The organism is Bradyrhizobium glycinis, from assembly GCF_016031655.1.
Lineage (GTDB): Bacteria > Pseudomonadota > Alphaproteobacteria > Rhizobiales > Xanthobacteraceae > Bradyrhizobium > Bradyrhizobium glycinis.
The window spans coordinates 57,087-114,322 of record NZ_JACCHQ010000010.1; the positions used below are offsets into that span (position 1 = coordinate 57,087).

General features: G+C 64.3%; 51 protein-coding genes and 2 pseudogenes (2 of these 53 cut by a window edge). 32 read left to right on the forward strand and 21 right to left on the reverse strand.

Going from position 1 to position 57,236, the window contains the following annotated elements:
• From HZZ16_RS16645 to HZZ16_RS16720, 16 genes are all read left to right on the forward strand, one after another.
• Positions 1-24, forward strand: partial view of a phage tail protein gene (locus HZZ16_RS16645; RefSeq protein ID WP_197949600.1) — the 3' portion only. Its footprint begins 504 nt before the window's first position; only the last 24 of its 528 coding nucleotides appear in the window; the start codon falls outside the window, past its left edge; it ends in the stop codon at positions 22-24.
• A 4-nt stretch (positions 25-28) separates the two neighbouring features.
• On the forward strand, positions 29-781 hold the full coding sequence (locus tag HZZ16_RS16650; protein ID WP_197949602.1) for a T4 family baseplate hub assembly chaperone: 753 nt from the start codon (positions 29-31) through the stop codon (positions 779-781).
• A gap of 1,114 nt (positions 782-1,895) precedes the next feature.
• The gene (locus HZZ16_RS16655) at positions 1,896-3,167 is read left to right on the forward strand and encodes a Pvc16 family protein (protein ID WP_197949604.1); all 1,272 of its coding nucleotides are present in this window, start codon (positions 1,896-1,898) and stop codon (positions 3,165-3,167) included.
• Positions 3,164-5,149, forward strand: a complete 1,986-nt coding sequence (locus HZZ16_RS16660) for an ATP-binding protein (RefSeq protein ID WP_197949606.1) — start codon at positions 3,164-3,166, stop codon at positions 5,147-5,149. The genes HZZ16_RS16655 and HZZ16_RS16660 overlap by 4 nt, the downstream gene beginning before the upstream one ends.
• Positions 5,146-5,406 (forward strand): hypothetical protein, encoded by a 261-nt coding sequence (locus HZZ16_RS16665; RefSeq protein ID WP_197949608.1) that lies wholly within the window; start codon positions 5,146-5,148, stop codon positions 5,404-5,406. Before HZZ16_RS16660 ends, HZZ16_RS16665 begins: the two co-directional genes overlap by 4 nt.
• Positions 5,403-7,406, forward strand: coding sequence for an eCIS core domain-containing protein (locus HZZ16_RS16670; RefSeq protein ID WP_197949610.1), 2,004 nt, complete (start codon positions 5,403-5,405; stop codon positions 7,404-7,406). Before HZZ16_RS16665 ends, HZZ16_RS16670 begins: the two co-directional genes overlap by 4 nt.
• A gap of 114 nt (positions 7,407-7,520) precedes the next feature.
• Positions 7,521-8,174 (forward strand): hypothetical protein, encoded by a 654-nt coding sequence (locus HZZ16_RS16675; protein WP_197949612.1) that lies wholly within the window; start codon positions 7,521-7,523, stop codon positions 8,172-8,174.
• Positions 8,171-8,521, forward strand: coding sequence for a LysM peptidoglycan-binding domain-containing protein (locus tag HZZ16_RS16680; protein ID WP_197949614.1), 351 nt, complete (start codon positions 8,171-8,173; stop codon positions 8,519-8,521). Before HZZ16_RS16675 ends, HZZ16_RS16680 begins: the two co-directional genes overlap by 4 nt.
• Entirely contained in the window at positions 8,521-9,675 is a 1,155-nt protein-coding gene (locus tag HZZ16_RS16685) for a hypothetical protein (protein WP_197949617.1), read from the forward strand. The genes HZZ16_RS16680 and HZZ16_RS16685 overlap by 1 nt, the downstream gene beginning before the upstream one ends.
• Positions 9,672-10,211 (forward strand): phage baseplate assembly protein V, encoded by a 540-nt coding sequence (locus HZZ16_RS16690; protein WP_197949619.1) that lies wholly within the window; start codon positions 9,672-9,674, stop codon positions 10,209-10,211. Before HZZ16_RS16685 ends, HZZ16_RS16690 begins: the two co-directional genes overlap by 4 nt.
• A gap of 19 nt (positions 10,212-10,230) precedes the next feature.
• The gene (locus HZZ16_RS16695; RefSeq protein WP_197949621.1) at positions 10,231-10,557 is read left to right on the forward strand and encodes a PAAR-like protein; all 327 of its coding nucleotides are present in this window, start codon (positions 10,231-10,233) and stop codon (positions 10,555-10,557) included.
• Between the two features lie 4 nt (positions 10,558-10,561).
• Positions 10,562-10,918, forward strand: coding sequence for a GPW/gp25 family protein (locus tag HZZ16_RS16700; RefSeq protein WP_197949623.1), 357 nt, complete (start codon positions 10,562-10,564; stop codon positions 10,916-10,918).
• Positions 10,919-10,921: 3 nt separating this feature from the next.
• Positions 10,922-13,801 (forward strand): putative baseplate assembly protein, encoded by a 2,880-nt coding sequence (locus HZZ16_RS16705; RefSeq protein ID WP_197949625.1) that lies wholly within the window; start codon positions 10,922-10,924, stop codon positions 13,799-13,801.
• Positions 13,798-17,001, forward strand: a complete 3,204-nt coding sequence (locus HZZ16_RS16710; RefSeq protein WP_197949627.1) for a putative baseplate assembly protein — start codon at positions 13,798-13,800, stop codon at positions 16,999-17,001. The genes HZZ16_RS16705 and HZZ16_RS16710 overlap by 4 nt, the downstream gene beginning before the upstream one ends.
• A gap of 29 nt (positions 17,002-17,030) precedes the next feature.
• Positions 17,031-19,211 (forward strand): hypothetical protein, encoded by a 2,181-nt coding sequence (locus HZZ16_RS16715; protein ID WP_197949629.1) that lies wholly within the window; start codon positions 17,031-17,033, stop codon positions 19,209-19,211.
• 10 nt (positions 19,212-19,221) lie between these two features.
• Complete coding sequence (locus tag HZZ16_RS16720; protein ID WP_197949631.1) at positions 19,222-20,619, forward strand: DUF6519 domain-containing protein; 1,398 nt, start codon at positions 19,222-19,224, stop codon at positions 20,617-20,619.
• Here the strand turns inward: HZZ16_RS16720 and HZZ16_RS16725 are convergent.
• Positions 20,554-20,961 carry a (2Fe-2S)-binding protein gene (locus tag HZZ16_RS16725; RefSeq protein ID WP_197949633.1) on the reverse strand — a complete coding sequence of 136 codons (408 nt, stop codon included), beginning with the start codon at positions 20,959-20,961 and terminating at the stop codon, positions 20,554-20,556. The genes HZZ16_RS16720 and HZZ16_RS16725 overlap by 66 nt on opposite strands.
• A gap of 16 nt (positions 20,962-20,977) precedes the next feature.
• On the opposite strand from HZZ16_RS16725, the pseudogene HZZ16_RS16730 reads away from it, so the two are divergent.
• Positions 20,978-21,365 (forward strand): annotated as a pseudogene (locus HZZ16_RS16730) (beta/alpha barrel domain-containing protein); the annotation flags it as partial.
• Positions 21,366-21,520: 155 nt separating this feature from the next.
• The gene (locus tag HZZ16_RS16735; RefSeq protein WP_197949635.1) at positions 21,521-22,378 is read left to right on the forward strand and encodes an SDR family oxidoreductase; all 858 of its coding nucleotides are present in this window, start codon (positions 21,521-21,523) and stop codon (positions 22,376-22,378) included.
• Positions 22,379-22,471: 93 nt separating this feature from the next.
• On the opposite strand, the gene HZZ16_RS16740 is transcribed toward HZZ16_RS16735, so the two are convergent.
• Positions 22,472-22,987, reverse strand: coding sequence for a YciE/YciF ferroxidase family protein (locus HZZ16_RS16740; RefSeq protein ID WP_197949637.1), 516 nt, complete (start codon positions 22,985-22,987; stop codon positions 22,472-22,474).
• 87 nt (positions 22,988-23,074) lie between these two features.
• On the opposite strand from HZZ16_RS16740, the gene HZZ16_RS16745 reads away from it, so the two are divergent.
• From HZZ16_RS16745 to msrA, 5 genes are all read left to right on the forward strand, one after another.
• Positions 23,075-23,269 carry a hypothetical protein gene (locus HZZ16_RS16745; RefSeq protein WP_197949639.1) on the forward strand — a complete coding sequence of 65 codons (195 nt, stop codon included), beginning with the start codon at positions 23,075-23,077 and terminating at the stop codon, positions 23,267-23,269.
• 124 nt (positions 23,270-23,393) lie between these two features.
• On the forward strand, positions 23,394-23,576 hold the full coding sequence (locus HZZ16_RS16750) for a hypothetical protein (RefSeq protein WP_197949889.1): 183 nt from the start codon (positions 23,394-23,396) through the stop codon (positions 23,574-23,576).
• 174 nt (positions 23,577-23,750) lie between these two features.
• Positions 23,751-26,072: a molybdopterin guanine dinucleotide-containing S/N-oxide reductase gene (locus HZZ16_RS16755; protein WP_197949641.1), complete on the forward strand. Its 2,322-nt coding sequence runs from the start codon at positions 23,751-23,753 to the stop codon at positions 26,070-26,072.
• Positions 26,073-26,092: 20 nt separating this feature from the next.
• A complete protein-coding gene (locus HZZ16_RS16760) occupies positions 26,093-26,515 on the forward strand; it encodes an OsmC family protein (RefSeq protein ID WP_197949643.1) in 423 nt (140 codons plus the stop codon).
• Positions 26,516-26,641: 126 nt separating this feature from the next.
• A complete protein-coding gene (gene msrA, locus HZZ16_RS16765) occupies positions 26,642-27,157 on the forward strand; it encodes a peptide-methionine (S)-S-oxide reductase MsrA (protein ID WP_036008049.1) in 516 nt (171 codons plus the stop codon).
• A gap of 69 nt (positions 27,158-27,226) precedes the next feature.
• On the opposite strand, the gene HZZ16_RS16770 is transcribed toward msrA, so the two are convergent.
• The 7 genes from HZZ16_RS16770 to HZZ16_RS16800 all read right to left on the reverse strand — a co-directional run bounded on the left by HZZ16_RS16770 (position 27,227) and on the right by HZZ16_RS16800 (position 34,774).
• A complete protein-coding gene (locus HZZ16_RS16770) occupies positions 27,227-28,387 on the reverse strand; it encodes an MFS transporter (RefSeq protein WP_197949645.1) in 1,161 nt (386 codons plus the stop codon).
• A 420-nt stretch (positions 28,388-28,807) separates the two neighbouring features.
• Positions 28,808-30,034 (reverse strand): Zn-dependent hydrolase, encoded by a 1,227-nt coding sequence (locus tag HZZ16_RS16775; RefSeq protein WP_197949647.1) that lies wholly within the window; start codon positions 30,032-30,034, stop codon positions 28,808-28,810.
• Positions 30,027-30,812: an ABC transporter ATP-binding protein gene (locus tag HZZ16_RS16780; protein WP_197949649.1), complete on the reverse strand. Its 786-nt coding sequence runs from the start codon at positions 30,810-30,812 to the stop codon at positions 30,027-30,029. The genes HZZ16_RS16775 and HZZ16_RS16780 overlap by 8 nt, the downstream gene beginning before the upstream one ends.
• A complete protein-coding gene (locus HZZ16_RS16785) occupies positions 30,809-31,582 on the reverse strand; it encodes an ABC transporter permease (protein ID WP_197949651.1) in 774 nt (257 codons plus the stop codon). Before HZZ16_RS16785 ends, HZZ16_RS16780 begins: the two co-directional genes overlap by 4 nt.
• A gap of 61 nt (positions 31,583-31,643) precedes the next feature.
• On the reverse strand, positions 31,644-32,588 hold the full coding sequence (locus tag HZZ16_RS16790) for an ABC transporter substrate-binding protein (protein ID WP_197949653.1): 945 nt from the start codon (positions 32,586-32,588) through the stop codon (positions 31,644-31,646).
• A gap of 105 nt (positions 32,589-32,693) precedes the next feature.
• Positions 32,694-33,419 carry a histidine utilization transcriptional repressor HutC gene (hutC, locus tag HZZ16_RS16795; protein WP_197949655.1) on the reverse strand — a complete coding sequence of 242 codons (726 nt, stop codon included), beginning with the start codon at positions 33,417-33,419 and terminating at the stop codon, positions 32,694-32,696.
• Positions 33,416-34,774: a formimidoylglutamate deiminase gene (locus HZZ16_RS16800; protein WP_197949657.1), complete on the reverse strand. Its 1,359-nt coding sequence runs from the start codon at positions 34,772-34,774 to the stop codon at positions 33,416-33,418. The genes hutC and HZZ16_RS16800 overlap by 4 nt, the downstream gene beginning before the upstream one ends.
• 87 nt (positions 34,775-34,861) lie before the next feature.
• Between HZZ16_RS16800 and hutI the strand changes: the two genes are divergently transcribed.
• Genes hutI through hutU form a run of 3 tightly spaced genes read left to right on the forward strand, consistent with a single transcriptional unit; the run spans position 34,862 to position 39,313 of the window.
• Positions 34,862-36,076: an imidazolonepropionase gene (hutI, locus tag HZZ16_RS16805; RefSeq protein WP_197949659.1), complete on the forward strand. Its 1,215-nt coding sequence runs from the start codon at positions 34,862-34,864 to the stop codon at positions 36,074-36,076.
• A complete protein-coding gene (gene hutH, locus HZZ16_RS16810) occupies positions 36,073-37,632 on the forward strand; it encodes a histidine ammonia-lyase (protein ID WP_197949661.1) in 1,560 nt (519 codons plus the stop codon). Before hutI ends, hutH begins: the two co-directional genes overlap by 4 nt.
• Before the next feature lie 10 nt (positions 37,633-37,642).
• Positions 37,643-39,313 (forward strand): urocanate hydratase, encoded by a 1,671-nt coding sequence (gene hutU / locus HZZ16_RS16815; RefSeq protein WP_197949663.1) that lies wholly within the window; start codon positions 37,643-37,645, stop codon positions 39,311-39,313.
• Positions 39,314-39,320: 7 nt separating this feature from the next.
• Here hutU and HZZ16_RS16820 read toward each other — a convergent pair.
• The 3 genes and pseudogenes from HZZ16_RS16820 to HZZ16_RS16830 all read right to left on the reverse strand — a co-directional run.
• Positions 39,321-39,665: pseudogene (locus tag HZZ16_RS16820) on the reverse strand (EAL domain-containing protein); the annotation flags it as partial.
• Positions 39,666-39,775: 110 nt separating this feature from the next.
• Positions 39,776-39,940, reverse strand: coding sequence for a TonB-dependent receptor plug domain-containing protein (locus tag HZZ16_RS38280; protein WP_376707573.1), 165 nt, complete (start codon positions 39,938-39,940; stop codon positions 39,776-39,778).
• Between the two features lie 172 nt (positions 39,941-40,112).
• Positions 40,113-41,228 (reverse strand): hypothetical protein, encoded by a 1,116-nt coding sequence (locus HZZ16_RS16830; protein ID WP_197949665.1) that lies wholly within the window; start codon positions 41,226-41,228, stop codon positions 40,113-40,115.
• A gap of 311 nt (positions 41,229-41,539) precedes the next feature.
• On the opposite strand from HZZ16_RS16830, the gene HZZ16_RS16835 reads away from it, so the two are divergent.
• Positions 41,540-42,349 carry an ABC transporter substrate-binding protein gene (locus tag HZZ16_RS16835; RefSeq protein WP_197949667.1) on the forward strand — a complete coding sequence of 270 codons (810 nt, stop codon included), beginning with the start codon at positions 41,540-41,542 and terminating at the stop codon, positions 42,347-42,349.
• Here HZZ16_RS16835 and HZZ16_RS16840 read toward each other — a convergent pair.
• Complete coding sequence (locus HZZ16_RS16840; RefSeq protein ID WP_197949669.1) at positions 42,323-43,021, reverse strand: ABC transporter permease; 699 nt, start codon at positions 43,019-43,021, stop codon at positions 42,323-42,325. The genes HZZ16_RS16835 and HZZ16_RS16840 overlap by 27 nt on opposite strands.
• A gap of 325 nt (positions 43,022-43,346) precedes the next feature.
• Here HZZ16_RS16840 and HZZ16_RS16845 point away from each other — a divergent pair, with 325 nt between their 5' ends.
• The 4 genes from HZZ16_RS16845 (at position 43,347) to HZZ16_RS16860 (ending at position 47,546) form a co-directional block, all read left to right on the forward strand.
• Positions 43,347-44,198 (forward strand): 3-hydroxybutyryl-CoA dehydrogenase, encoded by an 852-nt coding sequence (locus HZZ16_RS16845; protein WP_197949671.1) that lies wholly within the window; start codon positions 43,347-43,349, stop codon positions 44,196-44,198.
• Positions 44,199-44,335: 137 nt separating this feature from the next.
• Positions 44,336-44,800, forward strand: coding sequence for a group III truncated hemoglobin (locus HZZ16_RS16850; RefSeq protein ID WP_197949673.1), 465 nt, complete (start codon positions 44,336-44,338; stop codon positions 44,798-44,800).
• A 237-nt stretch (positions 44,801-45,037) separates the two neighbouring features.
• Positions 45,038-45,691 (forward strand): QcrA and Rieske domain-containing protein, encoded by a 654-nt coding sequence (locus tag HZZ16_RS16855; RefSeq protein WP_197949675.1) that lies wholly within the window; start codon positions 45,038-45,040, stop codon positions 45,689-45,691.
• A 118-nt stretch (positions 45,692-45,809) separates the two neighbouring features.
• A complete protein-coding gene (locus HZZ16_RS16860) occupies positions 45,810-47,546 on the forward strand; it encodes a methanol/ethanol family PQQ-dependent dehydrogenase (protein WP_197949677.1) in 1,737 nt (578 codons plus the stop codon).
• A 95-nt stretch (positions 47,547-47,641) separates the two neighbouring features.
• Here the strand turns inward: HZZ16_RS16860 and HZZ16_RS16865 are convergent, their stop codons facing one another.
• The 7 genes from HZZ16_RS16865 to xoxF5 form a co-directional block, all read right to left on the reverse strand.
• Positions 47,642-47,899 (reverse strand): hypothetical protein, encoded by a 258-nt coding sequence (locus tag HZZ16_RS16865; RefSeq protein WP_197949679.1) that lies wholly within the window; start codon positions 47,897-47,899, stop codon positions 47,642-47,644.
• Between the two features lie 73 nt (positions 47,900-47,972).
• On the reverse strand, positions 47,973-50,285 hold the full coding sequence (locus HZZ16_RS16870; RefSeq protein WP_197949681.1) for a xanthine dehydrogenase family protein molybdopterin-binding subunit: 2,313 nt from the start codon (positions 50,283-50,285) through the stop codon (positions 47,973-47,975).
• Between the two features lies 1 nt (position 50,286).
• Entirely contained in the window at positions 50,287-50,739 is a 453-nt protein-coding gene (locus HZZ16_RS16875; protein ID WP_197949683.1) for a (2Fe-2S)-binding protein, read from the reverse strand.
• Positions 50,740-51,376: 637 nt separating this feature from the next.
• Positions 51,377-51,940, reverse strand: coding sequence for an S-(hydroxymethyl)glutathione synthase (gfa, locus tag HZZ16_RS16880; RefSeq protein WP_197949685.1), 564 nt, complete (start codon positions 51,938-51,940; stop codon positions 51,377-51,379).
• Positions 51,941-51,972: 32 nt separating this feature from the next.
• Complete coding sequence (locus tag HZZ16_RS16885) at positions 51,973-53,082, reverse strand: S-(hydroxymethyl)glutathione dehydrogenase/class III alcohol dehydrogenase (RefSeq protein ID WP_197949688.1); 1,110 nt, start codon at positions 53,080-53,082, stop codon at positions 51,973-51,975.
• A 59-nt stretch (positions 53,083-53,141) separates the two neighbouring features.
• Entirely contained in the window at positions 53,142-53,663 is a 522-nt protein-coding gene (locus HZZ16_RS16890) for a c-type cytochrome, methanol metabolism-related (RefSeq protein ID WP_197949690.1), read from the reverse strand.
• Between the two features lie 83 nt (positions 53,664-53,746).
• On the reverse strand, positions 53,747-55,552 hold the full coding sequence (xoxF5, locus tag HZZ16_RS16895) for a lanthanide-dependent methanol dehydrogenase XoxF5 (RefSeq protein WP_197949692.1): 1,806 nt from the start codon (positions 55,550-55,552) through the stop codon (positions 53,747-53,749).
• 510 nt (positions 55,553-56,062) lie between these two features.
• Here xoxF5 and HZZ16_RS16900 point away from each other — a divergent pair.
• Positions 56,063-57,031 carry a helix-turn-helix domain-containing protein gene (locus tag HZZ16_RS16900; RefSeq protein ID WP_197949694.1) on the forward strand — a complete coding sequence of 323 codons (969 nt, stop codon included), beginning with the start codon at positions 56,063-56,065 and terminating at the stop codon, positions 57,029-57,031.
• 137 nt (positions 57,032-57,168) lie between these two features.
• On the opposite strand, the gene HZZ16_RS16905 is transcribed toward HZZ16_RS16900, so the two are convergent.
• Positions 57,169-57,236, reverse strand: partial view of a hypothetical protein gene (locus HZZ16_RS16905; RefSeq protein WP_197949696.1) — the 3' portion only. 358 nt of this gene lie beyond the right edge of the window; 68 of the gene's 426 nt are visible here — the last part of the coding sequence; its start codon lies beyond the right edge, outside the window; the stop codon is at positions 57,169-57,171.

Genomic DNA, 57,236 nt, shown 5'->3' on the forward strand with positions numbered 1-57,236 from the left:
ACCTTCATCGTGCCCGCGCAGTGATGCGATGGCGGTCCCGTCGACACAGCACCTGCTAGCGGCCTGGGAACGCGGGCGCGCGGTGCCGCGACAAGATGAACGCGCGCTCGCGCTGTTAATGGCGGCGCACGCACATCTGTCGCGCGCCGCTGCCGCCGAACTGCCGATCGGCGAACGGGATCGCCGGCTTCTGACGCTGTACCAGGACCTGTTCGGTCCGAGGCTCACGGCGCTGGCAACCTGTCCGGAATGCAGCGCATCGCTCGAACTCGAATTCGATGCCGAAGCGTTCGGCGCGGCGTTGGAGGACGAGTCCGTCACCGAGCCGGCTGAGGCAGCATTATCGTTCAGCCACGACGGCTATCACGTTCTGTTTCGCTTGCCGAACAGCCGCGATGTGCTGGCCTTGGGCCATGGCCGGCCGGATGACGAGAACAGGTTGCGTCTGCTCGAACGCGTGGTGCTTCGCGCATCACGCGGCGATGAGGAGGTGCCGGCGGCGAACCTGCCCGCGACATTGATCCATGCACTGGAAGAGCGGCTGTCGCTTGTTGACCCGCATGCCGATATTCGCCTGGATCTGGACTGCTCCGCGTGCCGGGCGCAATGGCAGGCGCCGTTCGACATCGTGTCCTTTCTCTGGAGCGAAGTCGATGCGTGGGCGCTACGCTTGTTGCGTGACGTGCACCGGCTGGCACGCGCCTATGGCTGGCGCGAGGCCGATATCCTGGCGCTGAGCTCACCCCGGCGCCAATGCTACCTGGAGCTGCTGGACGAATGAGCGGGTATTTGGCCAATCTCGCAAGTCGTGCAACGGCGCTGGAGCCTGCCGTCAGGCCGCGCCTGCCGTCGATCTTCGGTCCGGCGCCCGCTTCGGCATGGGATGGTCCGGCCACCGTGAGCGAGGATGCGCCCCAGGTTGAAGGCGCTGCGCCGCGTCGCGAAGATGCGGTCTTCGTAGCGTCCGTGTGGCCGTCCGAGGCTGCTGCCAGGGACGAACTTCCAACGGAGCAGGCCAGCGCGCCGCAACGAGCCGCCACATCGCCCCTGCGCAGCGACGGGATCGCCGCGCCTTCAGTGAGGTCTGTCACGGGAACGGCCGCGACAGATCATCCTTCGATGCGGCCACGCGATGCGACAACGGCAGCGCTCAGTGTCCCGCTGCAAGCGCCGGCAGGTGGTGCGCCGGATGATGTGGCCGGCAGCAGCATTTTGACGGTGCAAACGGCCAGTGCTCGACCACAGTCACCGGCATACACCGGGGCGGATGACGTGCTGCGCAGCAACGACCCAGCCGTCGAAGCGCCGCGACCTCTGTCAACGCGCCCAACTGCGGTGCAAGGCAAGGAGCGCCGTGGACGATCCTCTGATGTGCCGCCAGCCGGGCCGGCTCTTGCTCCCGTCGCGGTCCCGAGACGCGTCGATCCGAAGTATCCGCCCAGCCATGACCGTGGTGAGCCGCTGCGGCCCATGGCGGCGCAACGCGCGCGAGCCTGGGAAGCACGCGATGGCGTCGCGCCCGCAAGTCCACAGGATGCGCATGCTGATTTGGTCTCGGATATCGCCGAACCATCGCGGCAATCTTCGCTGGATCGGAGCGGCCAAGTGCTCCGGGAGAGGGCAGAGATTGAGGCGACGTCACCCCGTCGAAACAGGTCTGATCCGGGCCAACGATGGCCGCAGGCCTCCACGCATGCGCGCCAAGACCGCACCATTCGAAGCGAGGCTCCGTACGACGAGCGCTCGACGGCCGCACAGCCGGTGGTTCATGTGACGATCGGGAGGGTTGAGGTGCGGGCCTCGATCTTAGCCGAGCCACGGCAAAGGACACGGTCGTCAACCGGTGCAACCAGCCTCGACGACTACCTGCGCCAGCGTTCGGGGCGGAGCAGCTCATGAGCAACCCTACAGCCATCGCCGCCGTTACCGCGACAATTCGCAACCTGCTTACCCTGGGCGTGACGTCCGACCCCGATCTGGTCGATACCATCGTCACCATGCAGGCACCGCATCTGGCGCGCATCAATGGCAACAGTGCCAACCAGATCAACATCTTCCTCTATAGTGTGCGACCGAGCGGAAGCTGGTCCAACATGCCATCTCCGGCGACGGTACGGCCCGGGGAGTTCGGCGTTCCGGTTCTCGGACTCAATCTGCATTATTTAATCACCGTGTTCGGCCGCGACAACGACGCGCAGCGTCCGTTCAGCCACCAGCTGCTCGGCCGCGCCATGAGCACGCTGCACGATCATCCGCTGCTTGGCGCCGACGAGATCAAGGCGGCGCTGCCCGGTAACGATCTGTGGAATCAGGCGGAGCGTGTCCGCTTCACGCTGTACCCGCTCTCGATCGAGGAGATCGGAAAGATGTGGCCCGGCTTCCAGACCCATTATCAGCTGTCGGTGGCCTACGAAGCCGCGGTCGTTATGATCGACAGCACGCGACCCACCGTGACGCCGCTTCCGGTTCTCACGCGTGGGCAGTCCGACCGCGGTATCTCAGCGCTTGCGAGTGCGCTCTCGCCGTTTCCGACCATTGATAGGGTCGAGCTGCCGAACAAGCAACCCGCGGCACTGCCGGGAGACGAGATCAAGCTTAGCGGCCGCAATCTGTCCGGTGACCGTGTGACTGTAAAGTTCGCGAGCCCGCGACTGGCCGAACCGATCGAGTTTCCGGTTGAGATGCCGGCTGATGATGTGTCGAGCGATTCCAAAGTCAGCGTCAACTTGCCCGCTGAGCCGGCGAATTTACCTGCTGGCCTCTACACGATTTCCGTGATTGTCCGGGATCCGGTGCAAACTGACCGGGCAGGAAACAAGATCCCGCCGTCCGTCCACACCAGCAATGAGATGCCGCTGTCCGTCGCGCCGCGGATCACGTCGGACCTGCCGGTGCCGGCGCAGGTCGCGCAGGGCACCGCGACGATTTCGTTGAACTGTGTGCCGAAGGTCCGTCCCGAGCAGCGCGTTTCGCTGCTGCTCGGTAGCCGCGAGATCCCGGCAGTGCCGCGAACCGCGCAGACCGGCCAACTCGCGTTCGTGGTCACCGACGCGGTTGCTGGGGAGTTCTGGATCCGTTTGCGTGTCGACGGTGTCGATAGCCAGCTGGTCGATTATTCAAAGTCGCCGCCGATCTTCATGGACCAGCAGAAGGCGAAGCTCACATGAGCGAGGCGGCAAAATGGGAAGCGCTTAATTCGCGCCATCTCGCGGCCGCCCTGAAGCGGTTGAAGCAGCGGCTTGAACAGCTTGCGAGCGGAGAAAAGTCGAAAGCGCAGGACGCAGGCCCGGATACGCCGGCCGCCAAATCACGCGAGGACGGCTTGCCGGCGTTGCTGCTGCTCGAACGGGCGCTCGGCCTTTCGTCTTTCGAGCGCGATCTATTGCTGCTCTGCGCTGCTGCGGAATTCGACAGCGCATTTCCTTCCCTGTTCGCCAAGGTGCAGGGCGATCCCGGCCGCATCGCGCCGACATTCGCACTTGCCCTGTCGCTGCTCGACGATCCGAGTTGGGATGCGCTGTCGCCGGAGCGGCCGCTGCGCTATTTCAAGCTGATCGAGATCAATCAGCCCGGAGCCCAGGCACTCACGGTCAGCGCGTTGCGGGCCGACGAGCGCATCGTCAACTATGTCAAGGGCCTCAATTATCTCGACGATCGGCTGGCGCCCTATGTCGCCGCGGTCGGGTCCGATCAGCCCGCCGCCGAAATGCCGCCTTCGCAGGTCGAACTCGCCCGGCAGGTCACGGCACCGTGGCGGCTTGCCGCCGCCACGGCGCCGCCGCCGATCGTTCAGCTGCTGGGAGCCGACGCTGCCAGCAAGCAGCTCGTTGCGCTCGATGCTACCGCGCAGCTGCAGCGGCAGCTCTACCGCATGCCGGCCGACGCGCTGCCGGCGCAGCCGGCGGAATTGGAGATGCTGGGCAGGCTGTGGCAGCGCGAAAGCCTGCTGCTGCCCGTCGCGCTTTGGGTCGACGCGCAGGAAATCGACGCTTCCGATGCGCATGCCGCGACGATCCGCCGATTCCTGGCCCGCTGCGGCGGCTTCGTGATGTTGTCCGTGCGCGAGCCGTGGCCGCGGCTGCCGCGTGACACCAGCATGGTCGACATCCTCAAGCCGACGATGGACGAGCAGCGCGCGGCGTGGCAGCGCATCTGCGGCGACGGTGATGCGCAAGGCCCGGCGGCACTGGCCAGCCAGTTCAATCTCAATATTGCCGATATCACCAGGATCGCGGCGATGACCAAGGCGGAGCAGGGCTCCGGGAAGGCACCGCTGCGCGACCGGCTGTGGGACGCTTGCCGCGCGCGGGTGCGGCCGATGCTGGACGCGCTGGCTCACCGCATCGAGCCGAAGGCGACCTTCGACGACATCGTCCTGCCTGCGGAACAAACCGGCCTGCTTCACCAGATCGCGGCGCAGGTCAACCAGCGCGGCAAGGTGTATGGCGAATGGGGCTTTGGCGCGCGGGCGAACCGCGGACTCGGCATCAGCGCGCTGTTTGCCGGCGACAGCGGGACCGGAAAGACGATGGCCGCCGAGGTCATCGCCAACGAACTGCGGCTGAACCTCTATCGCATCGATCTTTCCGCCGTGGTCAGCAAGTACATCGGCGAGACCGAGAAGAATCTGCGCCGGCTGTTCGATGCCGCCGAGGATGGCGGCGTTATCCTGTTCTTCGACGAAGCCGATGCCCTGTTCGGCAAGCGCAGCGAGGTCAAGGACAGCCACGACCGCTATGCCAATATCGAGATCAACTATCTGCTGCAGCGCATGGAAGCCTACCGGGGGCTGGCAATCCTCGCCACCAACATGCGCAGCTCGCTCGACAATGCCTTTACGCGGCGGCTGCGCTTCATCGTCAATTTCCCGTTCCCCGGCGTCGTGGAGCGGCGAGGGATGTGGCAGAAGGCTTTCCCGCCGCAAACCCCCGTGGGCTTGCTCGACTACGACCGCCTGGCGCGCCTCAACCTGACCGGCGGCAGCATCCACAATGCCGCGTTGAACGCGGCGTTCCTCGGCGCGCAGGCAAACTCGCCGGTGACGATGCCGCTCGCGCTCGCCGCCGCGCGTGCGGAATTCGTCAAGCTCGATCGCCCGGTCAACGAAGCCGATTTCCGCTGGCTCGAATCCAGAGAGGCCAACGCATGAATATCCGCCTGCATATCGAACGCCTGGTGCTCGATGGATTGCAACTGAAGGACTCGGACAGCGCAGCGCTCAAGGCGTCGCTCGAAGCCGAGCTCGGCCGCCTGCTCACGGAAAGCGGCATCAACAGCGAGATTGGCGGGAGCGGCGCGTTGCCGTGCGTCGATGCCGCGCCGATGCAGGTGAGACGTGACGCGACGCCGGCCCAGATCGGCAGCGGAATCGCGCAGTCGGTGTTCTCAGGGATAGGAAAACTATGAGCGGACGGACCTCGGCCACAGTACAGAAGCAGAGCGGCACGCCAATGATGCCGAGCCGCATCCTTCAGCGCAAATGCGCGTGCGGCAATCATACCATCGGCGGGGAGTGCGAGCAGTGCGGCAAGAAGCGACTGCTGCAACATAGGCCCACCGTTGGACCGAACAACGACCCGCTGGAGCTGGAAGCCGAGCGGATCGCTCACCAAGTTGTGGCGGAGCCGATATCTTCGGCGAATGGCTGCGCGCCGCATATCCAGCGCACGGCAACGGTTTCACGTCAATCCGCACAGGTGGCGCCTCCAAGTGTGGAACAGCCTTTGGCCGATCCGGGCACCGCACTGTCTTCCGATCTGCGGGCAAAAATGGACGGAAGATTTGGATACGACTTCTCGCACGTGCGAGTCCATACCGGGAGTGCCGCGGAGCGGTCGGCGCGCGAGGTTGGAGCCGATGCCTACACGGTCGGGAATGACATCGTTTTCGGTGCCGGCCGCTTTGCGCCCCACTCCATCGCCGGCGAGCGATTGTTGGTCCACGAGCTAGTGCATGTCGTGCAGCAGAGTGGTGCTATCGGGAGCAGTGGAGGGTCAACATTCGGCGGTGGCTCCCGGCCATCAGGTCTGACGCTGCAGCGTCAATCATCCGGCGATCCGGATGCCGGCGCGCGCGGCTCACAGGATGAACAGAAGAAGTGCATCAGGAGGTTGGGGGCCTGTCCGGACGGAGAGCGGAGCGGAATTCCTACTTGCGACGAAGTTCACGGCTACAACGAGCAGTGCAGGCGCGAGACCGGCTATCAAGGTCCAGACGTCGTGGCCGAATGCCCGTCAGGATTCGTCCCTGACTGCAGGAAATCGCCGGAAGGCGAGCTTGCGCCGAAACAGCCGGAGGCGCCGGCGCCTATTCCGTGCAACGCTCCATTCAAGAAGGCTGATACATTTGCTCAACTCATAGAGTTGATCCGCGCCGCCGAAATGCGCCTTTCAAATGCCGGAATATCTTCTGCCAAGGATCAGATCCATGCGCTGCGCGGTATCTACTACGGCACGACATGGAGCCTTGACTACACCGGATCCCCGGGCAGCAAAGGTGAAGCGAGTGAGACGCGCAACGAGGGCTTCCAACGCTTCACGCGACCCTCGTCGAAACCGGAAGACAGCATCCCGCGCGACGTCCGGCCGCTGCTGGACTGCGGCTTGTTCGACGCTCTGAAATTGAGTCAGGACGTTGTCGAGCCTGCTCGCCACATTGATTTCGGTCATTTGTTGATCGCATTGGATGCGCGGTACGATCCCAAGCTGATGAGCCGCATTTCATATCCTTATGCAATCAAGGACGTCGACATGGGGGGCACGGGCACAGAGCTCGTGACTTGGCTGGGCGACTTGGGTGGAGGCGCTGCAAGAGTTGCACTACTGCGAGTGGGCAATCCCTCTGCGAGCGTCAAAGCGGCCTTTAGCGCGCCTTCCGACTACGGCGGCACCATCAATTTGGAAGGCGACATCGCTGGCTTTGTCGTCGCGACGAGCCGGAAGGACTCGGTCACCGCGCCGGACATTCCAAGTGGCAAAGGTTTGTCTGACGCTCTGCAAGACTATCTGTCGCCGGCAGCGCCGGGCACGGCATGGAAGGGGCGCGCTGCGACGTTCCTTTCAATGTATGGCGGAAAGCTGGACCCGGCATCCGGAACGCTGACGAACCGTTCGGAGTTGGCGTCAGTCATGGCGGAAAAGATTCAGGTATTCGCGTGTAACTATTTGGCTTCACGCGTCAAAGACAAAAAGACAACGGGGGTTGGGTTCAGCGACGCGAAGGCCGCGGCGGACCACGTGATTCCGGCTTCGCAGGAAGTCGCCGAAACATTTCTCGATGCCCTCACCGATGCCGCGCAATCGGGCGGCAACATCGATGCTAAGCGCTTCCCGCAGCCGAAGAGCAAGGTGCCCGGTGCATGCAGCCTGCAGATCTGGGCGGGAGGCGCTCTCTCTATTGGACAGTGACGAATTCGATGAACGATTTGACTCAAAACCCATGGATTGTGCCTTCAGCTACGGGGAGACTTCCGTGCAAGGATGTGACGGCCACGCGAGAAGTTATCTAGCGAGATCGACACCATGACCTCCTTTCCCGGCTCACCGAAATTGCTCAAGGGCGGCATCGTGCTGCTCAATCCGGATTCCGGCGTGCCGCTGCAGATCGTGGTGCTGCAGTACAATCCCGACACGCTGAGCCGGACGCTACAGCCACAGGGCATCGGGCCGGAGCCGGGCGACCGCCTCGAGGCGCTGCGGCTCAAATCGCCGCCGCTCGAGACCATCAAGCTCGAGGCCGAGATCGACGCAACCGACCAGCTCGAGACGGCAGCACCGACCGTCATTAGACTCGGCATTTTTCCGCAGCTCGCCGCACTCGAGGTGATGATCTACCCGACCAGCGCGCAGCTCAACGACAATAACAGCCAGTCGCGGCGCGGCGTGCTCGAGATTGCACCGATGGAAGCGCCGCTGGCGCTGTTCGTCTGGAGCCAGAGCCGCGTGCTGCCGGTGCGGCTGACCGACTTCAGCATCACCGAGGAAGCCTTCGATCCCAACCTCAATCCGATCCGCGCCAAGGTCAGTCTCGGCATGCGCGTGCTCACGGTCAGCGATCTCGGCTTCGCCCACAAGGGAGGCAACCTGTTCATGGCCTATCTGCAGCAGAAAGAACAACTGGCCCGCGTGGGCGCGCAGGGTGCGCTCAGCGCGCTGGGCCTGAAGGAGATTCCATGAACGCCATATTGAGCCAGATCGCGCCGACGAGCGCGCAGGGAACGCTGTTCGGGCCTGCCAGCCGCTACTTCGGCCTGGCCACGACGTCGCTGCAGACCCGCGACGGCCAGACCGTCATCTACCTGACCCGCCGCTTCCTGCCGCAAGCGGATCAGTTGGCGCTGCTGCAGACGCACAGGGTGGTGCAGGGTGAGCGCCTCGACAACATCGCCGCACAATTTCTCGGCGATCCGGAAGCCTTCTGGCGGCTATGCGACGCCAACAACGCGATGCGTCCGAACGAACTGACAGAAACCATCGGCCGGCAGCTGCGTATTACGCTGCCGCAGGGAATACCGCAACGCTAATGCTGAAGGGATTCTACCTCACGCTTCTGATGGGGCCGACGGTGCCGGTGCCGGCGCCGCAGCCGGTCATTGACGCGCTGACGAGTGCGCAGGTGACGATCAGCGCCGGTCAGGCCAGCGGCTTCCAGCTGACATTTGCGATGAGCAAGAAATCGCCGCTCAATACCCAGCTGCTGCCGATCGGCGCGTTCGATCCCGGCATCCGCGTGATTCTCGTCGTGACGGTGAACAGCCTGCCAACGGTGCTGATGGACGGCATCATCACCCAGCACACGGTGACGCCGAGCAATGAGCCCGGACAGTCCACACTCGCGGTGACTGGCCAGGACATCAGCCTCATGATGGACCTCGGCAATGCCGGCATCATTGGCGGCCTGCTGGAGGCGGCGATCCCGTTTCCCAATCTGCCGACCGTCGGAATCGTCGAACTCTTGCTGCTCAAATATGCCACCTACGGCATCATTCCGCTGGTCGTGCCGCCGCTGCAGGTCGACGTTCCCCTGATTACTGACGGGTGGCCCACCAAGACATCGTTCGACAGCGATCTCAATTTCCTCAAGAGCGCGGCCGAGGACGTCGGCTACGTCTTCTACATCGATCCGGGCCCGGTCCCCGGGACCAACATCGGCTATTTCGGGCCGGAGATCAGGATCGGCGTCCCGCAGCCGGCGCTCAACATCGACATGGATGCGGAAACGAATGTCGAGTCCCTCAATTTCACTTATGACGGCATGGCCCGGGAGCAGCCGGTGATCACCATCATGGACCCGATCACCGGAAAGATTCCGATCCCGATTCCGATTCCCGATGTCAGCATCCTGCGGCCGCCGCTGGCATTGCGACCGGCCCCGGCGATGCGCATGGCTCAGCTGGAGGATGTCGCAGACCTCGATCCGATCCCCGCGGCGCTGCTCGGCATTGCCGCGTCGGCAAAGCCCGACGCGATCACCGGCTCGGGTTCGCTCGACGTGCTGCGCTACGGCCGTCCGCTCAAGGCGCGGCAACTGGTGGGGGTCAGGGGAGCGGGGACCGCCTATGACGGCCTGTATTACGTCAGCAGTGTCACCCACAGCATCAAGCGAGGCGAATACAAGCAGAACTTCAGCCTGGCGCGGGAAGGGCTAATTTCGCTTGCCCCGGGGGTCATCCCATGATGCGCGCCAGGACCAGGAAGCGATTTTTCGGGAAGTATCGTGGCGTCGTCGAGATGAATGCCGATCCCGAATTGAAGGGCCGGATCCAGGTGATGGTTCCGGACGTGCTGGGGACGGTGCCGACCACTTGGGCGCTGCCGTGTCTGCCGAACGCGGGCGTCAAGAGTGGCGTTCACGTGATCCCGGCGGTCGGCACCAACGTGTGGGTCGAGTTTGAGCACGGCGATCCCAACAAGCCGATCTGGACCGGTTGCTTCTGGGGTTCGACCACGGAAGCGCCGGTAACCCCGACGCCGCAGGCCAATCCGATCCTGCCTCCCGACGTCGTGGTGCAGACGGTCGCGCAGAACACCATCCTGGTGAGCGGAAATCCCGCAACCGGCATCACCCTTTCTTGCGGTCCGCCGCTGCTGCCAACCTCGCCGCGCATCACCATCTCGCCGGCCGGCATCATGATGACCGACGGCAAGGGCGGATCGATCAGCATCATCGCCGGCGTCGTTGCCATCAATGAACTGGCTCTCGTCGTGAAGTAATCGCACCGGAGTAGGAACAGTGCCTGGTTTTCTGGTCAATCTCTCGACAACCGTCACCTGCACGCATCAGGGGCCTGCGAAGCCGACCATGACCGCCCCCAACATCCTGGTGATGGGCGCGCCGGTGGCCCTGCAGACGTCACCCTATGTCGTTACGCTCTGCACGCTGCCGCCGCCTCCGACCGCCAACGGTCCCTGCGCGACAGCGCCGACCTGGTTCAATGCGGCCAAGAGAGTATTCGTGAACGGAGTGCCTGTGCTTCTGCAGGACAGTCAGGCGCTGTGCGTGCCGAGCGGCACGCCGTTGATTATTTCGGCCAACCAGAGCCGCGTATTCGGGACGTGAAGCCATGAACATCGCTTTTCCGTTCCGCTTCGACAGCCATGGTCGCACCGCCGCGGCGGATGACGACACCCATGTCCGCGACATGATCGAGCAATTGCTGTTCACCAATTCCGGTGAGCGCATCAACCGTCCCGATTTCGGCAGCGGGCTGCTGCAGCTGGTATTCGCTCCCAACAGTCCGGAGATGGCAGCTGCACTGCAGTTTTCCATGCGTGGCGCGCTGCAGCGCTGGCTCGGCGACGTGATCGAGCTTCAGGACCTGCAAGTCACGAGCAATGATTCGACGCTGACGATCGCAGTTCAGTACGCCAGGCGCCAGACCGGCAAGACCGAGGTCGTGCAGATCACTAGGACGGTGTAGGCCATGGCATCAAGTCCCCCCGAATTCTGCCGCGAGCCGCAACGCCGTCGGAAAATCCGCAGCAGCAGTTTCAGCGGCATCGACTATATCGAAGTCAGCGATGACCGGCTGACGTTGACGGTATTTTTCCTGACCCGGATCGGAAGGCCGATCGTTCCGGCAAATGTCAGGATTACCGGCGGCGCGCGGGTGCGCGACATCAAGGTGACTGGCGTTCGACTGCGTGGTCCCGAGGATGCCGGCGGCGACAACAGCATGGACGTCACAATCGACCGTGCGGGCGACGGGTCGATCTATTCATTGAGCCTGGTGGACCTCGATGCCGACGGTGAGCCGACCGACGAGGTTCTGCCCGGGATCGATCCGCGCTATGCGGGAGCCGATTTCAGTTTCCGACTGGACGAGGTCTCGGATATCGACTGCAAGCAGCCGCCCGCCGCTTCGAATGCGGTCCTGCCGCTGCCCGAGATCAACTATCTCGCCAGGGACTACGGCTCCTTCCGCCAGTTGATGCTGGACCGCCTCGCGGTGACAGTTCCCGCATGGCAGGAGCAGCACGTGCCCGACGTCGGCATCGCGCTGGTTGAAGTCCTCGCCTATGTGGCCGATCACCTCAGTTACTATCAGGATGCGGTCGCGACCGAAGCCTATCTTGGCACCGCGCGCCAGCGCATTTCGGTACGGCGTCACGCCCGGCTGGTCGACTTTGCGATGCATGAAGGCTGCAACGCGCGCGCGTTTGTCTTTCTCGATACCGGTTCTCAGGATGTCACCATCGAGGATCCTGCCTCCATCCTTTTCGTAGCCGGCTACAATGGACCTCGACCTGCCGAGGGAGGCCCGCTCTTGCTTGAGAAGCTCTCGTTCGGGCCAACTGACCAGCCTGTGATATTCGAACCCATGGCCGAGGGGCGAATCCTGCTCTACGCTGCTCACAACAGCATTTCGTTCTACACCTGGGGAGATCGCGATTGCTGCCTGCCGGCGGGCGCCACGTCCGCAACGCTGGTTGACGGGAGGGCTGCGGTCGCGGCGGAAACTCCCGGAGCCGGTTACACCGAAGTCAAGACCGAATCCAAATACACCGAGCCCAAAGCGCAGGCGCAGGAGATGCCTAGTTCGCGCAAGCGATCGACCAAATCGTCCGCCGCATACGCGGCAAAGAGCGCGCCGCCAAAGGACCCGCCGCCAGCTGCCTATGTCGCAGAACGCGTGCTCAATCTGCGGCCGGGCGACATTCTCTTGCTCGAGGAAGTCAGGGGACCGCAAACGGGACATGCCGCCGATGCAAATCCCGCCCGTCGCCATTTCGTGAAGCTGACCGAAGTCAGGCAGAACTTCGACCTGCTATTCGGCCAGCCGGTGCTGGAGATTGCCTGGGCGCCGGAGGATGCGCTTCCGTTTGCGCTTCGCCTGTCGAGTGCACTGGAGCCTGCGGCCGGCGACGATTTCAGCGTTGCCCGCGGCAACATCATTCTTGCCGATCACGGCAATTGGACGAGGCAAGGCAGCCGAATCGTTTACGAGGATTTGTCCACGCCGGTGCCCGGCAAGAAGTTCCGGCCGTCGCTGCAGGCGGGGCCGCTGACGTTCCGCGATCCGAAGCTCGATCCGGGCGCCACCATGAAGCAATTGATGCAGAACCCCAGATCGGCGGTCCCGCAGCTCGTCGTCTACAGCATTGCTCCGCGGCTCGACGGGACGGCCCCGCTTTTCGACTTCGCTGATCTGCAGCATCCAGCGCACCTTGCTGCACAGTTGGACCAGGACAAGCCGGATCCGAGGCGCTCGGACAAGACTCTGTCGGACAAGGAAAACGAGCTGGCCTGGCGCAATTTTCGCGATCGGCTGGCGTTCGCCCCCGAGGAACCGGCGCGAACGGCGGCTGATCCGGCGAGCGCCGGGAAGCTGGACGGGGTGCTGACAGACAAGCTCAAGTCGTTGCTGCGGATCTGGACACCGCAGCGCGACCTGCTTGCGAGCCGCGGCAACGACCTTCACTTCGTAGTCGAGATCGATAATGAGGGTGTAGCGCACCTGCGCTTTGGCGATGGAAAGAACGGCCAGGCGCCGGAGGGCGGGGAGAAGTTCACGGCAACATATCGGGTGGGCATCGGCGCGAGCGGAAACGTGGGGGCCGACTCGATCACGCAAATCGTAACGAGTTCGGCGACCCTGCACGAGGCCACGATCAGTGCGCGCAATCCGCTGCCGTCGATGGGCGGGACCGATCCCGAGCCGATCGAGAAGGTAAAGCTGCTGGCTCCCAAGGCCTTCCAGGGCGGGCTCGTCCGCGCCGTCAGCGCGGACGATTACGCTCGCCTCGCCGAACGTAACCCCAGGGTCCAGCGTGCGGCGGCTGAGTTGCAGTGGACCGGAACGCGGTACGAGGCGCATGTCGCGATCGATCCGCGCGGCACGGAGCAGGTGGATCCGGAATTGCTTCGGCAAATCCGGGCTTACCTGTTCCGCTACCGGCGCATCGGGCACGACGTCATCGTGGTCCCGCCGACCTATGTTCCGATCGACGTCGCCATGACGGTGCACGTACGAAGCGGGTTCGCCGCGGGGCATATCGAGACGGTGCTGCGCGGCATCTTCTCCGGCCGCACGTTGTCCGACGGGCGGCTCGGGTTCTTTCACCCTGACAATCTCAGTTTCGGCGACAGCATTTATGCCAGCAAGCTGCTTGCGGCAGCGCAGGCCGTCGAAGGTGTGGAGAACGTCATCGTGGTAAGGCTGCAGCGCCGCTTCCAGGCTCCCGACGAGCAGGTCTACGACGGTGTCCTGCCGATCGGCCCGCTTGAGATCGCCCGCCTCGGCGGCAACAGCGCATCGCCGGAAAATGGCCGGTTCGTTCTCACGGTACGAGGTGCGCAATGAGCGAGTCATGCGACTGCTGCACGACGCCCGCGGCGCGCGTGCCGATGTCGACGGCCAATCGTCCCGGACTCAGCGCGTTGAACTACCGGATCGGAAACTATGCGATCTTCGCCGAGGCCATGAAGACCGAGCTCTCTCAATTCGATCTGCCAGGCTTGAAGACCCGCGAGCCTGGAGATCCTGCCATCGCTTTGCTCGACGCCTGGGCGATGGTCGCAGATGTCCTGACCTTCTACCAGGAGCGTATCGCCAACGAAGGCTTTCTGCGGACGGCGGTCGAGCGCCGTTCGGTGCTCGAGCTTGCGACCCTCGTGGGCGCAACACTGCGCCCGGGCGTTTCGGCATCGGTGAACGTCGCATTTACGCTGGATCAGAATAGCGCTGCGACAATTCCCGTGGGCAGCCGGGTTCAGAGCCTGCCTGCGCAGGATCAACTGCCCCAGATGTTCGAGGTCTCCGATAACCTCGATGCACGGGCGGCGTGGAACAATTTGGCGCCACGTCTGACCAGGCCGCAAATCCTGGATGCGAAAGGGGGCCAGACGATCTATGCGGCCGGGCTCTCGACAAATCTCAAGCCCGGCGATCCACTGCTCGTGATCGCTGGCGATCGGATCGTCAGAACCGTCGCAACCGTCGAGCCCGAACCGCTGCAGGCGCACACCAAGATCAGCCTGTTCAGCCATGACGACAAGAAGCAAACCAACACGGGCAATGCTGCGCCGCCAGCGTCCCGGATCACCAACTTCGTTGCATTGCTTGAACCTCTCGCCAAACCGCCGGCGGCTTTGCCGGCAGCCGCGCTCGGTGTCGATCGCCGCCTGCCGCTCGCTTTTGCGCCGGATTCAGGCACCGTGCCGTTGATGCTTCGACTGCTGAGACCCGAAGCGCGAACGCAGTTCTTCGATGCCTTGCGTCACGCGACGGTGGCGCCGCCCCCGGGCGGCTCGGTTCACGCATTTCGGGTCAAGGCGGCTCCATTCGGACACAACGCACCACCGAAGGCGGTCACCGATGAAACCGGTATCGTCATCGGCAGCGAGGAATGGCCATTTTCGGACGCGGTGGCGATCCGCATCGTGATCTCGCCCAAGACGCGGCGCAGGCGGGACAGGGGCGCCGCCGTTGACATCGAGGAGCTGTTTGACGACTCGCGCAAGTCGGTTCTGGTGCAGATTGCGCGCGGACCGGAAACGGCGAACGTGTCCTTCGATCTGCCGAACCGGGACCCGAAGGTCCAGGTTGGCCGGTGGCAGGTGATCGCCACGTTTGATGATCGCAATCGTACCTACACCCTGGAGTTCGACAAATTAGCCTGGTTTTGCAAGATCAGCCATGACGCAGAGAGTGCGGTCCTGACCGTGAATACGAACGGGCGTACGTTCGAAATGCCGATCGGTCATGCAGCCGAAACCGCGACAGGCGGCGAACGATTGCGGGTCTCGACGATGCATGCCCTGGCGATTGATCGCGAAGCGGCGCTGGCGATTGATCGCGAAGCGGCGGCAGAGTCCACCCTGCGGAACGTGATCGATCTCGATGCGGCCTATGATCAGATTGTCCGCGGCAGCTGGATCGTGATCGATTTCGGGGAGCCGCGCGTTCTTCCGGAGCCGCGCCGGCCCGTGATCACGCAGGTCGATAAGGTAGAAAAGGTCTCGGTTGCGAAGTACGGCATTACGGGGCGGGTGACCCGCCTGCATCTGAAGGACGACTGGCTCGACGAGGACACCTTGATGCTGTCGGCCGTGCGGGGCGTGTCCGTGCTTGCGCAGAGCGAAATGCTCGAGCTTGCCGAAGCGCCGATCAAGGAGGAGATCTCCGGAGACACCATCGAGCTTGCCGATTTCTATGGCGAGCTTCCGATCGGCCGCCGGCTCATCGTCGAAGGTGAGCGCACCGACATCGAGGCGACGCGCGGCATTAAAGGTGCGGAACTCGTGACCGTCATGGGAGTCGAGTTGCTTCCAAAGGACGGCGATCCAGCCTACTACCCGGGCGAACGCGTTCATTCCCGGATCAAGCTCGCAAGCTCGCTCGGCTATCGCTACAAGCGCGACACCGTCGTGATCCACGGCAACGTTGCCTTGGTTACCCATGGGGAGACCAAGCGCGAGGTGCTGGGCAGCGGCGATGCGTCGCGGGCGACGCAGCAGTTCACTTTGCGGCAGGGACCAGTCACGCACCTTGCCGCTTCGACGCCCAGTGGAACGAAGTCGACGCTCGAGGTTCAGGTCAACGGCGTTCCCTGGACGAAGGTCGATTCCTTCGTCGATGCCGGCCCATTCGATCGCTGCTACATCACGCAAACCGACGAAGCCGACAAGACGACGATCATATTCGGTGATGGTGTCAATGGCATGCGACTGCCGACCGGCCAGGAAAATGTCACGGCATCCTACCGAGTCGGACTCGGCTCCGACGGCAACGTTTCAACGGGCGCCATCAGCCAGCTCGCGACGCGGCCGTTCGGGGTCAAGGCGGTCGCGAGCCCGTTGTCAGCGAGCGGCGGCGTGGACCGGGATATCATCGACCAGGGCAAATCGAACATTCCGCGCGCCACGGTAGCGATGGATCGATTGGTCTCTGTCGAAGATTACGCGGCCTTCGCCAGCCTGTTCGGCGGCGTGGGCAAGGCGGCTGCGATTGCCGTGCCCGGTCGCCGGCCTTTCGTCTACCTGACGGTTGCATGTCCGACCTGGCGGGACAACAAAGCGTCGCAACACGACAATCTGCGGCAGGCGCTCGCACGGGCCGGCGATCCCAGCATCCTCTTCAGGATCGACACGTGCGAGCTCATGCTCCTGATCGTCGCCGCGAGGGTCACCGTCGCGCCGAGCCGGACCTGGGCCAATGTCGAGCCGAACATCCGCGCCGCCCTGATCGAACGCTTCGGATATGAACGGCGCGAGCTCGGCCAGTCGATCGCATTGAGTGAGATGACGGCCGCCATTCAGGACGTCCCGGGGGTCGCTGGCGTGAATGTGAGCATGTTTGACTCGATGTGCGCATCGGATGCCAACCTCGATAGCAGCCTCCGGCAAAAGCTGGCCAGTCTGGGCATCGCGCCGGTGGCGTCCTCCATTGAGGTCCGCTCCGTGCGGATCGATCCCGAGACACTGCAACCGTTGCCCGCCCAGCTCGCTTTTCTGAGCGCGGAGCTCTCCGACACGCTGATCCTCTCGGAGGCCGTCCAGTGAACACGACAATTGATCATCCCAAGCCGCCGTTGAATGAGCGCCTCTACAAGCTGTTGCCGGTGATCTACCGGCAGCGGGACGCAGAGGTAGGTGCGCCGCTGCACCAGCTGCTCGGGTTGATCGGTGAGCAGGTTGATCTGATCGAGAGCGACATCGCGCAGCTCTACGAGAACTGGTTCATCGAGACCTGCGACGACTGGGTGGTGCCCTACATTGGCGATCTGATCGGATATCGGCCTCCGGCGGGGGCGGGAGCGGTGGATGGTGCCGGCGCACAGCCGAACGGCAGGATTCTCTCGGCACGGAGTGAGGTGGCCAATGCCGTCCGTCTGCGCCGCCGCAAGGGATCGCTGTGGCTGCTCGAACAATTGACGGAGGCGGTAACGGGCTGGCCGGCGCGCGCCGTCGAGCTCGGCCGCCGGCTCGCGCACAACCAGTCCATCGATCATCTGCGGCTGCGCCGTGGCGGAACGATTGACCTCCGTTCGACGGAGCAGCTTGAGCTGCTCGGTACTCCCTTCGATTCCGCGAACCATGCGGTCGAAGTGCGGACCATCGGTTCCGATCGATCGCAGGGCGCTTACAATGCGGCCAACGTCGCGGTCTATGTCTGGCGGCTGCCGATCTATCCTGTGACGCGAACGATTGCCTACTGCCTCGAAGAAGCCGGTGATCATTGCTACACATTCAGCATTCTCGGCAACGATGCTCCGCTCTATACTCTACCGGTCGCCGACCCCGAGCCCGAAGACATTGCCGACGAGAGAAATTTGCCGGTGCCGTTGCGCCGTCGCGCGCTCGAGCGACGCGTAACGATCGATGGCGTCGAGGGCATCGAAGCGTCAGAACACTATTACGGCGAAGGCAGAAGCCTTGCCGTCTGGGCGCCCGACTGGGCGGGAAACTCCGACGCCGCGCCCGTGCCGGCGTCGCGCATCATCCCGGCAGATCTGAGCGACTGGCGGTTTCGTCCGCCGCACGGTTACATCGCCGTCGATCCTGAGCTCGGCCGCTTGGCGTTTCCGCCAACGCAGTCGCCCACCCGGGACGTCCTCGTATCCTACTATTACGCGTTCGGCTGTGACATCGGCGGTGGCGAATATCAGCGCACGCGAGATGTTCCGTCCGGTGCGCGAGTCTACCGCGTTGGCAAGGGCACCGAGCATGAGACCATCCCAGACGCGCTTGAGGTCTGGAGGGAGGAGGGGTGGGAGCGTGCTGTCATCGAAGTAATGGACAATGGCGTCTATGGGGAGGAGATCAACATCGAGATCGGTGCGAAGCGCAGCCTCGAAATTCGAAGCGCCAATCGAAGGCGTCCGGTGATCAATCTGCTTGATCGGCGCGCGGGACACTCTGACGCCTTCATGGTTTACGGCGAGCCGGGAAGCCGGTTCATTCTCGACGGTCTGCTCGTGAGCGGGCGCGGCATGGAATTTCGCGGTACGTTCGATGAAATCGCGATCCGGGACTGTACCCTGGTCCCAGGTTGGTCGATTCAGGACGACGCCAGGCTTCGCCGCCGCACCGAGCCGAGCCTTGCGCTGACAAATGTCTCGGCGTGCCTCAGGATCGAGCGCAGCATCGTCGGAGCCATTCACGCCGTACAGGAGGAGGTCGCGATCGATCCAGTCGTGCTGCATGTCAGCGACAGCATCGTCGATGCGACCAGCGATGACCTGCCGGCGATTGGCGCTGATGAAGGCGCGGTTGCGCCGGTCACGCTGGCCGCAAAGCGCGCAACCTTCCTGGGACACGTCCATGTCCACGCGGTCGCGTTCGCTGAGAACTCCATCTTCGCCGATCACGTCAGGGTGGCGCGCCGTCAATGGGGCTGCATGCGCTACTGCTACGTGGCGCCAAACTCGCGTACGCCGCCGCGATATTATTGCCAGCCGGATCTCGTCGAAAAAGCTCTTCAAGAGAACGAGCAGGAGGCGGAGCATCTTTCGCCCGCGGAACGGCAGGCGTTGCGCCACGCGGAACGGCTGCGCGTCGCGCCCCGATTTGCGACGATCCATTTTGGCGAGCCGGACTATGGCCGCTTGGCCACGGACTGCGCAGAGGAAATCAGGCGCGGCGCCGAGGACCGCTCGGAACTCGGTGTATTCCACGATCTGTTCGAAGCCCAACGTGCGGCGAACCTGCGTACTCGACTTGCCGACCACGTTCCGGCCGGAACCGAGGTCGGGATCGTTTTTGCCAGCTGATGAGGGTATCATGACGGGTGATTTTACGCGTGACAGTTTCGCACCGGAAAAGGGCTTCACACGCGTTCTGATGCAGCAGGGACGCCCGCAGCTCGATGCCGATCTGAATGAACAGGTCGCTATCTTCTGGCACTATTGGCGAACCGTGCTGACCGATCTGGTTGGACCTTACGCCGGCCCGTATGATCGATGCGGCTTCGGCGTCATCACGCGCGAGGTAACCGCCGATGCGCTGTCGCCGCACGAGCGGGAGGAGTTGCGAGCGCTCTTCAAGGATCCGGGCGAATTCCTGCTTAGCCCCGGACGGTACTATGTCGGCGGTATCCTGTGCGAAAACAAGCATTATCTGGCCTATTCCGCTCATCTGGGGTATGGCGAGAGTTTGCTCGCGCCCAAGCGGAACGTGCCTTACCTTGTTTATCTCGACGTCTGGGAAAGACCGGTCACCTCGATCGAGGACGAAACGATTGGCGAGCCGGCACTCAATGGAATGGATACCAGTCTGCGCGCCAGGGTTACTTGGCGCGTTCGGATCGCCGAGCTGGAAAAGAGCGTGTACGGCAGCGGTGATTGCAACAAGGTCAAGGAGCATTGGTCAAGCATCACCCACGCTTGGCAACCGGAGCACCGGGGGTGCCTCAAGGTGCGCGTTTCCGATACGGCTGAGGGCGCCGAGCGCGATCACCGGCATCAGGAGGCAGGGTACCGCGGATCGCACAATCATCTTTACCGCGTAGAGATCCACCATGGCGGCGTGGCAGGCGGCGGCGCGTCGGGGGCGACCTTCAAAGTTTCGCGCGAAAATGCGTCGGTGATCTTTCGGATTGCTGAGATCGAGGACAATGTCGTCACGCTTGAAACGTGGGGCCGGGATACGCGCTTCGGCCTACGCGCGGGTGACTGGGTCGAGATCGACGATGCGGCTGGGCACGGTGCGACGCCGGGCCATCTGTGGCAGATTCAAAAGGTCGACATATCCCGCCGCCAGATCACGCTGAACGGCTCGCCACGACATGGCAATCTTTCGAACCGGCCCCATCTGCTGCGGCGATGGGATCACAAGGCGGGCGACTCCAAACGAGGCGGCCTCGAGCTGCGCGATGGGGCCGTGGTCTTGAAAGAGGGGGAAGGCAATAACAACTGGCTCTCGCTGGAAAACGGCCTGCGGATTCAGTTTCACAAGTCAAACCCTGCCAATGTCTATCGGCCCGGCGATTATTGGTTGATCCCGGCGCGCGTCGCGACTGGCGCGATGTGGCCGCGCGAACACGGCCACCCCAAGGCCCTTCCGCCGCACGGCATCGAGCATCACTATGCGCCACTCGCCATAGTATCGTTTGGGTCAGATGGCGTACTCGAAACACGAGGCGATTGCCGTCTCAAATTCAACGTACCCGTGGCCTTCTAAGGCCGCACGATTGTGAGGGAAAATAGAGGTCGCCGCGGACGTGATCCAGCTCGACGAGCCCTGGGTACGGACGGGTATGCGGCCCTTCCGTCCCTCTGCATTCACCGATCGTTCCGCGTCTCGTCTCGCAGGATAGCTACGGCGCCGGGACCCGCGCGCGGTGTTGCGGCAAGCCGGCCGTTCCTCGAGAATGCGCCGCACGGAGTGGGAGCATCGCCCGCACCTGACCGTGCAGCCCAGGCAGTCGTAGACCTGTGCGGCCGAGAACAGCTCGCCGTCGGTCGAAATGACCGCGCCGCGGATGTCGTGATCGCTGATGATGTTGCACGAACAGACGATCATGCCGGATTCCGTTGCGGGATGCGCCGAGACCGTGCTGGTGTTTCCCGAGCACCGCGCCTTGCTCGGCGAGCTGCCCCTGTTCCAGGCGGTCGAGCGATTGCGCCGGGCCGCGCCGGAGAAGAAGCTGGTGATCGAGGTGAAGAACCGCCGATGCCGCACTCGCCGCGGCCGTCGCAGGCTTCGACGTGATCCAGGTCGAGAAGTTCTCGCCAGCTGAGATAGCTGCGCTGGTCAAGCGCATGGCATCGATGGCCTATACAAGGGCTCGTCCGATCATCGCCGCCGCCGGCGGCGTCAACGCGGCAAATGCCGCGGCCTATGCGGCAGCCGGCGCCGATCTCCTGGTCACGTCCGCGCCCTATCTGGCAAAGCCCAGGGACGTGCAGGTGCAGATTGCGGCAGCCGATGACGGCAGACGCCGTGCGCGGCTCAGTCCCAAAAGGGATGCAGGCGTTGCGTCACCCACCTACCAGGAGCGACCGCGTCGTCGGAACCTCGGACAACGGCAGGAACACTTTCGGCGGCGCTCCGTTAGCGCAGCAAACGCCGGGAGTTGTCCATGATCGACTATCCAAAGCCACCTTATCCTGCGCAGCAGCAGCCGATGCCGGGCTCGACGCGGGCCATGCAGCCGCGCCCCGATCACGGCGAGGAGAGTTACAAGGGCTCCGGCCGTCTTGCTGGAAAGAAGGCCGTCATCACGGGCGGCGACAGCGGCATCGGCCGCGCGGTGGCGATCGCCTATGCGCGTGAAGGCGCGGACATCGTCATCTCCTATCTGAACGAGGACGAGGATGCGGCCGAGGTCAAGGCGCTGGTCGAGCGGGAGGGACGCAAGGCCGTCCTGATCCCGGGCGATATCAGCAATCCCGAACATTGCCGCGCCATCGTGCGTCGCACCGTCGAGGCGCTTGGCGGCATCGACATCCTCGTCAACAACGCCGCCCATCAGGCGACGTTCAAGGACATCGCCGATATCAGCGACGACGAATGGCGGCGGACGTTCGAGATCAACATCCACGCCATGTTCTATCTGGCCAAGGCCGCCGTTCCCCACATGCGGCCGGGCTCCGCGATCATCAACACGGCCTCTGTCAACTCCGACATGCCGAACCCGAGCCTGCTGGCCTACGCCACGACCAAGGGCGCCATTCAGAATTTCACCGGCGGGCTTGCGCAGATGCTGGCCGAGAAGGACATCCGGGTCAATGCGGTGGCCCCAGGTCCGATCTGGACGCCGCTGATTCCCTCGACCATGTCGGAGGAAAGGGTCAAGAACTTCGGCAAGCAGGTGCCGATGCAGCGCGCCGGCCAGCCGGCCGAGCTCGCGACGGCCTATGTCATGCTGGCGGATCCGCTTTCGAGCTACACGTCGGGGGCGACGTTGCCCGTCACTGGTGGCAAGCCGTTCATCTGATCCGACGTGTCTGTTCGCGGCGGAGAGCCGTCGCTGTGCAAGCACGATGGCCGCGCCGTGGGCGCCGCCATCGTCTTGAACAGTCTGCCGCAATCACGCCGCGTTGGACGCCTTGGCGTTGACGCCTTTGCGAAGGGCCACCGTGTTCAGCTTGGTGTTGGCGGCCTTCTCTTCGTTCAGATTGGTGGTAAGGAAACGCACGATGTCGTCGTGGCCGAGCTCTTCCGCCCAGGCGATCAGCGTGCCGTACCGGCACATTTCATAGTGCTCCACCGCCTGTGCGTTGGCGACGATCGCGGCGTCCAGCACGGCCTTGTCCTCGATCTCGCCGGCGGTTTCGTCGGCTTCCTTGATCAGGCCGTCGATGGCCGGACAATGCGTGCCGCTCGGCTCCTTGCCGAGCTTGGCAAAGACCTTGTCGAGGCGCTCGACCTGCTTGTTGGTCTCTTCCAGATGCGCCTTCAGCCCGGCGACGAGATCCCTGTTGGTGGCCTTGTCGATCATTTGCGGCAGCGCCTTCAGGATCTGCTGTTCCGCGTAATAGATGTCCTGGAGCCCGTGCAGCAGCAGGTCTTCCATCGACTTGATGTCCTTGGTGAAGAATCCCATAAAAGACGTCTCCTTTTCACAATGATGGCAGTGGAACGCGGGGCGGCCGCCGCTGTTCCATTCCCGTGTGCAGATCGGGAGAGCCGAATGAGCGATGGAGTGGATCATTTTGCGGGCCTGCTCGGACGTGCGGCGATGGACGTGTGGGGCGACATGCCTCGCGACATCCAGGAGGCGCTGTTCGAGACCGCGATGAAGGGCCGCGACACCGAGCGTGAAGAGCTGGCGCGATTGCTGCATGAGCGACATCCGCGCACGCTGCATCCGGCCCGCCCAGGCTGACGCAGCGTGTCGGGAACGATCATGCGAGCTCCTGATTGGTGAATCGGGTGGCGCGCCACACGGGCTCCAATGAGGACCGCGCGGGGCGGATCGCCCGAGCCTGTCAATCTGTGAGTCGACCGACGTGACTGAGATCAATATCGGCAAATGGTACGACCCGATTTCGGAGCGGTGGATCGTGCCTCGCCAACCCCACACCATCGCCGCGTTCGATCAGTCGAGCGCGGAGAACGTGTCGGAGGCGAACAAGAGAGAAGAGACGCAGCGGATCTGGAATCTGCTGGTCGATTGCTGCGCACGCGGATGACGCAGCGTCGGCGCCATGACGCGCGCGATGAACGCTCGGGGGTGTCAACGGACTTGAGGCTGGCTTTGCGCGGGGCAGGTCAGCGTTCCCGTCAACTCTGATCTCGACGACGTCCGGAGCGGATCGGTATATTACCCACCCGTTGGCCGACGCCGCCTGGAACAAGGATCAGAAATGGACGACACGATTGGCTTCCCCGACCCGGGTCTTGACCTGTCGGACGGCTTCAAGCCACACACCTCGCATTGGGGCGTGTTCTCCGCGCGTCAGGGCGCGGCCGGGCTGGAGGTCAGGGCATATGCGGGCGATCCCGATCCGAACGGCATTATCGACAATTTTCCCGGCGCGCTCCGGCACCAGGCGCGCATCGCTCAGCCGGTCATCCGCCGCGGCTGGCTCGAGCGCGGGCCGGGCCCCGACGATCGGCGCGGCCGCGACGAGTTCGTCTCCGTCAGCTGGGAGAAGGCGCTGGATCTCCTCGGCGACGAGCTTGGCCGCATTCGCGACACGCGCGGACCCGGCGCCGTGTTCGGCGGCTCCTATGGCTGGTCGAGTGCCGGGCGCTTCCATCACGCCCAGAGCCAGGTGCATCGCTTCCTCAATATCGCGATGGGCGGCTATGTGCGCTCGGTCAACACCTATTCGTCCGGTGCGTCCTCGGTGCTGCTGCCGCAGATCCTGGCCGGCTACGAGGACATCACCAAGCGCAACGTCACATGGGAGCAGATTGCGGCCGAGACGGACATCGTGCTGGCCTTCGGCGGCATGGCGCTGAAGAACTCCATGGTGGCCGGCGGCTCGATCAGCAAGCATGTCGAGCGCGGCGCCATGGCGGCGGCGCGGGCGCGCGGCTGCGAGTTCATCCTGGTCAGCCCGCTGCGCGACGATCTGCCGGTCGAGGCCGGCGCCGACTGGATGACCTGCGTCCCCGGCACCGACACTGCGATGATGCTCGGCATCGTCCATACGCTGGTGAGCGAGAAGCTGCACGATCAGGCCTTCCTCGATCGCTACACCGAGGGCTGGCCAATCTTCCTGCGCTATCTGATCGGCGAGAGCGACGGGCAAGCCAAGCACGCCGAATGGGCCGCCGCGATCTGCGGCGTCGAGGCGGATGCGATCCGCAACCTGGCGCGGCGTCTTGCCGGAAAGCGCGCGCTCGTCACCGTCTCCCACTCGCTGCAGCGCGCCGAGCATGGCGAGCAGCCGGTATGGATGGGCATGGTGCTCGCGGCCGCCCTCGGCCAGATCGGCCTTCCCGGTGGCGGCTATGCCTATTCGCTGGGTGCGATCGGCTATTACGGCCGCCGCGTCAACGACGTGCCGGGACCGACGCTGGGGCAGGGCCGCAACGGCGTTGCTGATTTCATTCCGGTGGCGCGCATCGCCGATATGCTGCTCAATCCCGGCACCACATATCGCTACAACGGCGAGACGCGAACCTATCCAGATATTCGTCTGGTCTACTGGGCGGGCGGCAATCCCTTCCATCACCATCAGGACATCAACCGCCTGCGCAAGGCCTTCGCAAAGGTGGACACGCTGGTCGTGCACGAGCTCGCCTGGACCGCCACCGCCCGCCACGCCGACATCGTGCTGCCCGCGACGATGACGCTGGAGCGCGAGGATATCGGCTATTCCACCAACGATCCCCTGATGGTCGCGATGCACCGGATCGCCGAGCCGTTTGGGCTCGCGCGTGACGATTACGACATCTTCGCCGATCTCGCCGAACGTCTCGGGGCGCGTGAGCCCTTCACCGAAGGGCGCACGTCGCGGCAATGGCTGGAACATCTCTACGAGCCGACCCGCGCCTCGCTTGCCAAGCGCGGCCTCGAAGCGCCAAGCTTCGAAGAATTCTGGGCGCGCGGCAGCCTGGTCGTGCCGCAGCAGCCCGATGATGGCGGCCGGCTGCGCCGCTTTCGCGAGGATCCGGTCAATCACGCCTTGCCGACGCCGAGCGGACGCATCGAGATCTTCTCGGCCAAGATCGCAGGGCACGGTGATGCGGATTGTCCCGGACATCCGGTCTGGCTCGACAAGACCGATATTCCCAAGCCCGGGGCACCGTGCTTCCTCGTCGCCAACCAGCCGGTGACGCGCCTGCACAGCCAGCTCGATTTCGGCGGACATTCGCTCAGCTCAAAGCACCGCGGTCGCGAGGTCGCGCGCATGAACCCGGTCGACGCGGAGGCACGCGGCATCAAGGACGGTGACATTATCCGCCTGTTCAACGAGCGCGGCGCGTGCCTCGCCGCGGTCCACGTCACCGACGGCATCGCGCCCGGCGTGGTTCAGCTTCCGACCGGCGCGTGGTACGATCCGATGGATCCCGAAGACGAGGCTCCGCTCTGCGTTCACGGCAATCCGAACGTGCTGACCCGCGACGTCGGCACCTCGTCCCTGGCGCAGGGCTGCACCGGCCAGCTGACGACCGTCGAGGTGGAGAAGTTCACGGGCAATCTGCCGCCGATCCGCGCGTTCGATCCGGTTTAGGCAAGCAAGGAGAACTAAAGATGATCCGCAAGGCAACAGCAGTCTGGAAGGGCACTGGTCGCGATGGCACAGGCCACCTGTCGAGCGAATCCGGCGTGCTTGCCGGGACGCCCTATTCGTTCAAGACCCGCTTCGAGAACGAGAAGGGCACCAATCCCGAAGAGTTGATCGCCGCAGCCCATGCCGGCTGTTTCACCATGGCGCTAGCCTTCGGACTGCAGATGGCGGGTTTCACGCCGGACGAGCTCTCGACCGAAGCCGCCGTCACGCTCGAGCCTGAAGGCAAGGGTTTCAAGATCAGCAAATCCGCGCTGACCCTGCGGGCGAAAGTGCCTGGTCTCGACGATGCCGGCTTCGCCCGGTTCGCCGGCGAGGCCGAGAAGAACTGCCCGGTGTCCAAGGTGCTCAACGCCGCGATCACACTCGACGCCAAGCTGGTCTAGGGCGAGCGCTTGCTCCGCTCTTTCCGATCCAGGCGACCGGGTGGGCGTCAAGGCGTGGCTTTCGGCCGGGCGGCCGAAAGCCTATATGATGGACAAGCTGTTGAGCGATCATTGGGAGCACATCACATGACGACGGAACGCGCAGTTTTGGCCGGCGGCTGCTTCTGGGGCATGCAGGATCTGATCCGCAAGCAGCCGGGCGTGATCTCCACCCGCGTCGGTTACACCGGTGGGCACGTCAAGAACGCCACCTACCGCAATCACGAAGGACATGCCGAAGCGATTGAGATCGTGTTCGATCCAGCCAGGACCAGCTTCCGGACCATGCTGGAGTTCTTCTTCCAGATCCACGATCCGACCACGCTCAACCGTCAGGGCAACGATATCGGCACGAGCTACCGCTCGGCGATCTTCTACACCAGCGAGGAGCAGAAGCGGATAGCCGAAGACACCATCGCCGACGTCGAAGCGTCCGGCCTGTGGCCCGGCAAGGTGGTGACCGAGGTCGCGCCCGCGCGCGAGTTCTGGGAAGCCGAGCCCGAGCATCAGGATTATCTTGAACGTTATCCTGACGGCTACACCTGCCACTTCATCCGGCCGGGCTGGAAGCTGCCGCGGCGGGCTGCGGCAGTCGGGGGCTAAAGCCTGGAACGTGGTTCGCCGGGCTGTGGCGGTCCACCTTCCCATCGGTCACATTCGACGCAGGTCCGCTCACGCATCGACATGCGACGTCCGGCGCTGATCCGTAGTGACGATCGGCGCCGACAGCGTGACGAGCCCCATCAAGGCGGCCAGCAGCCAGAATGCCAGCGGCAGTCCGCCGAGCTGTGCGATGAAGCCGACGCCGGCAGGGCCGAGCAGGACGCCTGCGTAGCCTGCCGTCGTGATCGCCGCGACCGCAAGTCCCGTGGGCATCACCTTTTGTTGCGCCGCCCGGCGGAACAGCACGGGCACGAGGTTCGAGGCGCCGAGCCCGATCAGCAGGAATCCGCCGATGGCGACCGCTGCCACGGGCGCGGTGAGCAGCACCACGAAGCCGGCGATCGCAATGAGGCTGCCCCACAGCAATGTCGTGCGGTCTCCGATGCGCGCAACGACCGCGTCGCCACCGAGCCGGCCGATCGTCATCGCGATCGAGAACACGATGTAGCCGACGCCGCCTTGCGCCTCGCTGACGAGCCCGGCGCCGATCACGAGCAGCGCGCCCCAATCGAGCATCGCGCCTTCGACCAGGAAGGTGATGGCGCCGAGCAGGGCCAGCAGCAGCACCGATCCGTGCGGCAGCACGAACAATGGGCCTTCCTGCACCTGCACCGATCGAAGCAGGCGCGGCCATGTCACGAGCATCGCGATCAGCATCAGCACGGAGCAGATCAGCGTGCAGGCGAGCGGGCCGAGCTGCAGCGAGAGCAGCGCCGTCATCAGCGCGGATCCGGCGAAGCCGCCGATGCTGAACAGGGCGTGGAATCCGGACATCAGCGGGCGTCGCGCGGCGCGTTCCACCTCCACGGCGTGGATGTTCATGGCGACATCGATCGAGCCGAGCGCGGCGCCGAACGCAAGCAGCGCCAGCGCCAGCGACAGCGGCGAGCTTGCGATCGCGAGCAGCGGCAGTACCAGGGTCAGACCGAGCCCGCCCGCGACGATGATCGGCCTGCTGCCATAGCGCGCGCTGAGCACGCCGGTCAGCAGCATCGCGACGACCGAGCCGATGCCGAGGCTGAGCAGGAGCAGCCCGAGGACTCCGTCGTCGACGGCGAGCCGCGCCTTGGCGAACGGAACCAGCGGTGCCCAGCACGCGATGCCGAAGCCCGCAACGAGGAAGGCAAGCCGGGTGGCAAGGCGGGTTGCCGGCCGATCGGCAGAAGACATGAGAGCTCCGGGGAAGAACAGGGCGGGGCGGAGGAGAAAGCGGAGAAATGCCGCAGCTTTGTGTCGGCACTGCGTTCAGATTGTCGCAGCTGGCGCCCTGTCTGAGCAACTTGTCGCGATTGCAGGAGGCCCCGTAGCCCGAATGGAGCGAAAGCGTAATCCGGGCTGCGCGCCCGGCATCTTGCACCGTTCCGGATTACGCTCGCGCTCCATCGAGGCTGAGTACACACGTCTGCGTCCACACACCCGCTGTCCATCGCCCGCGAAGGCGGGCGATCCAGTATCCCAGAGACGGTAGTGATTGAATCGAGAGGCCGCGGCGTACTGGATTCCCCGCCCCAGTGCGCAATTGCGCACAAGGCGGGCAATGACACGGGTCTTTGGAGGACGAAGCCTATGTATCGCGCTCCGGACGCAGCGCTAGCCGCCGAGGATCCGCCGGCACGCCTCGACGAACACCTCCGCGCCCGTCACGATATCGGCATCCGCCGTGTTCTCGGTCCAGTGATGGCTGATGCCGCCGATCGACGGCACGAACAGCATGCCGGCGGGCATGACGGTCGCGAGCATTTGCGCATCGTGGCCGGCGCCGCTCGGCATGCGGATAGAACGGCCGCCGGCGACGACCTTGCTCGCGGCCTCGATCGCGTCCTGAAAGCCCGCATTCATCATCGCGGGTGCGCCGGTGCGCAGCTTCGTCACGCTGACGGTGCAGGGGCCTTTGGCGCTGGCCTCGTCCGCCATGGTCCGCAGCAATTGCTCCAACCGCGTGATCACAGACGGATCGTCGTCGCGGATTTGGAACAACATCTCCGCGCCACCGGGAATGATGCTGGGCGCGCCCGGATCGAGCGTGATGCGGCCGGTGGTCCAGACCGTGCGCGGGCCGCAGGCCGTCGGGAAGCGTTCGTCGATCGCGACGCAGAACTTGGCCAGCGCCAGGCCCGCATCCTTGCGCACCGCCATGCGCGTGGTCCCGGCATGGTTCTGCTCGCCGACAAAATTGATCTGGTACTGCCAGATGCCGACGATGGACGTCACGACGCCAATCGCCAGGCGCCCGCTCTCGAGCGTGTCGCCTTGCTCGATATGCGCCTCGAGATAGCCGACGTGCCGCCCCGGCTCGGCAGAGATGCGCGGACGCCCGACGAGTCCCATGTCGGCAAGAGCATCGCGCATGGTGCGGCCGCTGGTGCGATCGCGGGCCGCGTCGATGTCGGCCTCGGTCACCTGGCCGACATAGGAGCGCGAGCCGAGGAAATGTCCGAAATGTCCCTCCTCGTCGCACCAGGCCGCGACCTCGACCGCGCCGTTCACGGAAGCGTCGGCATTCAGCACGCGCGCCGCCTCGAGCGCATAGACGACGCCAAGCGGGCCGTCGAGCCAGCCGGCATAGTTCTGGCTTTCCAGGTGCGAGCCCGCCAGCAGCTTCGGCCCGGACTTCGTGCTCGTCCCGAACACATTGCCGATGCCGTCAATCGTCGCGGAGAGCTCGGCCTCGGGCAGCTTCTGGACGAGCCACTCCAGCGACAGCTTGTGCGGCTCGGAGAAGGTCGGCTTGTGCACGCCAGTCTTGTAGGCGCCGATGGCGCGCAATGCATGGAGGTCGGCGAGAACGCGATGGCCGTCGGCGCGAGCGTCAGGCATGTTCGGCAACCTTCAGGGCCTCGGTGCGGATCTCCTCGACCAGCCGTTCCTTCAGCTGGACGAATTCCGGCGTGGTCTTGATCTTGTAGGAGCGGGGATGCGGCAGGTCCACATGAATCTCCGCCTTGATGCGGCCGGGACGCGCGCTCATGACGATGACGCGGCTGCCGAGGAAGATCGCTTCCTCGATGTCGTGGGTCACGAACAACACCGTCTTCTGGTCGCGCTCCCAGATCCCGAGCAGCATTTCCTGCATCAAGGCGCGGGTCTGGTTGTCGAGCGCGCCGAACGGCTCGTCGAGCAGCAGGATCTTCGGGTCGTTGGCGAGCGCGCGCGCGATCGCGGTGCGCTGCTGCATGCCGCCGGAGAGCTGCTTCGGCCAATGGTTTTCGAAGCCGGATAGCCCGACCTGGCGGATGAAGGCATCGGCGATCTTGTGTCGCTCCGCCTCGGACACACCGCGCTCGCGCAGGCCGAAGGCGATGTTCTCGCGCACCGTCAGCCAGGGGAACAGCGTGTAGGACTGGAACACCATGCCGCGATCGGCGCCCGGGCCGGTCACGACGCGTCCGTCGAGCGTGACGCGGCCGCTGGTCGGACGGTCGAGACCGGCGACGATGCGCAGCAGCGTAGACTTGCCGCAGCCGGAGGGACCGAGGATGGTAACGAAGTCGTTGTTGCCGATGGTGAGGTCGGTCGGCTCCAGCGCCCGCGTCGGCGCGTTGCCGTGGCGCGCGGGGAAGGTGCGCGAAACCTGTTCAACCTTGAGAATGGTCATGCGAGCTTCCAAGGAAACAGCCAGGCGTTGAACGCCTTGAACAGGAAGTCCGAGATCAAGCCGATCAATCCGATCACGATGATGCCGAAGATGATCTGGCCGGTGTTGAGCAGCGCCTGGCTGTCGGTGATCATATGACCGATGCCCGAGGACGAGCCGATCAGCTCGGCGACGATGACGTAGGTCCAGGCCCAGCCCAGCACCAGCCGCAGGATCTCTGCGATCTCCGGCGCGGAAGAAGGCAGCAGCACCCGGCGGATGATGCCGCGGTCGCTGGCGCCCAGCGTATAGGCGGCCTCGACCAGATCGCGCCGCGTGGCACCGACCGTCACCGCGACCATCAGGATGACCTGGAACACCGAGCCGATGAAGATGACGAGCAGCTTTTGCAGCTCGCCGATGCCGGCCCACAGGATCAGCAGCGGGATGAAGGCCGAGGCGGGCAAATAGCGTGCAAATGAGACGAAGGGTTCGAGGAAGGCTTCGACCGGCTTGTAGGCGCCCATCAGCACGCCGAGCGGCACCGCAATGACCGCCGCGAGTGCAAAGCCGCCGACGACGCGCCAGATTGTCATGCCGATGTCGAACAGGAAGCCGTGCTTGGTGAGCAGCTCAATGCCCTCCTGCACCATGGTGAGCGGATTGGCGAGGAAGGTCTTCGACACATGGCCGCCGAACGTCGCCCACGACCAGAGGGCGACGAACAGTACGAAGAACGCCAGGCCATACGCCGCACGTTGCCTCGATGTCACGGGATCCAGAGGACGCATCAAACTGTATCCGAATGGTGCGCCGGCCCCGCCTTTGGCGGAACCGGCAGCTTGGAGAAAGTTACTTGATGAAGCTCGGGTCGTAGAGGTCCTCGACCTTCGGCGCGGCCTTGATGATGCCGATCTCGAGCAGGAGCTCGGCGGCCTCCTTGTTGAAGGTCAGGAAGTCGCCCGCGAAGAACTTCTGGTTCGCGGCCTTGTCCTGCCAGCGCAGATATTTCGCCGAGTTGCCGAACTGCTCGGCGGTCTGCTTCACGTCGGCGCCCATGATCTCGTAGGCCTTGGCCTGGTCCTTGGCGATCATCTCGAGCGCCTCGAAATAGCTGTCGGCGAGGGCCTTGGCGGCCTTGGGATTGTCGGTGAGGAACTTCGGCGTGCAGCCGAACGTGTCCATGACCATCGGATAGTCCAGCGTGGTGGCGATGATCTTGCCCTTATCCGGCGCGGCACGCACGGTCGACAAGTATGGCTCATAGGTCATCGCCGCATCGTTCTGGCCGGAGACGAAGGCCTGCGCCGCAGCCGCCGGCTCGAGGTTCACGACGGTCACGTCCTTGGTGGTGAGGCCGTTCTTCTTCAGCATCCAGGCCAGCGCGAAATAAGGCGAGGTGCCCGGCGCGGACGCAGCGACGGTCTTGCCCTTCAGGTCCTTGATCGCTGCGATATCGTTTCGCACGGCCATGCCGTCGGCGCCGTAGCTCTTGTCGAGCTGGAAGATCTGCTTGGTGGCGACGCCGTTGGCGTTCCAGGAGATCCAGGTCTCGACCGTGGTCGCCGCGCACTGGATGTCGCCGGAGGCGATCGCGAGATGGCGGTCCTTCTGCGGGATCTTCTTGATGGTGACGTCGAGGCCGTTCTTCTTGAAGATGCCGGCCTCCTTCGCCAGCGTCAGCGGCGCGAAGCCGGTCCAGCCGGAGATGCCGACGCCCACCTTGACGTCGTCGGCGAGCACCGGGGTCGTGGCCGCGAGGGCAATGATTGTCGCAAATATTGTCGAATTACGCATGATTGTCGTCCTCTTGCCGATCGATGGTTTGACGTCCTGTTGATCACTCTCGGCCCAGCTGGACCGTTGCCCGATGCGTTGCACGAATTGTGCCGACATGTCCTCTCAGCCTCCCTTGAATCGGGCGACAAGGCGGTGAGAGTCACCGGGATAGAGCAGGCGCACCGCGGTGATGGTGCGAGCGCTGCGCCAGGTGTAGCGGTCGATCACGAGGCAGGGCGCGCCGACGGCGATGTCGAGCGCTTCCGCCGTGCGGTCGTCCGCAACGATGGCGCTGATCGTGTGCTCGGCTTCGGTCCATGGGACATGGTGAAGCAGCCAGGAGCCGGGCGGCTCGCGCGAGAAGTCCGCGGTCGCAGCGTCAGGTACGGACGAGAGATCAATCAGCCTGTCCTCGACCGCAAAGGGTACCTTGTCGGCGCTATGCCGGCAGGTGATCGCAACCACCTTGCCGGCCTTCTTGACGCCGAGCCGGTCGCGGTCGGCGGCCGTCGCCGCGCGCAGCTTGCGGCCGATCAGCTCGTAGCCGTACGAGCGCCCGAGCGCGGTGATCTCGGCGCGGATGTCCGCGATCTTCAGCACCGCCGACTGATGCTGCGGCCGGCGCACGAACGAGCCGGCGCGCCGCCGCCGCTCGATCAGATCGGCCTGCGCCAGCTCAGACAGCGCCTTGTTCACGGTCATGCGCGAGCAGCCGTAGCGCGCGACCAGCTCGTGCTCGAAGGGAATGCGATGTCCGGGCGGCCATTCGCCGGTCAGGATGCGCTTCTCGATGTCGGCGCGGATGCGCTTGTAGAGCGTCGGCTTGTCGGCATCGGTGACGAGGCTCATGCGACGAGCCTCCGCATCGATGCGTTGAAGCGTTCGCGTGCGGCTTGGCGTAATCCATGCTGACCGCCCTCGACCACCTTGCGGCCGCCGGCCCAGACGCAATCGATGGCGGCGCCGCCGGCGGCGAAGATCCAGCCGTCGATGACCGCGTCGCGCGCGCGGCTCGCCAGCGACGGATGCGCCATGTCGAGCGTGACGATGTCGGCACGTGCGCCGGGCGCAAGGCCGATGGCGGGTTGTGCCAGCGCCCGCGCGCCCCCAGCGAGCGCCCCGTCGAACAGCGAGCGTCCTGTCGAGCGACCTGCGCCGGCGGAGAGGACGTTGCGCTGACGGTGCTTGAGCCGCTGGCCGTATTCGAGCTGGCGCAATTCGTCGGCGGCGCCGATCAACACGTTGGAATCAGTACCGACGCCGAAACAGCCGCCGGCGTCGACAAACTCCCGCGCCGAAAAAGTGCCGTCGCCGAGGCTCGCCTCCGTGATGGGACAGAGGCCCGCGACCGCACCGGTCTTGGCGAACGCCGTCACTTCGTCATCGGTCATGTGGGTCGCGTGAATGAGGCACCAGCGCCGATCGACGGGCGCATGCTCCAGCAGCCATTGCACCGGGCGCCGGCCCGACCAGGCGAGGCAATCCTCGACCTCCTTCGCCTGCTCGGCGGCATGAATGTGCACCGGCCCGCCCTCGGCGAGTGGAATGATGGCGGCGAGCTCGTCCGGCGTCACCGCGCGCAAACTGTGCGGTGCAATGCCGATATTGGCGCCGGGCAACGCGCTGATCGCCTGGCGCGATGCCGTCATCAATGCAGCGAACTGATCGACCGAACAGATGAAGCGGCGCTGCCCGGCATGCGGCGATGCGCCTCTAAACGAGCCATGCGCGTAGAAACTCGGCAACAACGTCAACGCAATGCCCGAGGCTTCGGCCGCCTGTGCAATCCGCGCGGCCATCTCGGCGGGGTCAGCGTAGGGCCACCCGTCGCGGTCGTGGTGCAGATAGTGGAATTCGCCGACGCGGGTAAAACCTTGCTCGAGCATCTCGACATAGAGCAGCGTCGCCACGGCCGCGACGTCGTCGGGCGTCATTGCGAGAGCAAAGCGATACATCGTCTCGCGCCAGGTCCAGAACGTGTCGGTGGAATCGCCGCGCAGCTCCGCGAGGCCCGCCATGCCGCGCTGGAACGCGTGGCTGTGCAGGCTCGCAAGTCCCGGAAGCGCGATGGCGTGGCGCTCGTCGCCGGCGGCCGGCGCCACGCCCGGTGTCACCGCCGCGATCGCGCCGGCGGTGACGACCACCTGCACGTCATTCGCCCAGCCCGAAGGCAGGAGCGCGGAAGCGAAATGCAGTCGGGTCATGATTTACACGCCGGCTGGACAGAACCGCCTTACGATTATATGTCTAGACATATAAGTCAAGCATCCCCAAGGCGAATGGATACCCGCATGGCAGAGCGCTTCGACCGGATCTGGCACAATGCCCGCCTCGCCACGATGCGGGTCGATCGTCCCGATCTTGGCGAGATCGAGCATGGTGTCATCGCCGCACGCGGCGGCCACATCGCCTATGCCGGCGCGAAAGCGGACTTTCCGCTCGACGCAGACGCGATCGAGCGGATCGATTGCGAGGGGCGCTGGATCACGCCCGGTCTCGTCGACTGCCATACCCATCTCGTCTATGGCGGCAACCGCGCGCACGAGTTCGAGCTGCGCCTGAAAGGGGCGAGCTACGAGGAGATCGCGCGCGCCGGCGGCGGCATCGTCTCGACGGTGGCGGCAACGCGCAAGGCCAGCGAAGCCGAGCTCGTCGCAGGCGCGCTGCCGCGCCTCGACGCGCTGATTGGCGAGGGCGCCACCACGGTCGAGATCAAGTCCGGCTACGGCCTCGACACAGAAACCGAGATGCGACAGCTCGCGGCTGCGCGCAGCCTCGGCCGTGTGCGGCCGGTTGCGATCCGCACGTCGTTCTTGGGCGCGCATGCGCTGCCGCTCGAGGCCGGTGGCGACAAGGATGGCTACATCGATCTCGTCTGCAAGGAGATGCTGCCGGCGGTCGCAAAGGCTGGCCTAGCCGATGCCGTCGATGCCTTCATGGAGGGCATCGCATTCTCCGCCGAGCAGACCGCGCGGGTGTTCGAGACGGCGAGGGGGCTTGGACTGCCGGTCAAGCTCCATGCCGACCAGCTTTCGAACCTTGGCGGCGCTGCGCTTGCGGCGAAATTCTCGGCGCTCTCGGCCGATCATCTCGAGCATACCGACGAAGCCGGTGCCGCCGCAATGGCGAGGGCCGGTACGGTGGCGGTGCTGCTGCCCGGCGCGTTCTACTTCATTCGCGAGACGCAGAAGCCGCCGGTCGAGACGTTCCGCAAGCACAACGTTGCCATGGCGCTGGCGACCGACTGCAATCCCGGCAGCTCGCCACTGACCTCGCTGCTGCTCGCGATGAACATGGGCGCGACCTTGTTCCGGATGAATGTGGCCGAGTGCCTCGCCGGCGTCACCCGGGAAGGCGCGCGGGCGCTTGGCCTCCTGAATGAGACCGGCACGTTGGAAGCCGGCAAATGGTGCGACCTTGCGATCTGGGACATCGAGCGCCCGGCCGAACTGGTCTACCGCATCGGCTTCAATCCGCTGCACAAGCGAGTATGGAGGGGGCAGTGACGGAGCAGGTGACAGCGATCGTCGTCAAGCCGGGAGCGGTCCTCCTCGACGATCTCGCGCGCGTGCTCGAAGGCGCCCCTGTCGTGCTCGATCCGTCGTTCTGGCCGCGGGTCGAGGCGGCTGCGGAGATCGTTACGCAGGCCGCGCAGGCGGACATCCCCGTCTACGGCATCAACACCGGCTTCGGGAAGCTGGCGTCGAAGCGCATTCCGCCGGACCAGACCGCGCTGCTCCAGCGCAACCTCATCGTCTCGCATTGTTGCGGCGTCGGCCAGCCGACGCCGGAGCCGATCGTGCGTCTGATGATGGCGCTGAAGATCGTCTCACTCGGCCGCGGCGCCTCCGGCGTACGCCGCGCGGTGATCGAGCAGTTGCAGGACATGCTGGCCCGGGGCGTCTATCCGCTGGTGCCGCAGCAAGGCTCGGTCGGCGCCTCCGGCGATCTGGCGCCGCTCGCGCATATGACGGCGGTGATGATCGGCGAAGGGCAGGCGATCGTTGACGGGAAAACCGTATCCGGCGCCGACGCTCTCGCGGCGGCCGGCCTCAAGCCGTTGACCCTTGGGCCGAAGGAAGGCCTTGCGCTGATCAACGGCACGCAATTCTCGACCGCCTACGCCATATCAGGCGTGCTGCGTGCATATCGCCTCGCCCGCGCCGCACTTGTGACCGGTGCGCTGTCGGTGGATGCGGCAATGGCGTCGACGGCCCCGTTCCGCCCCGAAATTCAGGCGCTGCGTGGCCATGCCGGCCAGATCGCGGCGGCCGCGACGCTGACCGCGCTGCTCGATGGCAGCGACATCCGCCTGTCGCATCTCGAGGGCGATGAACGCGTGCAGGATCCCTATTGCCTGCGCTGCCAGCCGCAGGTTGCAGGCGCAGCGCTCGATCTGATCATGCAAGCCGCGCGCACGCTGATCGTCGAGGCCAACGCCGTCACCGACAACCCGCTGGTGCTGATCGAAACCGGGGAGATCGTCTCCGGCGGCAATTTCCACGCCGAGCCGGTCGCCTTCGCCGCCGATGCACTCGCGCTGGCGCTGTCGGAAATCGGCGCAATCAGCGAGCGTCGCATCGCCACGCTGATCGATCCCGCGCTCAATTTCGGCCTGCCGCCGTTCCTCACCCCCGATCCCGGCCTCAATTCCGGCTTCATGATCGCCGAGGTGACGGCGGCCGCGCTCTATGCCGAGAACAAGCAGCGTGCGCTCGCCTGCTCGATCGATTCGACGCCGACCAGCGCCAACCAGGAAGACCATGTCTCGATGGCCGCGCATGCCGCGCGGCGGCTGTCCGACATGGCCGACAATCTCGCCGCCATTCTCGGCATCGAGCTTCTGGTCGCAGCCCAAGGCATCACGCTGCGTGCGCCGCATGCAACCAGTGCGCCGCTGGTCGCCGTCATTGCCGCGTTGCGTGAGCAGGTGCCCGCACTGGGTGCCGATCGCTACATGGCCGGCGATCTCGCCAAGGCCGCTGCATTGATCGAAGCCGATGCGCTTCCAGCTGCCGCGCTCGCCCAGCTTCCCACCGATCCGTTTCCGAGACTCGTCTGAAGAGGCCCGCATGAACCGCCGACTGGACAATGACCGCACCATCCGCGCACCCCGCGGCAGCAACATCAGCGCCAAGAGCTGGCTCACGGAAGCGCCGCTGCGCATGCTGATGAACAATCTCGATCCTGACGTCGCGGAGCGCCCGAGCGAGCTCGTCGTCTATGGCGGCATCGGCCGCGCCGCGCGCGATTGGGAGAGTTTTGACCGGATCGTTGCGGCCTTGCGCAAGCTCGAAGCGGACCAGACGCTGCTGGTGCAGTCCGGCAAGCCGGTCGGCGTGTTCCGGACCCATGCCGATGCACCGCGCGTGCTGATCGCGAATTCCAACATCGTGCCGCATTGGGCGACGCTCGATCATTTCAACGAGCTCGATCGCCAGGGCCTGATGATGTACGGCCAGATGACGGCGGGCTCCTGGATCTATATCGGCAGCCAGGGCATCGTGCAGGGCACTTACGAGACCTTTGTGGAGGTCGGCCGCCGCCATTATGGCGGCAGCCTCGCCGGCAAATGGATTTTGACCGCCGGACTCGGCGGCATGGGCGGGGCGCAGCCGTTGGCCGCGACCATGGCCGGTGCGTCGATGCTCGCCGTCGAATGCCAGCCGAGCCGCATCGAGATGCGTCTGCGCACCGGCTATCTCGACCGGCAGGCCGCCACGCTTGATGAAGCGCTCGCGATCATGGCGGACGCCGCGAAGACGAAGAAGGCGGTCTCGGTCGGCCTGCTCGGCAACGCCGCGGAGATTTTCCCCGAGCTGGTGCGCCGCGGCGTCAAGCCCGACATCGTCACCGACCAGACCAGCGCGCACGATCCGATCAACGGCTACCTGCCGAAGGGCTGGACGCTGGTGGAATGGGAAGCCAAGCGCGCATCCGATCCGAAGGCAGTGGAGCGCGCCTCCAAGACGTCGATGGTCGAGCATGTCCAGGCCATGCTGGACTTCCATGCCCGGGGCATTCCGACGCTCGACTACGGCAACAACATTCGCCAGATGGCACAGGACATGGGCCTGAAGAACGCCTTCGATTTCCCCGGTTTCGTGCCCGCCTATATCCGCCCGCTGTTTTGCCGCGGCATCGGGCCGTTCCGTTGGGCCGCGCTGTCTGGCGATCCCGAGGACATCTTCAAGACCGATGCCAAGGTCAAGGAGCTGATGCCTGGCGACAAGCATCTGCACAATTGGCTCGACATGGCGAAGGCGCGCATCAAGTTCCAGGGCCTGCCGGCCCGCATTTGCTGGGTCGGTCTCGGCGATCGTCATCGCCTCGGGCTCGCCTTCAACGAGATGGTGGCGCGCGGCGAATTGAAGGCGCCGATCGTGATCGGCCGCGATCATCTCGACAGCGGCTCGGTGGCGAGCCCCAACCGCGAGACCGAGGCGATGAAGGACGGATCGGATGCGGTGTCCGACTGGCCCCTGCTCAATGCGCTGCTCAATTGCGCCAGCGGAGCGACCTGGGTGTCGCTGCATCATGGCGGCGGCGTCGGCATCGGCTATTCGCAGCACGCGGGCATGGTGATCGTCGCCGACGGCACGCCGGAGGCTGCGAAGCGGATCGAGCGCGTGCTGTGGAACGATCCCGCCAGCGGCGTCATGCGCCACGCCGATGCAGGCTACGACATCGCGATCGACTGCGCCCGCGACAAGGGGCTCGATCTGCCGAGCCTGGCGAAGTAGGCGAGGCTCAGGCCACGACCTTGGCACCGGTGCCTTCGAGGCGCCGGCTCTCCTTCGTCAGATGGTCGTCAATCGCGTCGGCCGGCATAGGTTTGGCGAAATAGTAACCCTGGATGAAGTGGCATCCCAGGCGGCGCAAGGTGTCGAGCTGCGCGCGCGTCTCGACGTCCTCGACGACGCAGGCGATCTCCATATCGTCGCAGAGACCCGTGAGCGATTTGACGATCTTGTAGCTGACGGGATTGTGGTTGATGTCGGCAACGAAGCTGCGGTCGATCTTGATCTTGTCGAGCGGCAGCCGGTGCACGTGGCTCAGCGACGAATAGCCGGTGCCGAAATCGTCTGCGGCAACGGGCCTGCGCCTCAGGAGCAAGTCGCCCGACATCGCCGCAGCTACAACCTCCTAACCACGGTGTCGGCGAGTGCCCCGGTGCAGGGCCGATTAAAAGCGGTGTGAGTGGCCTAGCGTCCGATCGTCACACCGGCGGTCGAGCGCATGGCGTCCCGCACGCTGGTTGCCTTCTTGTCGTCGAGGATCTGCCGCGTCAGCACGGTGGTCTGACCAGGCGTGTCGAGGATCGCCTGGCCGCGTGAGGAGGAGAGCCGGTCGGCTTTGTAGGGGCGCAAGCGGATCGGTGGCGGGCGCGGTCATATGATGCGGCCGCTTGCCCGCGGCGAGCGTCGGCTGCGAGATGGCAAAGGCGATCACGACCAGGAACAATAGCCTTGCTGGCATCTGCGATCTCCCATGTCGGGACATCAGCCTAGCACATTGCCGTGGCCATCGCAGAAGAAAGGATCAGGCGAGAACGGCTTGGCGCTCGCGCACCGGTTCGCGGACGCGCTCGCTGATCCGCGGCTCGGCAAGCCGCGTGAAGCTCCGATGGCTCGTCTGAACGGGGGCCTCGACGATCACGCCCTCACAGACGATCTGTCCGCCGAGCATCCTGAATTCCAGCTTGTCGTAGCGCGGCATTGTCTCGCCAGGCGCCGGGGGCAGCAGCCCGACGCTTCCCTGGATGTTCAGCGCGGCTTCGCCGGTGCCGTGCAGCCGCGGATTCCACATCCTGATTCCGCTCTCCGCCCAGCGCTGCCGGATCAGCGCGGCGCGGTCGGCGGGCTCTGCGGCTCTCGCGCGAACTTTCGGTACGCCGCGGACCTCGGAAGGGGGAGACGCGAGAGGCTGAGCCGGTTCTGGCTCGGCGGCGCCGTGGGCTGACGCGTTGGTCACCGTCGCAACGGCTGTGGCGAGCGGTGCATCGTTTGTGGAAGCCGGCGCGATCGCGACGACGGGCGCCGGGTCGATCGCGGCGCTGGCTTCAGAGGCAACGGCCGCGACGTTCTCGACATGGGTCGGGATTGCTTCGGCGTCGACGGATATGTCAGGCGACGGGGCAGCCTCGATGACGACGGCAGGGAGATCGGCCGAAGCAGTCGCGAGGTCTGCTGATAAAGCCACAATCTCTTCTGCGGTGGCAGAGTCGATCTCTACAGAGATTTCAGCAGGCGATGCATCATCGTCCACGATCGCGAGACCGGAGGTTGCAACTGGCTCGTTCTCCGCACCGGCCGATGCAGCCAACGCCTGGTCGGTGGCGGGCGGCGTCGCCGGCGGCTCGATTGCCGTTGCCAACTCTGAAGATGAACCGCCGATGCAGCTATCGTCGGCCGCAATCTCCGCGACGACCGACACAGCCGCATCGTTCTTCGCGATGGGAGCGGTGGCGGCGAGATCAGCCTCGTCGTGCACCGGGTCAGCGCTGATCTCCGCGATCGGCGCGGGAGCAGTGCTGGCAACGTCTTCGGCGATGGCAGGGGACACCTCCGCGGTCGGTGCGACGTCGAGGTTGCTGCTGTGCGGCACAGGCCGGAGTCGGGAAAACGCCCAGTTCACCGCAGGGATGCGGCGCAGCAACGATATCAGTCTCGAAAGCACTGGGAGTTGTCCAAGAGGTGCTCGGCGTGAGGCAATCGCTGATTCGTCAGCAATGTGAAAACCTGCCCCGGCCGTCACATCCGTGTCAATGTAGGGAGGACCAATTGCAGAACATCCCCGCATCCACTCTGCGCGCGAACGCCCACCGCGCAGTGGACTGCCCTGCGCGCTTGCTGCACGTTCCTGCCGAGGCGCGTGAGCCTTGGCTCTCGTTGCGATCCAAGGCTGGGGTTCCCGTCGTCGTCGGGAGCCGCTATTCAGAACCGTCATTGTCTTGTCGAGGACATCGCATGAGGAAGCTTGTCACTATCGGAGCGGTTCTGCTCTGGTCCACCATCACCTTCGCACAGGATCGCACCATCACCGTGGCTTCGACCACCTCGACGGAACAGTCGGGGCTCTTCGGCCATCTACTTCCGCTGTTCTCGAAGGCAGAAGGCATCGGCGTGAAGGTCGTCGCCGTCGGCACCGGCCAGGCGCTGGACATCGGGCGGCGCGGCGATGCCGACGTGGTGTTCGTTCATGACAGGCCTGCCGAGGACAGGTTCATGTCCGAAGGACAGGGCGTGAAGCGCTTCGACGTCATGTACAACGACTTCGTCATCATCGGTCCCAAGAGCGATCCAGCGCAGATATCGGGCAGCAAGGATGTGGTCGAGGCGCTGCGTAAGATCGCGGCGGCCAAGGTGCCGTTCATCTCGCGCGGCGACAAGTCCGGCACGCATGCGGCCGAGCTGAGGCTATGGAAGGAGGCTGGCGTCGACCTCAGTGCCGGCAAGGACGCCTGGTACCGGGAGATCGGCCAGGGCATGGGTCCGGCACTGAACATGGCCTCGTCGTCGAACGCCTATGTCCTGTCGGACCGCGGTACCTGGCTGTCGTTCAAGAACCGTGGCGAACTCGCCATCCTGACCGAGGGTGACAAGCGGCTCTTCAACCAGTACGGCGTCATGCTGGTCAATCCCGCAATGCATCCGAACGTGAAGGCGAAGGAGGGACAGGCCTTCATCGACTGGCTGGTTTCGCCGCAAGGGCAGCAAGCGATCGCCGGGTACAAGGTCGGCGGCGAGCAGCTATTTTTCCCCAACGCGCCCAACTAGGACGAAGGCGACGGTCGACACAGCGACGCTGAGAGCGAGCAGGATCAGCCCGAGTCCGAGCGCCAGCGGCAGCTCGCCTTTGCTGGTTTCCAGCGCGATCGCCGTTGTCATCGTGCGGGTGAAGCCGCGGATGTTGCCACCGACGATGATGATGGCACCGACTTCCGCAATGGCGCGCCCGAACGCGGCGAGAAACGCCGTCAGCAGCGAGGTCCGGCCGAGCGCGAACAGCAGGGCCATGCTGCGCAGGGCCGAAAGCCCGTCGATTCGCGCCAGGTCGCCATACTCCGCCCACAACAGGCTTGCCGGCCGGTGCACCAGCGCCACCACGATCGGTGTCGCCAGCAGCGTCTGAGCGATCACCATGGCGGCTGGCGTGAACAACAAGCCCGCCGCCCCGAGCGGGCCCGACCGCGACAGCAGAAGATAGAGCGCGAGCCCGACAACGACCGGCGGAAGGCCGAGCAGCGCATTGGTCAGAATGATAATGACCTGGCGTCCCCGGAAGCGGGTGATCGCAAGCAGGGCTCCAAAGGGGGCGCCGATCAGGAGCGCGAGGATACTGGCGGTCAGGCTGACCCGCAACGACAAGGCGACGATGCCCAATAGCTCGGTGTCGGCCTCGCCTATCAGCGCAAAGGCGGCACCGATGGATCGTGCGAAATCGTTCATCCGGTCTCGGGCAAGCTCCTGTTCCGCGGTAGCCCCGCGCCGCCGTTCTCGCTGCTGCCGCTGCCATAATCAAGGCCTGCGGCAGGCCTCAACGGCTAGCCCGGTCCCACCGGGCCGTTGGAGCGGGGCTCAGGATGATCGGAAAGTGCACTTAAGGACCCATAATCGAGGCATCTGGCTGCCTGCGGACGGCTTTATTCCGGCCTCGGATGCGCTAAGGAACAGGATCGGGTCGCGCTGGCCCAATGGCGGTGCTAGACCCTGTTGCAGGAACAATGGGGCCGGGCTGCACTGGCTCGCCCGCAAGGATGAAGGATGTGACGCAATGATCCAGACCGTTGGCATCATCGGGGCAGGGACCATGGGGAACGGCATCGCGCAGGTCTGCGCCGCCGCCGGCCTCTCGGTCGTAATGGTCGATATTTCCGATGCGGCGGTGAACCGCGGTCTCGCGACCGTCGGCGGAAGCCTCGAGCGGCTGGTCAAGAAAGAGAAGATGTCGGCGGCCGACCGCGAGGCGACGCTCAAGCGCATCACCGGCACCACCGACCGCGCGAAGCTGTCGGATTGCGACCTCGTCATCGAGGCCGCGACAGAGAACGAGGAGCTCAAGGTCAAGATCCTGAAGGATCTCTGCGCCACCCTGTCGCCGCACACGCTGGTCGCGACCAACACGTCCTCGATCTCGATCACCAAGCTCGCCGCCGCGACCGACCGTCCCGACCGCTTCATCGGCATGCACTTCTTCAACCCGGTGCCGGTGATGGCGCTGCTCGAGCTCATCCGCGGCCTGCAGACCTCGGACGACACCCATGCCAAGGCGCTGGATTTCGCCAAGCGTGTCGGCAAGGTGGCGATCACGGCCAAGAACAGCCCGGGCTTCGCGGTCAACCGCATCCTGTGTCCGATGATCAACGAGGCGATCTTCGCGCTCCAGGAGGGCATCGCGACGGCGGAAGAGATCGACGCCGGCATGAAGCTCGGCTGCAACCATCCGATCGGGCCACTCGCACTTGCCGATCTCGTCGGGCTCGACACCATGCTTTCGGTGATGGAGGTCTTTTACAAGGGCTTCAACGATCCTAAATATCGGCCAGCGCCGCTGCTGAAAGAGATGGTCGATGCCGGCCATCTCGGCCGCAAGACCGGGCAGGGCTTTTACACTTATACGGCCTAATGAAAGCATTGGCGGCGGGTACCTAGCGTCCGCCGCCAGATCCCGCAATTTGCGCTGCGACAAAGACGCCGCGCGCGATCGGCCGACAATATCGACGAGCGGCCTGTGGGGAACAACGGAACGGATAGCAAAGGACAATGTCGGATCGACTGAAGGCCGAGCGGGAAGCTGCGGCCGCGCGCCGGAACCTGTTGACGCAGGATGCGATCGAGCGCACCGGGATCACCGAGGAGATGATTGGGGAACTCGTCACCCGCTTCTATGGACGCGTGCGCGAGGACGCGCTGTTGGGGCCCGTCTTCGGCGTCGTGCAGAACTGGGACGAGCATCTCGCCAAGCTCAGGGATTTCTGGTCGTCGGTCGTGCTGATGAGCGGCCGCTATCATGGCTCGCCGATGCGGGCACACCTGCCGCTTACCCTGGTCGGCGGCCATTTCGATCGCTGGCTCGACCTGTTCGAACAGACCGCGCGCGAGGTGTGCCCGCCGGCGGCGGCTGCGCTGTTCATCGACAAGGCGCGTCGTATCGCTGACAGCTTTGAGATGGCGTCGGCAACACTTGCGGGCCGCATCGCTTCGCCGCGTCACGTGCTCAGGTCCTGAAAGACAGAACGCCTGGGTGGGATCCCCGTATCGCATCGTGGCGTCGCACCAATTCCTCTATCATCGATCTGATCTGCGAAATCATCATGCCATTCGCGCAACGCGATGTAGAAATCGCGAAAATGCGCTTGAACGCATTCGATCTTGCTCAATCAACGCGAGCAAAGCCATATTGATGCACTGCGGCGCCAAGTCTTCGCCTTGTTTTCGGCAGAGTTCCAGCGCCTGCTAGCGGGCATGGCTCGCGCGTCGTTCGATACCCATTCATCATCCTCCGAAAGTGCTGCGGAACCCGATGTCGATGCGGGCGCCGAGCAGACCCGGCGATCCGTGCTGTTCGGTGCGCTGGCGACGACGGCGTGTCTCGGCTGTTCAACCAAGGCCCGCGCAGGTGAGGATCCGCCCGGCTCCGATGAGCGGCCGCAGAAAGGCGATCTGCTCGTCTTCTCCGAAGGTGACCAGGAGGGAAAGCTGATCACCGCGGCCGATCTCAAGGCCGGCGGACCGCCGGTTCATGCCTGGCCGAAGGACCCCACCACATCGGTGGTGCGCAGCGCCTCGCGGCTGAACGAGATCCTGATCATCAAGCTCGATCCCGCCGATCTCGATGAGAAGACCCGCGCGCGGGCCGTCGACGGCATCATCGCCTATTCGGCGATCTGCTCGCATGCGGGCTGTCCCGTCACTGCCTGGGTGAAGAGCGATGTCGGCGACAAGGAGGTGTTCAAGTGCATGTGCCACAACTCCGAATTCGATCCCCGCGCGGGCGCGCAGGTCGTGTTCGGGCCGGCACCGCGGCGGCTTGCAGCGCTGCCGCTGGCGCTCGCTGACGGTTCGCTCAGCGTCGCCGGCAATTTCATGGGAAAGGTAGGTGGCACACAGCCAGGATGACGGAGGGTGCGGGCTCTTGCCCGCGTCACGAGAGGCCGCATCCGCCGATGGGCGGACGACGGGACGAACGACAAGAATTCAAAACAAGAATTCAAACGGATGAAAAAGGGGAACGTCCATGAAAACTTCCATCATCAGGAAGCAATGGTTACTGTCGGGCTTCGTCGCCTTCACGTGTCTTGCCTCGACCGCCGCCGTATCAGGCCCGATCGAGAATTATTCTCCGGTCACTGCGCAGCGATTGGAAAATCCCGAGCCAGGCAACTGGATGCTCTATCGGCGCACCTATGACGGGCACGGCTATAGCCCGCTCGACCAGATCAACACCTCCAACGTGAAGAACCTCACACCGGTCTGGACCTTCGCCACCGGCGTGATCGAAGGCCATCAGGCACCGCCGATCGTCAACAATGGCGCGATGTTCGTGACGACACCGATGGGGCAGGTGATCGCGCTGAATGCGAAGACGGGCGACGAATACTGGCGCTACAAGCGGCAGCTTCCTGACGATCTGTTCCAGCTGCATCCAACCAACCGCGGCGTCGGTCTGTGGGAGGACAAGCTCTACCTCGCCACCACGGACGACCACGTGGTCGCACTCGATGCCAAGACCGGCAAGGTGCTGTGGGACACGAAGGTGCAGGACTACAGGAAGGGCCAGTACCTGACCCTGATGCCCTTGATCGTCGACGGTAAGGTCATCGTCGGTGGCTCCGGCGGCGAGTTCGGCGTGCGTGGCTATATCGTGGCTTATGATGCCAAGGACGGCAAGGAGCTGTGGCGGACCTACACCATCCCCGGTGAAGGCGAGCCCGGCCACGACACCTGGCAAGGCGACGACTGGAAGAACGGCGGTGGATCGGCCTGGATGACAGGCAATTACGACAAAGAGACCAAGACGATCTATTGGGGTGTCGGCAACGCCGCGCCATGGCCCGGCGACTCGCATCCCGGCGACAATCTCTACACATCATCGGTGCTCGCGCTCGATCCCAACACCGGCAAGATCAAGGCCTATCACCAATACCACCAGAACGATTCCTGGGACTGGGATGAGGTCGAGGCGCCGATGCTGATCGATTTGCAGCGCAACGGCCGCAGCATCAAGAGCCTGGTCCATCCCGGCCGCGACGCCATCTTCTGGGTGCTCGAGCGGACTCCGACCAAGATCAACTATGTCGCCGGATGGCCGTTCGTCTTCACCGACGTCTGGAAGGGCATCGACGAGACCGGCAAGCCGATCGTGGATCCTGCGCACAAGCCGGTGATGGGCAAGCGCGTCGAGTTCTGTCCCTCGCTGTGGGGCGGCAAGGATTGGCCATCGGCGGCCTACAGCCAAAGGACCGGTCTCGTCTACGTGCCTGCCAACGAGAATTTCTGCGGCGGCTTTACCGGCGAGAAAGTGCCACTCAAGCCGGGCGAGCTTTGGCTCGGCACCAAGCCGGAAGATATCGGTCTGAAGACAAAGCCGGGCGCGGATCATTTTGGCGAGCTCCAGGCCTGGGATCCCGCAACCGGCAAGAAGGTCTGGCAGTACAACTTCCCCAAGTCGCAACTGTTCGGATCGGTCACGGCGACCGCGGGCGATCTCGTCTTCGTCGGCGGGACCAATGACCGCTATTTCCGCGCCTTCCACGCCAAGACGGGCGAACTGTTGTGGGAGCAGAAGACCAACTCCGGCATCGTCGGCATGCCGGTATCATATGAGATCGACGGCACGCAGTACATCGCGATCCAGTCGGGCTGGGGCGTCGACGCACAGCGCATCCAGGATGCACTCGTGACCAACAATATCGGCATTGAAGCCAACGTGCCGCAGGGCGGCGTCGTCTGGGTCTTCGCGCTGAAGAAATAGCTCCGCGGGCGGATCGAAAGAAGCGGAGCAGTAGGGGGGTGGCGAATGCGGCGGATGGCAACATCCGCCGCATTTGTTTGCGCCGCGCCAGATAGTTACTTCCCCTCGCGCTCGACCTTGTCCTTCTCCTTCTGGTTCATCTCGCGAATCTTGGGATCCGGATTGTGCTGCCCGGTGGTCTGGGTGGTCGAGGCGGGTGGGGCGTTGGCGTTGGGCAGCGAAGTCTGGTCGGGGCCGGTGGGGCGCGTCGCTGTGCTCGGGGGCGTCGCGTTACTCTGGGCGAATGCGCCTGCGGCGGTCAAAAGAAAGGCACCCGACAGCGAGATTGCGAGCGCCCTTGAGATGTTGGTCATCGATCTGCTCCTGTCAGATCGATGGAAACGGCGCGAGGCGCCTTGTGTTCCGCCTCGCGCTTCGGTTTCCGCCTCACGCCTCCAATTGTTTGCCGATCGGAAGCGAGCGGATGCGTTTTCCCGTCGCCGCGAAGATCGCGTTGATCAGGGCTGGCGCGAACGGAGGAACACCGGGCTCGCCGACGCCGCTCGGCGGCGTGTCGGGTCCGGGCGGCACGATGTAGACGTTGGTCACCACAGGCGATTCGTCCATCCTGACGACCTGGAAGTCGTCAAAATTCTTCTGCTGCACCTTGCCGTCCTTGAAGGTGATCTCGCCGTATTTGGCGAGACTGAGCCCCATGATCGCCGCGCCCTCGATCTGCGAAGCGATACGCTCGGGGTTGACATAGGTGCCGCAATCGATCGCAGTGTCGACCCGCGGCACGGTCAGCTTGCCCTTGTCGTCGACGGCGACCTCGACGATTGTCGCGATGTAGCTGACGAAGCTGCGGTGCACGGCGATGCCGAGACCGTGGCCCTTCGGCACCTTTCGTCCCCATTCCCCCTTCTCGGCGACCAGCTCGACCACCTTGCGCAGGCGCGCGGTGTCGATCGGGTAGCTGTCCTGGGGCTCGCCGTAATTCCAGAGGTCCTTCACGTTGGGCTTGACGATGCGAGGCGAGCCGATCAGCTCGAGCAGCATGTCTTTCTGGTCGCGGCCTGTTGCCTGCGCGATCTCGCCGACCATCGACTGGACGGCGAAGGCGCGCGGGATGTTCGAGACCGAGCGGAACCAGCCGATGCGGGTGAACGCCGCGGCTTCCGGGTTCTCACACGAGATGTTCGCGATCTCGAACGGCATATCGACCAGACCCATGCCGATCTCGAACGGTGCCTGATGCACCGTGCCGGCGGCAAAGGTCGAGGCGATGCTGGGAGCCACGCTGCGGTGACGCCAGGCGATCACCTTGCCGCTCTTGTCGAGGCCGGCCTCGATCCGCTCGACCGAGACGGTGTGCAGGAAGCCGTTGTGGATGTCGTCCTCCCGCGTCCACTGCACCTTCACCGGCGCGCCGAGCTCCTTCGAGAGCAGCGCGGCTTCGAGCGCAAAGTCGCATTTCGACTTGCGTCCGAACCCGCCGCCGAGCAGCGTCACGTTGACCGTGACGTTGGCCTCGGGAATGCCGAGCGTCTTGGCGACGTCCTCGCGGGTGCCGCCGGGACTCTGCACCGGCGCCCAGATCTCCGCCTTGTCGCCCTTGACATCGGCCACCGCCACCGGCGGCTCCATGCTGACATGAGCCAGATGCGGGATGTAGTACTCGCCGACGATCACCTTGTCGGCGCTCTTCAAGGCGGCGTCCGCATCGCCCTCCTTGCGCAGCACGAGCCCCGGCTTGCGCGAGGCCTCCTCAAGCTCCTTGCGGTAGGCGACGGAGTCGTATTTGCCGTTGGGACCGTCGTCCCAAGTCAGCTTCAGCGCGTCGCGGCCCTTGATCGCCGCGCCTGTGTTGCGCGCGATCACCGCGACGCCGCCGAGCGGCTGGAATTTCGAAGGCCAGGGCCAGCCGCGCACCTGCATCACCTTCTCGACGCCGGGGACCTTCAGCGCCTCCTCCGGCTCGAACTTGACCAGCTTGCCGCCGGTCACCGGCGGACGGGCGATCACGGCATATTTCATACCGGGCAGCCGCACGTCGGCGCCGTAGTGCGCCTTGCCGGTCGTGATGTCGTGGAGATCGACGATGCCGATCTGGCCCTTGCCGAGATAACGGAAGTTCTTGGGGTCCTTCAGCTTGAGGCCCTCGATGCTGGGCACCGATTCCTTGGCGGCGTCTGCAGCGAGCTCGCCGAAGCCGAGCTTGCGCCCGCTGGCGCTGTGCACGATCTCGTGGTTGACCGCCTTGACCTCGGTCGCCGACACGCCCCAGCGCTTGGCCGCGGCCTGCTCCAGCATCGTGCGGGCGGCGGCGCCGATCTGGCGCATCGGGATCAGATAATGCCGCGTGCTGCGCGAGCCGTCGGTGTCCTGGTTGCCGAACTTGACCTCGTCGCCATGGGCTTGCTGCACCTTGACCCTAGACCAGTCGGCCTCCATCTCCTCGGCCACGATCAGCGGCAGGCTGGTGCGCACGCCGGTGCCCATTTCCGAACGGTGCCCGACGATGGTGACGATGCCATCCGGGCCTACCGAAACGAACACGCGCGGATCGACCACGACGCCATGGGGCATCTTGCCGGCGCCGGTCTCATAGGCGAGCGCCTGGCGCGACATCACGGGGGCGGCGAGCACGAAGCCGCCGCTGACGCCGAGCCCCTTCAGGATGCTGCGGCGCGACACCTTCTCGACCCTGATGTGCTTTTCGAAGCCGCGAAGCTTGGAGGGATAGCCGATGAAGTTCATGTCACACTCCCGTCGATGCGAGATGGACGGCATTCTCGATGCGCTGGTAGCAGCCGCAACGGCAGATGTTGCCGGACATCGCCTCGCGGATCTGGTCGTGCGACGGCTTTGGATTGTCCATCAGAAGCGCTGCGGCCTGCATAATCTGGCCGGCCTGGCAGAAGCCGCATTGGGGCACGTTGACCTGGCGCCACGCCTTCTGCACCGGGTGATCGCCGTTCGGATGCAGCCCCTCGATCGTGGTGACCTCGCGTCCGGCGACGTCGTTGACGGAGGTGATGCAGGCGCGCACCGCTTGCTTGTCGACGATGACCGTGCAGGCGCCGCACAGGGCCTGGCCGCAGCCGTATTTGGTGCCGGTCAGTCCGGCCTCGTCACGCAGGAACCAGAGTAGCGGGAGATCCGGGTCACCGTCCCAGCTCTGTTCCTGGCCGTTGATCTTCACCTTGATCATGTTCGTGCCTCGCTCTTCATAAGCATGCCAAATTCAAAGTCCGCCGACGCCAGTCGGCGACGGTTCGCGCGTCGTCTCGCAACATCCCGCCGTGTTCCCGCGCGGGCAAATCCCGGAGGGAGGCAGGAACGCGGATAGCGATGTCTGGATGTGCTCGATACCTCCCGTTTTCTTCTTAATTGATTGTACTTCGTGCGGCATCGTGACGGCGCGACCCTAGCAGAGATCGCTCCGACCCGGCGTTCACAGCCGAGTGTTCTCAACGGGAAAAGATTGCATCGACGGTTTGTCAAAAGCAGGGCGCGTCATCCGCCGCGTTGCGCATCAAATGGGCGCAACGAAAAAAGCTTCGTCCGCCAGCTTGACCGAACGGACGAAGCAGTAGGCCTCAGTCGAGGGAGGGAGAACGCAGAGTACCGCGAGCTTCAAGCAGGAAGCGGACGGTCCTGCGCAGTCATTCAGAGACCAGGACTGAGGAGCCAATGGCCCATACTCACGCGTGGTGCAGAAGCGGCGGCATCGCGCCGCGGTGGTCCCGGCAGTGGGGACCCGTGCGGCTCGCTGGCGGCGACGGACGCCAGCGAGCTGAAGATGCTGGGCGGCCGGCCAGTTCAGGCGGCCGTCCCAGGCGGTCTTTCTAAGCGGCCTTGGCCTTCGCGACATGGGTCGCGATCGCGTCCATCAGGGCCGGCGACAGGCAGTCGTAGGGCTCGAGGCCGATCTCCTTCAGCCGCGAACGGATGCCGGCCATCTGCTCGGGCTTCACACCCGATTCGATCACGGAGGAAACGAAGGCGGCGAATTGCGGCGCCTGCGAGCCCTGCTCCTGGAACAGTTCGGGATGGATGAAATCGAGGCCGTAGAACGGATGGTTCTTGTTCTCGATCCGGCCGTACATGTGCGTGCCGCAGGCCTTGCAAGCGTGGCGCTGGATCACCGCGGAAGGGTCGACGATCTCAAGCTTGTCGCCGTTCTCGAGCACGGTGACGTTCTGGCGCGGCACCACGGCGACGACGGAGAAGATCGCGCCCTGCGGTTTCCAGCACTTCGTGCAGCCGCAGGCGTGATTATGCGCGACGTCGCCCTTGATGCCGACCTTCACCGGGTGGTCGCTGCATTTGCAGACCAGCGTGCCGCCGGCGAAATTGCCGCTGCCTTGCTTGATGCCGTTGTCTATCGAGGGATGGAGTGCAACAGTCATGGGTCGATCCTCCTTGGTGTGACGTTTTCGAGCTAGAACACGACGACTGAACGGATGGATTTGCCCTCGTGCATGAGGTCAAAGCCCTTGTTGATCTCCTCGAGCTTGAGCACGTGGGTGATCATCGGATCGATCTGGATCTTTCCGTTCATGTACCAGTCGACGATCTTCGGCACGTCGGTGCGCCCGCGCGCGCCGCCGAAGGCCGTGCCGCGCCAGTTGCGGCCGGTGACGAGCTGGAACGGGCGGGTGGCGATCTCCTTGCCGGCCTCAGCAACGCCGATGATGATCGAGGTGCCCCAGCCGCGATGGCAAGCTTCCAGTGCCTGGCGCATCACGGTGGTGTTGCCGGTGCAGTCGAAGGTGTAGTCGGCGCCGCCGTCGGTGAGGCCGACAAGGTGCTGAACGATGTCGCCGGTGATCTTCTTCGGGTTGACGAAGTCGGTCATGCCGAACCTGCGACCCCATTCCTCCTTGGAATCGTTGATGTCGACGCCGATGATCTTGTCGGCGCCGGCCATCTTGGCACCCTGGATGACGTTGAGGCCGATGCCGCCGAGGCCGAACACGACCACGTTGGAGCCCGGCGTCACCTTGGCGGTGTTGACGACGGCGCCGACGCCTGTAGTGACGCCGCAGCCGATGTAGCAGCTCTTGTCGAACGGCGCGTCCTCGCGGATCTTTGCCACGGCGATCTCGGGCAGCACGGTGAAGTTCGAGAAGGTCGAGCAGCCCATGTAGTGGTAGATCGGCTTGCCCTTGTAGGAGAAGCGGCTGGTGCCGTCGGGCATCACGCCCTTGCCCTGCGTCGCGCGGATCGCGGTGCAGAGATTGGTCTTCTGGCTGAGGCAGCTTTTGCACTGCCGGCATTCCGGCGTGTAGAGCGGGATGACGTGATCGCTCGGCTTCACCGAGGTCACGCCCGGGCCGATCTCGCGGATGATGCCGGCCCCCTCATGCCCCAGAATCGACGGGAAGATTCCCTCGCTGTCGAAGCCGTCGAGCGTGTAGGCGTCGGTATGGCAGATGCCCGTCGCCTTGATCTCGACCAGGACTTCGCCGGCCTTCGGGCCTTCCAGATCGACCTCGACGATCTCGAGCGGCTTCTTGGCTTCGAAAGCAACGGCGGCACGTGTCTTCATCGGTAGCTCCTCAAATCTCATCAGACGCCAAGAAGTAGTCCTGGCAGCCCTCGTAACGTTCATTTCTTACCCATGCAGGCGTCTTCGGCCTGGGTATAGGCCTCCGTCTTCTCCTCCTTTTTCGAAGGACGCTGCCGGCCCAAGGCGTCGGTGGAGCGCGCGCGGAGATAGACGTAGAGATCGTCCATGTAGCAGGCGACGTTCGGGTTGTCGCCGAAGGCCGGCATGACGTTCTCCTGCGCGGTCGAGATGTTCTTGCGGCCAGAGGCGACCACGCCGAGGAAGTCGCCGTAGCTGATCGACTTGACGGAATCCCTCAGCGCCGGTGCGTAGGTCGATCCCATGCCGTCGGGACCGTGGCACACGTGACAGTCCGAGTGATAGCGGCGGTATCCGGAATAGGTGAACCAGTCCACCGTGCCGTCGGCCGAAATCTTGTAGGTGGGATTTCCCTCCTTATCGAGCCACTTTCCGTCGTCTTCCTTCTTCACGGCGGCCGGATCGCCCGGACCCTCCGCGACCGCAATTCCTGCGGAGGCAACCAAGATCGTCGCAGCAATGACAAAGCAGATTTTACGCAAGAGATTGTTTCCTCGGCCGGCATTCGGTGGAGACGAGCCGGCGCGTGGAGCGATCCACGCGCCGGAGCGATGCTGAGCGAGGCCTAGTTCGGCAGCGAGAACACGGTCAGCGTACCGCCGAGCGCCGTGTAGTTGCTGAGGGCCGCGTAGCCGCCGACCGCACCGAGGCCTGCGGTCGGATCGGTCAGGCCTGCCGCCAGACCGATGCCGGCCCAGCCACCCACGCCGGAGAGCACGGCGACGTACTGCTTGCCGTTGTTCTCATAGGTGGTGACGTTGCCGATGATGCCGGAGGGAGTCTTGAACTTGTAGAGCTCCTTGCCGGACTTGGCGTCGACTGCCTTCAGGTAGCCCTCGAGCGTGCCGTAGAACACCACGCCCCCGGCGGTTGCGAGCGCACCCGACCAGACCGAGAACTGCTCCTTGTTCGACCAGACGATCTTGCCGGTCTTGCCGTCCCAGGCGATGAAGTTGCCCATGTGGCTTTCACCCTGCGGCGGATACATCGAGAGCGTCGCACCCACATAGGGCTGACCCGCGGTGTAGCTCACCTTGAACGGTTCGTAATCCATGCAGACGTGGTTGGTCGGAACGTAGAACAGCTGCGTGTCCGGCGAGTAGGCCGCCGGCTGCTCGTCCTTGGTGCCGAGCGCGGCCGGACAGATGCCCTTCGTGTTCTTGTCCTCTCCGCCGTGCTCGGTCGAGTATTGAGCGACGACTTTGGGACGGCCGTAGGTCGGCGAGTTCTTGTCCATGTCGACGCCGCTGGTCCAGTTCACCTTCGGGTCGTACTTCTCGGCGACCAGCAATTCGCCGGTCTCGCGGTCCATGGTGTAGGCGAGCCCGTTGCGGTCGAAGTGCGTCAGCAGCTTGCGGTTCTGACCGTTGATCTGCTGATCGGTGAGGATCATTTCGTTGACGCCGTCATAGTCCCACTCGTCGTGGGGCGTCATCTGATAGACCCACTTCGCCATTCCGCTGTCGGCATCGCGCGCGAAGATCGTCATCGACCACTTATTGTCGCCGGGACGCTGCTTCGGATTCCAGGTCGAGGGGTTGCCCGACCCGTAATAGACCATGTTCAGCGCGGGATCATAGGATATCCAGCCCCATGTGCAGCCGCCGCCGATCTTCCACTGATCGCCTTGCCAGGTCTTCAGCGACGAGTCGGGGCCGACCGGCTTGCCGAGCGACGTGGTCTTGACGGGATCCAGCTTGATCTGATCATCCGGGCCTTCGGAATAGGCGCGCCAGACCTGCTTGCCCGACTTGAGGTCGTATGCGGTGACGTGGCATTGCACGCCGAACTCGCCGCCGGAGATGCCGACCAGGACCTTGTCCTTGACGACAAGCGCGGCCGATGTGCCGGTCTCGCCCTTCGCAGGGTTGCCGTTGGTCGCCGACCAGGCCACCTGGCCGGTCTTGGCGTCGAGTGCGACGAGGTTGGTGTCGGCCTGATGCAGGATGATCTTGCCGTCGCCGTAGGACAGGCCCCGATTGACGGTGTCGCAGCACATCACGGGGATGACGTTCGGATCCTGCTTCGGCTCGTACTTCCAGATGATCTTGTTCTCGTTGGAAAGGTCAAGGGCGTAGACCTTGTTTGGGAACGGCGTGTGGACGTACATGACGTTGCCGATGATCAGCGGGCCGCCTTCATGGCCGCGCAGCACGCCGGTCGAGAACGTCCAGGCGACCTGAAGCTTGCCGACGTTCTGAGCGTTGATCTGGTTCAGCTTGGAATAGCGGGTGTTGGCATAGTCCCCTGCCGGCATCACCCAGTCCTTCGGGTTCTGCGACATCTTGATCAGCTCGTCATTGGCTGAAGCGCTGCCGACGGCGAGAGCCGCCGCGGAGCCGAGATAGGTCGCCAGTAGCACCTTGCGCATAGGTTATTCCTCCGTTGGTCTCGTTTATTGTTTCCGAAGCATTGCTGAATCGCCGGGCTTCTCGTCCGGCGTCTGCTCGTGCAGGGCGGTCACGATTGGGACCAGAAACGATGCTGTGCTGTTTCCTCCTCCTGATGAGAGCCACGGGTCCACGTGCGGGAGTGGCCCGTTCTTGTTGTTCCTGCCGCAATCTCTAACGGCTTCGTCATCGGGAAACTTGCCCAAGAGAGAAGCCGGTTTGCTCGACAGCGCACGGAGGAGAAGATTTTGATTTTGCAGTAGCGAATTCAGCGGCTTCGGTGCGCCTTTGAGGCCGCCTCCGCGTTCAGGTTCCCCTTGACGGCGCTGCAACTAAGGCGGAGGATTAAGTTTCAAGAGTGGCGATGGAACGATGGCGCTCGTTGCAAGAGACCGCTCAATGCGAGGTAAACGTCACGCAATCACGGCTGAGGGCTCCGGCAGCGCTGGTTGCGAGCGCCGAATCTCCGGATCAAACCAGTGGCTGGGTTAATGTCCGACACCATTCACACGCTATCGACGACGGGAATGACGCCGAAGCGGCAGATCCAGAGCTGGATCGACGGGCTGACGAGCCTGTGCGGGTATTTCGACGTCGATCCGCTGGAGGCGTCCTCGCTCGAGGGGCGCATCGATTACACCACGGTCTCGCGCCTGAAGCTCTGCCAGATCGAGGTGAGCCAGCACCGCATCGCGCACACGATGGCGCGAGCCAAGGCCAATGAACACCCGTACATAAAAATCCACTTCCAGACCTACGGCGTGTCTTATTTCGAACAAGAAGGCCGTCACATCGAGATCAATCCGGGCGACATCATCGCCTATGACGTCTCCTGTCCGCATTCGATCATCAGTCCCGCCTTTACCCGTCACGACGTGGTGATCGTGCCGAAGGCGCTGCTGCGCGACCGCGGATTCCCGTCGCAGCGGATGCCGGCCTGCAAATTGAGCGCGAAGACGGGCACCGGGCGGATCGCCCACGATTTCGTCCATGCCACCTTCGACGAGGCGGCAAAGCTGTCGGCCAACAGCGCGGTCGGCGTCGCCGATTCGCTGATCGACCTGTTGCTGCTGCCGCTGCGCGAAGCCGACACGATGTTCGATCGTGTCGGGCCCGAAGCGATGTATGTGCGCGCGCAGTTCTTCATCCGCGAGCACTTGCGCGACCCGGATCTGTGCATCGACCAGATCTCGGCCGAGCTCGGCTGCTCCAAGCGCTATCTGCACATGCTGTTCTCGGAGCGCGGCACCACGGTGAGCGACTACATCTGGCAGGCACGGCTGCAGAACTGCCGCCAGGAGCTCGAGGCCCACGCCGGCAAGACCATCACTGACGTTGCCTTTTCCTGGGGTTTCTCCAGCTCATCGCATTTCAGCCGGGTGTTCCGGAAATACTTCGGCGTGGTGCCGTCCTCGATCCATAAGGCACAGCAGGGCGCGGCAAGCTCCGGCGAGCATTAGGCATGATCCGGAAAAGTGTGTAGCGGTTTTCCGAAAAGATCATGCTCGAACAACAACCTAAAGCGCGATGACGATTCATCCTGATCGCATAGCGCTTTAGATGTTCCCAAGCGAATGCTCGCGCGGTGTCGGCGGCCTCACGCTGGCATGGCGACATAGGGAATGCCGGCCACGAGAGCGACCAGCAGCACCGCGTTCCCGAGCA

Coding starts and splice junctions, on each gene's coding strand:
- hutI (WP_197949659.1), top strand. CDS start 34,862: ATGGCAGAGCGCTTCGACCGGATCTGGCACAATGCCCGCCTCGCCACG.
- HZZ16_RS16875 (WP_197949683.1), bottom strand. CDS start 50,739: ATGATCAAGGTGAAGATCAACGGCCAGGAACAGAGCTGGGACGGTGAC.
- HZZ16_RS16850 (WP_197949673.1), top strand. CDS start 44,336: ATGTCGGATCGACTGAAGGCCGAGCGGGAAGCTGCGGCCGCGCGCCGG.
- HZZ16_RS16800 (WP_197949657.1), bottom strand. CDS start 34,774: ATGACCCGACTGCATTTCGCTTCCGCGCTCCTGCCTTCGGGCTGGGCG.
- HZZ16_RS16650 (WP_197949602.1), top strand. CDS start 29: ATGGCGGTCCCGTCGACACAGCACCTGCTAGCGGCCTGGGAACGCGGG.
- HZZ16_RS16885 (WP_197949688.1), bottom strand. CDS start 53,082: ATGAAGACACGTGCCGCCGTTGCTTTCGAAGCCAAGAAGCCGCTCGAG.
- HZZ16_RS16835 (WP_197949667.1), top strand. CDS start 41,540: ATGAGGAAGCTTGTCACTATCGGAGCGGTTCTGCTCTGGTCCACCATC.
- HZZ16_RS16790 (WP_197949653.1), bottom strand. CDS start 32,588: ATGCGTAATTCGACAATATTTGCGACAATCATTGCCCTCGCGGCCACG.
- HZZ16_RS16785 (WP_197949651.1), bottom strand. CDS start 31,582: ATGCGTCCTCTGGATCCCGTGACATCGAGGCAACGTGCGGCGTATGGC.
- HZZ16_RS16680 (WP_197949614.1), top strand. CDS start 8,171: ATGAACGCCATATTGAGCCAGATCGCGCCGACGAGCGCGCAGGGAACG.
- HZZ16_RS16685 (WP_197949617.1), top strand. CDS start 8,521: ATGCTGAAGGGATTCTACCTCACGCTTCTGATGGGGCCGACGGTGCCG.
- HZZ16_RS16710 (WP_197949627.1), top strand. CDS start 13,798: ATGAGCGAGTCATGCGACTGCTGCACGACGCCCGCGGCGCGCGTGCCG.
- HZZ16_RS16860 (WP_197949677.1), top strand. CDS start 45,810: ATGAAAACTTCCATCATCAGGAAGCAATGGTTACTGTCGGGCTTCGTC.
- HZZ16_RS16655 (WP_197949604.1), top strand. CDS start 1,896: ATGAGCAACCCTACAGCCATCGCCGCCGTTACCGCGACAATTCGCAAC.
- HZZ16_RS16870 (WP_197949681.1), bottom strand. CDS start 50,285: ATGAACTTCATCGGCTATCCCTCCAAGCTTCGCGGCTTCGAAAAGCAC.
- HZZ16_RS16665 (WP_197949608.1), top strand. CDS start 5,146: ATGAATATCCGCCTGCATATCGAACGCCTGGTGCTCGATGGATTGCAA.
- HZZ16_RS16855 (WP_197949675.1), top strand. CDS start 45,038: ATGGCTCGCGCGTCGTTCGATACCCATTCATCATCCTCCGAAAGTGCT.
- HZZ16_RS16770 (WP_197949645.1), bottom strand. CDS start 28,387: ATGTCTTCTGCCGATCGGCCGGCAACCCGCCTTGCCACCCGGCTTGCC.
- HZZ16_RS16735 (WP_197949635.1), top strand. CDS start 21,521: ATGATCGACTATCCAAAGCCACCTTATCCTGCGCAGCAGCAGCCGATG.
- HZZ16_RS16705 (WP_197949625.1), top strand. CDS start 10,922: ATGGCATCAAGTCCCCCCGAATTCTGCCGCGAGCCGCAACGCCGTCGG.
- HZZ16_RS16670 (WP_197949610.1), top strand. CDS start 5,403: ATGAGCGGACGGACCTCGGCCACAGTACAGAAGCAGAGCGGCACGCCA.
- HZZ16_RS16865 (WP_197949679.1), bottom strand. CDS start 47,899: ATGACCAACATCTCAAGGGCGCTCGCAATCTCGCTGTCGGGTGCCTTT.
- gfa (WP_197949685.1), bottom strand. CDS start 51,940: ATGACTGTTGCACTCCATCCCTCGATAGACAACGGCATCAAGCAAGGC.
- HZZ16_RS16760 (WP_197949643.1), top strand. CDS start 26,093: ATGATCCGCAAGGCAACAGCAGTCTGGAAGGGCACTGGTCGCGATGGC.
- HZZ16_RS16740 (WP_197949637.1), bottom strand. CDS start 22,987: ATGGGATTCTTCACCAAGGACATCAAGTCGATGGAAGACCTGCTGCTG.
- HZZ16_RS16780 (WP_197949649.1), bottom strand. CDS start 30,812: ATGACCATTCTCAAGGTTGAACAGGTTTCGCGCACCTTCCCCGCGCGC.
- HZZ16_RS16720 (WP_197949631.1), top strand. CDS start 19,222: ATGACGGGTGATTTTACGCGTGACAGTTTCGCACCGGAAAAGGGCTTC.
- xoxF5 (WP_197949692.1), bottom strand. CDS start 55,552: ATGCGCAAGGTGCTACTGGCGACCTATCTCGGCTCCGCGGCGGCTCTC.
- hutC (WP_197949655.1), bottom strand. CDS start 33,419: ATGAGCCTCGTCACCGATGCCGACAAGCCGACGCTCTACAAGCGCATC.
- HZZ16_RS16755 (WP_197949641.1), top strand. CDS start 23,751: ATGGACGACACGATTGGCTTCCCCGACCCGGGTCTTGACCTGTCGGAC.
- HZZ16_RS16690 (WP_197949619.1), top strand. CDS start 9,672: ATGATGCGCGCCAGGACCAGGAAGCGATTTTTCGGGAAGTATCGTGGC.
- HZZ16_RS16845 (WP_197949671.1), top strand. CDS start 43,347: ATGATCCAGACCGTTGGCATCATCGGGGCAGGGACCATGGGGAACGGC.
- HZZ16_RS16775 (WP_197949647.1), bottom strand. CDS start 30,034: ATGCCTGACGCTCGCGCCGACGGCCATCGCGTTCTCGCCGACCTCCAT.
- msrA (WP_036008049.1), top strand. CDS start 26,642: ATGACGACGGAACGCGCAGTTTTGGCCGGCGGCTGCTTCTGGGGCATG.
- HZZ16_RS16840 (WP_197949669.1), bottom strand. CDS start 43,021: ATGAACGATTTCGCACGATCCATCGGTGCCGCCTTTGCGCTGATAGGC.
- HZZ16_RS16660 (WP_197949606.1), top strand. CDS start 3,164: ATGAGCGAGGCGGCAAAATGGGAAGCGCTTAATTCGCGCCATCTCGCG.
- hutU (WP_197949663.1), top strand. CDS start 37,643: ATGAACCGCCGACTGGACAATGACCGCACCATCCGCGCACCCCGCGGC.
- HZZ16_RS16700 (WP_197949623.1), top strand. CDS start 10,562: ATGAACATCGCTTTTCCGTTCCGCTTCGACAGCCATGGTCGCACCGCC.
- HZZ16_RS16675 (WP_197949612.1), top strand. CDS start 7,521: ATGACCTCCTTTCCCGGCTCACCGAAATTGCTCAAGGGCGGCATCGTG.
- HZZ16_RS16745 (WP_197949639.1), top strand. CDS start 23,075: ATGAGCGATGGAGTGGATCATTTTGCGGGCCTGCTCGGACGTGCGGCG.
- HZZ16_RS16900 (WP_197949694.1), top strand. CDS start 56,063: ATGTCCGACACCATTCACACGCTATCGACGACGGGAATGACGCCGAAG.
- HZZ16_RS16725 (WP_197949633.1), bottom strand. CDS start 20,961: ATGATCGTCTGTTCGTGCAACATCATCAGCGATCACGACATCCGCGGC.